The sequence below is a fragment of the Actinomadura formosensis NBRC 14204 genome (genome assembly GCF_001552155.1).
Taxonomy (GTDB): Bacteria; Actinomycetota; Actinomycetes; order Streptosporangiales; family Streptosporangiaceae; genus Spirillospora; species Spirillospora formosensis.
On the sequence record NZ_BCQQ01000001.1, the window covers coordinates 1 to 56,056 of the forward strand.

The window sequence follows — 56,056 nt, forward strand, 5'->3', positions numbered from 1 at the left end:
CGTGCCCCGGCTGCGCGGCCGGCGCGGCCCCGGCGGCGTGCCGTGCGACGGCCGCGATGACGGCCTGGCCGTGCCGGGCCGCCCGCGGCTTGGTGGACGTCCGGGTGCGGGTGGGGGCCTTCTGCGCCGGTACCGTCCGGACACCGGAGATCGCCCCGGTGGCGGACGTCCCGCCGTGGTTCGCGGCGCCGACCGGCCCGACGACGAAGCCGAGCAGGCCCAGCAGAACGACGAGCGCCCTGGCGGCGGGAACGCGCGTCAAGGGCAGGGCGGCGCGTCGCATGTCGCGCATTCCGCCTCCCTGTCGCCGTGCGGCCCGTCCGGCCGTCCCAGCCAACCTAGCCCAGGTTCTCCGGGCCGGAGACGCCTTCGTTCTCCGTCGGCTGAACACGCAAGCCGATTCCCGTCAAGGTGACTTCACGTGACATTGTCGTCACCCGTCCCGTCCCGTGCGCCTCACCAGCAGACACCGCCTGGTGTCCCAATGCGGCCAAGCCGCGATCGGCCCGCATCCATTGCCCGGAGATTCAACGTGAATTACTTTCGCGTATGCCCACCCCGAACCGGACAAAGGAGCATCCGGTGGCACGTACAAGACAGACCATGCTCGTCGGAACCGCCGCGCTGGCCCTCCTCGCCGCGGGCATCACGCCCGCGACGGCCGCCACGGGCACGACCATCCGCAAGGGCTCGGCCACGGCCGGCGCCTACGCCGGCAACGTCCAGGCCTCGCTGCTCGGCACCGCCACGGTCTCGACGTCGATCGGCAGCGGATCCTGCAACGAGTCGACGATGACCGGCTCCATCAACTCCGACGGAAGCAACCTCACCGTCACCAGCGCCACCTTCAGCAGCAACGGCGGCGGCCCCTGCTCAGGCAGCAGCACCTCGACGATCACCGCGCGGAACCTGCCCTGGACGGGCGGCAACGTCACCTACGACGCCGGCCACACGAACGGGCGCGACGCCACGGTGACGATCGCGAACTTCAGCGTCCGGGCCGTTGTGGACATGTTCGGCGGCATCACCTGCGACTTCGGCGGCAACCTGACCGCCGACGGCTTCAACGGCGACAACGCCTCACGTCCGGACAAGAGCAACACCGACGCGCAGGTGAGCGTCCAGAACGCCAAGGTCACCAAGACCGGCGGCAGCTTCCTGTGCCCGGGCACCGCCACCGTCACCGCCACCTACGCGCTGCGCGGCGAGACCACCGCCGGATCCGGCACCTTCGACCAGACCCTGTACGTCACGAGCTGATCGGACGCTCCCCGCACCATCGCTCCCAGCAAGGAAACGCTCCCAGGACGCGCTTCCACGAGAGAACGGGCCGCCCCCCGAGACGGGGGGCGGCCCGCAGCGGTCTCCGGTCAGCAGCCGACCAGCTGCGCGGCGAGGAACGCCTCGACCTGGCTGATCGCGATGCGCTCCTGGCTCATCGAGTCGCGTTCCCGGACGGTCACCGCGTCGTCCTCCAGCGTGTCGAAGTCGACGGTGACACAGAACGGCGTGCCGATCTCGTCCTGGCGGCGGTAGCGGCGGCCGATGGCGCCGGCGTCGTCGAACTCGACGTTCCAGTTCTTGCGGAGCCGCGCGGCCAGGTCGCGTGCCTTCGGGGACAGGTCGGCGTTGCGCGACAGCGGCAGCACCGCGACCTTGATCGGGGCGAGCCGGCGGTCGAGCCGCATGACGGTGCGCTTCTCCATCTTGCCCTTGGCGTTGGGCGCCTCGTCCTCGGCATAGGCGTCCATCATGAACGTGAGCGTGCAGCGGTCGACGCCGGCCGCGGGCTCGATCACGTACGGGACGAACCGGTCACCCGCCTCCTGGTCGAAGAACGACAGGTCGGCGCCGGACGCCTTGGAGTGCGTCGTCAGGTCGTAGTCGGTGCGGTTGGCGATGCCTTCGAGCTCGCCCCACTCGCCGCCGACGAAGTCGAACCGGTACTCGACGTCCACGGTGCGCTTGGAGTAGTGCGACAGCTTCTCCTGCGGGTGCTCGTACAGCCGCAGGTTCTCCTTGCGGATGCCGAGGTCGACGTACCACTGCATGCGCTCGTCGATCCAGTACTGGTGCCATTCCTCGTCGGTGCCGGGCTTGACGAAGAACTCCATCTCCATCTGCTCGAACTCGCGGGTCCGGAAGATGAAGTTGCCGGGCGTGATCTCGTTGCGGAACGACTTGCCGATCTGCCCGATGCCGAACGGCACCTTGCGGCGCGCGGACTGCTGGACGTTCAGGTAGTTGATGAAGATGCCCTGCGCGGTCTCGGGGCGCAGGTAGGCGAGGCCGGACTCGTCCTCGACGGCGCCGAGGTAGGTCTTGAGCAGGCCGTTGAACATCTTCGGCTCGGTGAAGGAGCCCTTGACGCCGCAGTTCGGGCAGCCGATGTCGGCGAGGCCGTTCGCGGGCGGGCGGCCGTGCTTCTCCTCGTAGGCCTCCTCCAGGTGGTCGGCCCGGAAGCGCTTGTGGCAGGACTGGCATTCGGTGAGCGGGTCGACGAACGCCTGGACGTGGCCGCTGGCCTCCCAGACCTCGCGCGCCAGGATGACGCACGAGTCGAGGCCGACGATGTCGTCGCGGCCCTGCACCATGGACTTCCACCACTGGCGTTTGACGTTGTTCTTCAGTTCGACGCCGAGCGGCCCGTAGTCCCAGGAGGCGCGGAGCCCGCCGTAGATCTCGCTCGACGGGTAGACCAGGCCCCGCCGCTTGGCGAGGTTGACGATCGTTTCCAGCACATCGGAACGGCGTGCCATGAGAGTTTTCTCCATCCGGCTGGCGGTCGGCGGGACAGTGTGTGCGCCCCGGTCCCGCGGAACGGCGGGCGGTGGCGAGTGTGATCCCCGGTGGTCGCCCCGGCGCGGTCATCGCCGGCGCCGGAGAGCATTCCCCAGCTTAGGGCACCCGGGCGGCCGACCAGGACTGATAAAACGCCCGTCCGGCCACGATGCCGGGGGCGTCGCCCCAGGCGCTCCCGGGTCAGGCGGAGCTGACGACCTCGTAGGCGCCCGGCTCGTCCACCGCCATGGCGGCGAGGGGGATGAACTGGACCCGCACCTCGTACGCGCCGAGCGCGCGGCGGTAGTGCCCCGCACCGTCCCATTCGGTGACGAGGGCCCACAGGCCGGGGTCGTCCACGGTGCGGGCGAGGCGGCCGGAGCGGAAGCCGGGGCTCGCCGACAGCACCGTCAGCACCGCGGTCATCCGCTCGGCGAAACCGTCGGCGTCCTCGCCCGGCACCCGGTACCGGGTTATCGCGATCATCCCTCCATCCTGGCAGTACGTTGGGGAACGTGGAGACGAAGGGTGAGCGCGGGGCCGGCCTGCGGGCGGCCGTCGAGCGGCGGAGCGCGGCGCCGGTGGTGTTCCTGCACCGGTTGCCGCGGTGGGTGCTGCTCGCCGCGGTGTTCGTGCTGCTGGTGATCGGCATGGCCGGGACGGGATGGGTCGCCGCGGCCGGGCTGCTGGTCCTCGCCGCCGCGCTGGGCTGGTTCGCCTATCTCAACTGGCCCGCGCTGGACGGCTCGGGAAGGGTCCTGCGGATCGCCGCGCTGGCGGTCCTGGTGGGCTTCGCCCTGGGACGCGGCATCGGACGGTTTTGACAATCATTTTCATCTTCGTCCATAATCGGGGCATGCTCCGCTTCCGTCACCCCCTGCGCCTCCTGCCGGGCGCCGCCCTCGCCCTGGCCGGGCTCGCCGCGGGGCTGACTGCCTGCGCCGACGCGGACGCCGATGTCCCGGCCGGCAAGACCGCCGTGGTCGCGTCGTTCTACCCGATGGCGTGGCTCGCGGAGAAGGTCGGCGGGGACGACGTCCTCGTGCGGACGCTCACCAGGCCCGGCACCGAGCCGCACGACCTGGAGCTGACCGCCCGGCAGGTCGCGAACATCGAGGACGCCGGTCTCGCCGTCTACGTCGGGGGCGTCCAGCCGGCCGTGGACGAGGCCGTCCGCGAGCACGCGAAGGGCAGGTCGCTGGACGCCGCCGCCCTGGTGCGGACGCTGCCGCCGCCGGGCGAGACCGACGACGAAGAGGCGCACGACGGCGTCCACCACCGGGAGGCGTCCTACGACCCGCACCTGTGGCTCGACCCGAGCCGCATGGCGGCCGTCGCGACCGCGCTCGGCGAGCGGCTGGCCGCCGCCGACTCCGGCCACGCGGCCGGCCACCGGCGGCGCGCCGCGGCCACCGCCGCCGAGCTGACCGCGCTCGACCGCGCGTTCCACGACGGCCTGAAGACCTGCGCGCGCAGGGACATCGTCACCGCGCACGCCGCGTTCGGCTACCTCGCGGACCGCTACGGGCTGCGGCAGATCCCGGTCGCCGGGGTCGACCCGTCCGGCGGGCCCTCCCCGAAGCGGCTCGCCGAGCTGACCCGGCTGGTGTCCGCCACCGGCGCGACGACGGTCTTCACCGAGACGCTGACCAGCCCGAAGGTCGCCGAGGCGCTGGCCCGCGAGGCGGGCGTGCGGACGGCCGTGCTGGACCCGGTCGAGGGCGTCGAGGCGGGCTCGTCCGACGACTACATGACGATCATGCAACGGAACCTGCGGACCCTGCGTCCCGCCCTGGAGTGCTCATGAACCCCCCGGCCAAGGACCCGGCCCCGCCGTTCGCCATGACGGGCGGGCTCGTCCGGCGGGACGGCCGCGAGGTCCTCGCGGGCATCGACCTGCGGGTCGGGGCCGGCGACGTGCTCGCGGTCCTCGGCCCGAACGGCGCGGGCAAGTCCACGCTGGTCAAGGCGCTGCTCGGGCTCGTCCCGCTGGCCGGCGGCCGGACCGAGATCTACGGTGTGCCGCCCGCCCGGTTCCGGGACTGGAACCGGATCGGGTACGTCCCGCAGCGGCTGCCGGCGGGCGGCGGCGTGCCGGCGACCGTCCGGGAGGTCGTGGCGTCCGGCCGGGTGGCCCGGCGGTCCCGCCGGCGTCCCGCGCCGTTCACCGACCGGGCGGCCGACCGCGCCGCCGTCGAGCGCGCACTGCGGACGGTCGGGCTCACCGACCGGGCCCGCGACTCGGCGCATCTGCTGTCGGGCGGCCAGCAGCAGCGGATGCTGATCGCCCGCGCCCTCGCCGGCGAGCCGGACGTGTTCGTGCTGGACGAGCCGACCGCGGGCGTGGACGCGCGCAGCCAGGCGGCCCTCGCCTCCACCCTCCACGAGCTGACCACGGCCGGGCGCACGGTGGTGCTCGTCGCGCACGGGCTGGGCCCGATGGAACCGCTCATCACCCGCACGATCGAGCTGGACCACGGCCGGATCGTCCGCGAGACCGCACTGGACACCCTCGAAAGGCCGGCATGAGCGAGATGCTGCAGTACGACTTCATGCGCGTCGCCCTGGTGATGGCGGTGCTGATCGGGCTGACCGCCCCGGCCGTCGGCACGTTCATCGTCCAGCGCAGGCTGTCGCTGCTGGGCGACGGCATCGGGCACATCGCGCTGACCGGCATCGGGCTGGGGCTGCTCACCGGCACCTCCCCCGTGCTCGGCGCGCTGGTGGTGTCGGTGCTCGGCGCGGTGGCGATCGAGGTCCTGCGGGCCCGCAGCCGCAGCGGCGGGGACGTCGCGCTCGCCCTGCTGTTCTACGGCGGGCTCGCGGGCGGCGTGATCCTGACCAACGCCAACGGCGGCGGCTCGGCGACCCTCCAGTCCTACCTGTTCGGCTCGATCAGCAGCGTGACGGTGTCCGATCTGTACGTGGTCGCGGGGCTCGCCGCCACCGTCCTGGCGATCATCACGCTGTTCGGCCGCGAGCTGTTCCTCCTCTGCCTGGACGAGGAGGTCGCGCGGGCGGCGGGCCTGCCCGTCCGGTTCCTCAGCGTGCTGATCGCCGCGACTGCGGCCGTCACGGTCGTGATCTCCATGCGCGCGATCGGGCTGCTGCTGGTCAGCGCGCTGATGGTGGTCCCGGTGGCGGCGGCGCAGCAGCTCACCCGGGGCTTTTGGGGGACGATGCTGACCGCGATGGGGATCGGCGTGCTGTCGGCCGTTTCGGGCCTCGCCGGGTCCTTCGAGTACGATCTGCCTCCGGGCCCCTCGATCGTGCTGCTCGCGCTCGCCGCGTTCGTGGCCGCGGTCACCGGGGGCTCGGTGGTGCGCCGCAGGCGCGCCCGCGCCGCGCTCGACGGGGTCGCGGCCGGGCCCGGCGTGGAGGCGCGCGTTGATGCCGAGGCGGAGGTGCTTGGATGACGACGGCCCGCCGGGACGCGGTACGGCAGGTGCTGGCCGGCTGCGAGGGCTTCCGCAGCGCGCAGGACATCTACGCCGATCTGCGGGCCGGCGGCTCGAAGATCGGCCTCACCACGGTGTACCGGGCGCTGCAGGCGCTCAGCGACGCCGGTGAGGTCGACGTCCTGCGCACCGACGAGGGCGAGGCCGTCTACCGGGCCTGCAGCACCGAGCAGCACCACCATCATCTGGTCTGCCGCGACTGCGGCCGGACGGTCGAGGTCGAGGGCCCGGCCGTGGAGCGCTGGGCGGACGCGATCGCCGCCGAGCACGGGTTCACCGGCATCACCCACACCGTCGAGGTGTTCGGCACCTGCGCCGGGTGCGCCGCGAAACAGCGCTGACCTCGCGCTCGATGTTTACCAAGCGGTAGCAAGGCGCGCACTTCACACGCACTGTAGGCAATCCTTGGCAGATTGCTACATCTACTTGTGAGTACGCCTATGTCATAAATGTCCCATCGCCACCGCAGGCCCGCGGCGGGCCCCCGGGGGGTGTGTGGCGCCCGCACGAGAGGGCGTTCATGACAAGACGGGCGTTCACCAGCCGAAGGATCGTGCTCCTGAGCTCGGCGACCCTGCTCGCGGCGGCCGGCACCGCGCTGCCCGCGTCCGCACGGCAGGCGCCGTCCCCACCCACCCCGCAGAAGGCGGCGGAGCGCGCGCTCCACGCGCTCGGCACGCACGCCGCGCAGGTACGCGCCGGGGACGGGCAGGCGTTCCAGGTCGTCCGGGTCGCCATGGACCGGGACGGCACCTCGCACACCCGGATGACCCGCACCTACGCCGGCCTGCCGGTGCTGGGCGGGGACATCGTCGTCCACCAGTCGGCGTCCGGCGCGTGGCGCGGCAGCAGCGGCACCCTCGCCAAAGCGCCGGCCGGCTCCCGCCCGGAGGTCTCCGCCAGGACGGCCGAGAAGCGCGCCGTCACCAGGCACCGCAAGGCCGACGGCTCCCCCGCGCTCGTGGTCGAGGCCCGCACGGCCGACCACCGGCCCCGCCTCGCCTGGCGCGTCCAGACCATCGGCAAGCAGGCGGACGGGACGCCGAGCCGCATCTTCACCTCCGTGGACGCCGCGACCGGCAAGGTCCTGCTGCGCGAGGAGACGATCCGCACCGAGGCGGGCGACGGCAAGTCGCTCTACACCGGAACGGTCCCGCTGGAGACGACCAAGTCGGGCGGCACGTACCAGCTGAAGGACCCGACGCGCGGGAACACCTACACCGGCGACGCCGGGAACCAGGCCGACCTCTGCTTCCTCATCTGGTGCTTCATGCGCGCCCCCGCCACGGTGTTCACCGACGCCGACAACCACTGGGGCAGCGGCACCACGGCCGACCGCGCGACCGTCGCCGTCGACGCCCAGTTCGGCACCGGCATGACGTGGGACTTCTACAAGAACGTCTTCGGCCGCACCGGCATCGCCGGCGACGGCAAGGGCTCGTTCAACCGCGTCCACTACGACAACGGCTACGCCAACGCGTTCTGGGACGACTCGTGCTTCTGCATGACCTACGGCGACGGTGACGGCACCCAGCTCGGCCCGCTGACGTCCCTGGACGTGGCGGCGCACGAGATGAGCCACGGTGTCACCAGTTCCACCGCGAACCTCACCTACTCCGGGGAGTCCGGCGGGCTGAACGAGGCGACGTCGGACATCATGGCCGCCGCCGTCGAGTTCTACGCCGGCAACTCCAACGACGTCGGCGACTACCTGGTCGGCGAGAAGATCGTCCTGCCCGGCTTCGGCCGCCCCGCGCTGCGCTTCATGGACCGGCCCAGCAGGGACGGCAACTCCGCCGACTCCTGGTCGACCGGCACCAAGAACCTCGACGTGCACTACTCCTCGGGCGTCGCCAACCACTTCTACTACCTGCTGTCCGAGGGCAGCGGCGCGAAGACGATCAACGGCGTCTCCTACGACAGCCCCACGTCCAACGGCTCCACGATCACCGGCATCGGCCGGGACGCCGCCACGAAGATCTGGTACCGGGCGCTGACCACGTACATGACGTCCTCGACCGACTACAAGGGCGCGCGCACCGCGACCCTGAACGCGGCCAGGGACCTCTACGGCTCGGGCAGCACCCAGTACAACACCGTGGCCGCCGCCTGGTCGGCGGTGAACGTCAACTAAGTCCCCTTCGCCGGGGAGCCGGCCCCGCGTCCGCGCCCGATGTGCCGCGCGGACGCGGGGCCTTCCCGCGAATCACCTTCCAGGGGGATCGCGCGTTGATGATCCTCGGGGCGGGGCGATGGTGAAGAATCAGGGACATGGCTACGACACGCACCGCAAACGCACACTGGGAAGGCTCGCTCCTGGAGGGCCGGGGAACCGTCTCGCTGGACTCCTCCAAGCTCGGCACCTACGACGTGACCTGGGCATCGCGGGCCGAGGAGCCGGGCGGGCGGACGAGCCCGGAGGAGCTCATCGCCGCCGCGCACTCCACCTGCTACTCGATGGCGCTCTCGCACGCCCTCGCCGGCGCCGGGACGCCGCCGGAGAAGGTGGACACCAAGGCCGAGGTCACCTTCCAGCCGGGTGAGGGCATCACCGGCATCCACCTGACCGTCCGGGCGAGCGTGCCCGGCCTGTCCGCGGCCGACTTCGAGAAGGCCGCGCAGGACGCCAAGGCGGGCTGCCCGGTCAGCAAGGCCCTCGCGGGCACCACGATCACCCTGGACGCCGCTCTCGTGTGAGCGGTCAGCCGGCGGCGGCCGGTTCCACCTTGTTGGGGACCGCGCCGCCGTACCGGCGGTCGCGGGAGGCGTAGATCTCGCACGCGTGCCACAGGTGCCGCCGGTCGAAGTCCGGCCAGAGCGTGTCGAGGAACACCATCTCCGCGTACGCCGACTGCCACAGCAGGAAGTTGGACGTGCGCTGCTCCCCCGACGAGCGCAGGAACAGATCGACGTCCGGGATGCCGGGCTCGTCCAGGTAACGCGCGAAGACCTTTTCGGTGATCTTGCCGGGGTCGAGCCGGCCGTCCCGGACGTCGCGGGCGATCGCCGCCGCCGCGTCCGCGATCTCCGCCCGGCCGCCGTAGTTCACGCAGAACTGCAGGGTGAGGACGTCGTTGTCGCGCGTCATCTCCTCGGCCGTCTCCAGCTCCCTGATGACGCTGCGCCACAGCCTGGGCCGCCGGCCCGCCCAGCGGACCCGCACCCCCATCGAGTGGAGCTGGTCGCGGCGGCGGCGGATCACGTCCCGGTTGAAGCCCATGAGGAAGCGCACCTCGTCAGGCGTGCGCTTCCAGTTCTCGGTGGAGAACGCGTACGCCGACAGGTAGGGGACGCCCAGTTCGATCGCCCCCATGATCACGTCGAAGAGCGAGTCCTCGCCGCGCTTGTGCCCTTCGGTGCGCGGCAGCCCGCGTTCCTTCGCCCAGCGGCCGTTGCCGTCCATGACGATGGCGATGTGCCGCGGCACCAGGTCCGCGGGGATCGCGGGCGGTGCGGCTCCGTCGCGGTGCGGCTCCGGCGGCGATACGGCCCTTCTCAAACTCGCTCCCTGTCGATGTCGTCGGTGTGTTCGTCCCGTTCCACGTGGCGGAGGGAACGGATTCCGTGCTCCAGATGCCACTGGAGGTAGGCGGCGACCAGCCCGCTGGTCTCCGTCCGGTGGCGCTGCTCACTGCCGTCGGCGTACTCCCAGTCGCCGCGCAGCAGCGCCAGCATCAGCGCGAACGTCGGCGGCGCGGGGGTCGCGGCGCCCGGCTGCCGGCAGTTCGCGCAGACCGCGCCGCCCGCCGCGATGGCGAACCCGCGCAGCCCGCCGCGGGTGCCGCAGCGGCAGCACTCGTCCAGCGCGGGGGCCCAGCCGGCGACCGACAGCGAACGCAGCAGGAAGGCGTCCAGGACGAGCCGCGGGTCGTGGCAGCGCTCGGCCAGGGTGCGCAGCCCGCCGACCAGCAGCAGGAACTGCCGCAGCGCGGGCTCGCCCTCCTCGCTCGTCAGCTTCTCCGCGGTCTCCAGCATCGCCGTGCCCGCCGTGTAGCGGGGGTAGTCGGTGACGAGGGCCTCCCCGTACGGGCGGATCGTCTCGGCCTGCGTGATGAGGTCGAGGGAGCGCCGCTCGTACAACTGGAGGTCGACGTGCGTGAACGGCTCCAGCCGGGCGCCGAAACGGGACCTGGTCTTGCGAACCCCCTTGGCCGCGGCGCGGATCCGGCCGGTCCGCCGGGTCAGCACCGTCACGATGCGGTCGGCCTCGCCCAGCTTCTGGGTGCGCAGGACGATGCCTTCGTCGCGGTAGAGGGTCACCTGTTCATTCTGGCGCACGCCGCCCGATGCCTCGGTGCGGTGCCGGTACATCTTCCCCGGATCACCACAAGTCACCCCGGCCGGTGCCGCTGCGCTACGATCCGAACACGCACCGAGACCGGAATCGGCCGCGGCGTCGTACCGAAAGTTGTGGCTTGAATCACTCGGAGCTGGCAGCGTTAGGGCATGAGATGCCACATCGTGCCCCCGCACATGCTGGAGCGGATCGCCCGCCACGCCGATGACCCGGCCCTCCGCGACCGCGCCCGCCGTACGCTGGCGCTCACCTCCGCGCACTTCGCCGACCGCAGGCTGACCGCGGCCGGCGCGCCCGCCCCGTCGGAGGACTTCGTCCCCGACCGGACGATCCGCGACGCCGGAAACCGCGAGGAGCTGCCCGGCCGCACCGTCCGCGCGGAGGGCGCCCCCGCCTGCGGCGACGAGACCGCCGACCGGGCCTACGACTGGCTCGGCGCGACGTTCGACTTCTTCGAGGCCGCGTACCGGCGCAACTCGATCGACGGCGCCGGACTGCGGATGGTCTCGACCGTCCACTACGGCGACCGGTACGACAACGCCTTCTGGAACGGCGAGCAGATGGTGTACGGGGACGGCGACGGCGTCCTGTTCACCGCGTTCACCGGGCCGCTCGACGTCACCGGCCACGAACTCACCCACGGCGTCACCCAGCACACCGCGAACCTGGAGTACTACGGGCAGGCGGGCGCCCTCAACGAGTCCATGTCGGACGTGTTCGGCTCGCTCATCAAGCAGTGGCATCTCGGGCAGACCGCCGACCGGGCCGACTGGCTCATCGGGCAGGGCCTTCTCGCCTCCGGCGTCGGCGGCGTCGCGCTCCGCTCGATGAGGGAACCCGGCACCGCCTACGACGACCCGCGGCTCGGCAAGGACCCGCAGCCCGCCCACATGGACCACTATGTCGAGACCTACCGCGACAACGGCGGCGTCCACATCAACTCGGGCATCCCCAACCACGCCTTCTACCTCGCGGCCACCGGCATCGGCGGCAACGCCTGGGAGAAGGCCGGGCGCGTCTGGTACGACACGCTCACCGGCGGCTCCCTGGCCGCCGACATCGACTTCGCCGGATTCGCCGCCGCGACCGTCCAGACCGCGACCCGGCTGTACGGCGCCGACTCCGTCGAAACGAAGGCGGTGAATCGCGCCTGGACGGGGGTAGGTGTCCCCCCAAAGGCGAACGGATAACGCAGTGAAAGTGACAGTCGTCCGCAGCGGCGGATTCGCCGGGATCGAGCGGCGCGCCCAGTCCGACAGTGCCAGCGACCCCATGCTGACCAGGCTCGTCGGCCGGGTGGACCTGAAGAACGTCCCGCCGCCGGGCCGCATCCCCGACCAGTTCCTGTACGAGATCGACATCGACGGCGACCGGGCCACCGTCGGTGAGGCGCAGCTCCACGGCCCCCTCCGTGAGCTGGTCCACCACGTCCTGAGCCGCGTCCACTGACGCCAATCGCAGTGCCCTGGTCTCAGGTGCATGGGGCCGCCTGAGACCAGGGCCGGGCACGGTCACATCCCGCGCGTGCGGGCCACCCGGTTCACCGCGGACAGGATCGCCTTGAGGGACGCGGTCACGATGTTGCCGTCGATGCCGACGCCCCACACCGTCGTGCCGTCCACGTCGCACTCCACGTAGGCGGCGGCGCGCGCATCGCCGCCCGCGCTCATCGCGTGTTCGGCGTAGTCCAGGACCCGGACGTCGACACCGACCGTGGCGAGCGCGTCCTCGAACGCCGAGACGGGGCCGTTGCCGACGCCCTCGATCTCGCGGATCTCGCCGTCGATGCGGACGTCGCAGCTGAGCGCGTCCTTCTCATCCACCCGGGAGGTGGTGCGGTGCGCCAGCAGACCGGCACGCGGCCCGCCCGTGAGGAACTCGGCCTGGAAGATCTCCCACATGCGCTCGGGCGTGACCTCGCCGCCCTCGCTGTCGGTGTGCGCCTGCACGACCCGCGAGAACTCGATCTGCAGCCGGCGCGGCAGCTCCAGCGCGTGCTCGGTCTTCATGATGTAGGCGACGCCGCCCTTGCCGGACTGGCTGTTGACCCGGATCACGGCCTCGTAGGTCCGGCCGACGTCGTGCGGGTCGATCGGCAGGTACGGGACCTCCCAGCGGTAGTCCCCCACCGGCACGCCGGCGGCCTCGGCGTCCCGCTTCAGGTGCTCGAAGCCCTTGTTGATGGCGTCCTGGTGGGAGCCGGAGAACGCGGTGTAGACCAGGTCGCCGCCGTAGGGGTGCCGCTCGTGGACGGGCAGCTGGTTGCAGTACTCGACGGTCCGGCGGATCTCGTCGATGTCGGAGAAGTCGATCTGCGGGTCGACGCCCTGGGTGAACAGGTTCAGGCCCAGGGTGACCAGGCAGACGTTGCCGGTGCGCTCACCGTTGCCGAACAGGCAGCCCTCGATGCGGTCGGCGCCCGCCAGGTAGCCCAGCTCGGCGGCGGCGACGGCCGTCCCGCGGTCGTTGTGCGGGTGCAGCGACAGGACGACCGAGTCCCGGTAGGCCAGGTTCCGGTTCATCCACTCGATCTGGTCGGCGTACACGTTCGGCGTCGCCATCTCGACGGTCGCCGGCAGGTTGACGATGACCTTCTTGTCCGGGGTCGGCTTCCACACGTCGTTGACGGCGTTGCAGACCTCGACCGCGTACTCCAGCTCGGTGCCGGTGAACGACTCCGGCGAGTACTCGAAGAAGATCTCGGTGTCGCCCATGTCCTCGGCGAGCTTGGCGCACAGCTTGGCGCCCTCGACGGCGATCGCGGTGATGCCGTCCTTGTCCTGGCCGAACACGACACGGCGCTGCAGCGTGCTGGTCGAGTTGTACAGGTGGACGATCGCCTGCTCGGCGCCGCGCACCGCCTCGAACGTCCGCTCGATCAGCTCGGGACGGGCCTGCGTCAGGACCTGGATCACCACGTCGCCGGGGATCCGGTCCTCCTCGATGATCTGCCGGACGAAGTCGTAGTCGGTCTGGCTGGCCGCCGGGAAACCGACCTCGATCTCCTTGTAGCCCATCCGTACCAGCAGCTCGAACATCTTGAGCTTGCGGTGCGCGTCCATCGGGTCGATCAGTGCCTGGTTGCCGTCCCGCAGGTCGACCGCGCACCAGCGCGGCGCCTCGGTGATCACCTTGTCGGGCCAGGTCCGGTCCGCCGGCTTGATCGGGGCGAACGGGCGGTAGCGCTGGAAGGGCATACCGGAAGACTGCTGTTGCGGATACATCCGTTGGGATCTCTCTGCTCGAACCTCGCGGCCGACGTCCACGTCAAAGTCCCGCAGCGAGGGAGCCGACCTGGTCTTACAGGCCCCCGCTGCGGCCGCTAAGGAGGAGCAGCTCACGCAACACGTCCGCCAAGTTAACAGATGCCATCCGGGTTACGGAAACCGGCGTCCGCATGATGAGACGACAGGACTCTCCTCCGTCTCACCGAACGCCCCGCGGCGCCCGCGGCATTCCCCCCGGCCCGGTCAGCGGACGAGTACCGACAGGCAGGTCACGCAGCCGTCGAGGGCCTCGTACTCGCTGATGTCGACGCTCGTGACGCGCAGCCCGTCCGCCGCCAGCAGGGCCGCCGTGCGCGGCGCCGACGCGGCCATCAGGACGTGGTCGGGCCCGAGCACCACCACGTGGGCGCCCGACGGCTCGGGGGCGACGCGCATGCACGGCAGCACCGACGTGTCCACCATGCCGGGCACGCCGATCAGGCCGCCGTCCGGCAGCGCGGTGACCGCCGACTTCAGGTGCAGGCAGCCGCGGGTCTCCACCGGGACGACCCTCCGCCCGCCCAGCAGGCGCGCGAGCCGGCAGACGCCCTCCTCGTTAGTGCGGGCGCCGCGTCCCACATAGACGGTGTCACCGACGCTCAGCACGTCGCCGCCGTCAAGGGTGCCCGGCTCCTCGATCCGCTCGATCCGCAGGCCCAGCTCCCGCGCGGCCCGCTCGGCGCCCTGCGCCTCGCCCCGGCGGCGCGCGTCCCCCGGCCGGCACAGGATCGCGAGATCGTCGGCGACGACCAGGGCGTCCTCGATGAACACGGCGTCGGGCTGATCGTCGGCCGGCGCGACCGCGCGGACCCGCCAGCCCGCCGACCGCAGCGCCGCCACGTACGCCTCGTGCTGGCGCGCCGCGAGTGCGGCGTCCACGGGACGGCGGGCGGCATAGGTGACGATTCCCTCGGCGATCCGCGGCCCGGGGGGCCGGACCAGCGCCCTCCCGGCCCGGTTCGTGTCCGTGGCGGCGGTCATGTCAGCGTGCCGCCCCCTCGGTGGTCACGATCACGCCCAGCGCGTACGCGGGGGACATGCCGAGCAGGTCCGCGATGCCGTGCAGGGCCTGCCGCTCGCCCTCGCCGAGCGACCCGTCCGCCAGCCCGATCCGGACGGCCTGCGCGAGGAACCACTCCTTGGCCTCCACCGCGAGCTGGGCCCCGGCCCGGACGACCTCCCGCTCCAGGAACGTGCGGCGCAGCGCGAGGTCGGCGTTCACGGCGGCCGCGTCGTAGTCGGGCTCGCCGTACCCGGTGACCGTCGCGATCGCGCGGGCGCGCGCCGCCGGGTCGGCCGGGTCGCCGGCCCGCAGCACCAGCGCGGCCGCCGCCCGCATCCCGGCGGCCAGCGTCTCGGCCATCTGCTGCGCGGTCGGCGTCCGCAGCGCCGAGCCGGGGAACCGGCCCCGGCACGTGCGGCACTCCACCGCGTTCCCGAGCCGCCACAGCGGCACGGTCGGGACGAAGAACACCGAGAGCCAGCGGCGCCCGGCGCGCCTGCGGTAGGCACGGTCACCCCCGCACTGCGGGCAGTGGAACGTCCCCTCGCTGACCGTACGGAACACCGCCGTCAGTCCGAAAACGAGCAACACCGGGGTTCTCCTCCCATAACGGACTTGGTCCAAAGTACCGACCCAGCGGCGCCGACGTGGCCGTCCCGGCCAATGCCGTTCCTGCCTTTACGCTGGGTTCATGACCGGTGACCTGGGTTCCGACGCGGGACGCGCGCATTCGCGCCCGTCCTTCCTGCCGCCCGTGGACGGCTACCCGCCGCCCGCCGGCACCCCGGCCGAGGCCGTCCCCGCCCCCTCCGTCGAGCCCCCGCGGCGGCGCGGCACCGCCGTCATCCTCGCCCTGATCGCCGCCGCGTCGGCGCTGCTCGTCTCGGCGTTCCTGCCGTGGGCGCACGCCCAGGTCGCCGTCGACCTGTTCGGCCGGACGCTCAGCCGCGACCTCGGCAGCGTCGCCGGCATCGACGCCGACGACATGATCCTCGCCGTCCCCGTCCTGGCCGTGATCGCGATCGCGCTCGCCTGCTGGGACCTCCTCGGCCGCGACGCGCGGATCGGCGGGCTCGCCGCCGTCCCCGGCACGCTCGCCCTGCTGGTCTGCGGCATCTTCGTGCTGCGCCTCGGCGACGTCCGCGACGACCTGCCCGAGACCGGGCTGGACCTCGGCTACCAGATCACCGTCCGCTACGGCTGGTACCTCGCGGTCATCGCGTCCCTGTTCGTGATCGGCTTCAGCCTCGCCCGCCCCATCGGGGAACGGGTGTCCAGAACCGGGCGGCCGGACGCCTACCAGCAGCAGGACGTGTACCAGCGGCAGTTCGCCTCCCCGGACCAGCCGGGCGAATACGCCGCCTGGCCCCGGGAGGAGCAGGTCTGGGGCCGCCCGCAGGACCCCGCGGAAGACGAGGCGAAGAAAGATCAGTCGTAGAAGCCGAGCCGGCGGAGCTGCTTGGGGTCGCGCTGCCAGTCCTTGAGGACGCTGACGCGCAGGTCGAGGAAGACCTTGGTGCCGAGCAGCGCCTCGATCTGCCGCCGCGCCGCCGCGCCGACCTCGCGGAGCCGCGAGCCCTTGTGCCCGATGATGATGCCCTTCTGGCTGGACCGCTCGACGTACAGGTGCGCGTAGACGTCGACGAGGTCGTCGCGTCCCTCGCGCGGCGCCATCTCGTCCACCACCACGGCGATCGAGTGGGGCAGCTCGTCGCGGACGCCCTCCAGCGCCGCCTCGCGGATCAGCTCGCTGATCAGGACCTGCTCGGGCTCGTCGGTGAGGTCGCCCTCCGGGTAGAGCGGCATGCCCTCCGGCAGATGCGAGATCAGCAGGTCGCCGACGAGGCCGACCTGGAATCCGTTCGCGGCCGAGCACGGCACGATGTCGGCGAACTCTCCCAGCCGCCCGACCGCGAGCAGTTGCTCGGCGACCTGCTCGGGCGCGGCCAGGTCCGTCTTCGTCACGATCGCGACCACGGGCGTCTTCTTCACCGCCGCCAGCTCACGCGCGATGTACTTGTCGCCGGGTCCGACGGGCTGGTCGGCGGGCACGCAGAACCCGATCACGTCGACCTCGGTCAGCGTGGACCGGGCGAGGCTGTCGAGCCGTTCCCCGAGCAGCGTTCGCGGCTTGTGCAGGCCCGGCGTGTCGACGACGACGAGCTGGGCGTCCGGCCGGTGCACGATACCCCGGATGGCCCGCCGCGTCGTCTGCGGCCGGCTGCTGGTGATCGCCACTTTGGTCCCGACCAGGGCGTTCATCAGGGTCGACTTCCCCACATTGGGCCGCCCGATGAAGCACGCGAACCCCGCTCGATGCCCCTCGGCCGTCCCGTTCCCCAGACTGGTCATCCCCCAATTGTCGCCCACCCGGCCGGGCGGACGGCACGTCCCCTCACGCCGCCGGGGTGCCGAGGCGGGCGATGGCCGCGCCGGCCTTCTCCGACCACTGGGCGGCGCCCAGGCGGTCGGCGACCTCGGCCGCCCTGCGGTAGTGGGCGGCGGCCGTCCGGGTGGGACGTTCCAAGTACACGGCCAGGTCGCCGAGGATGTGGGCCACCGGGCCGATGGTGGCGGCGGCGGTGGCGCCGCCGGTCACATGGTCTGCGTAGGGCAGGAGGGCCGTGTAGGCCCGCTCGGCCAGGTCGCGGTCGTCGAGGGCCATCGCGCACAGCGCCCGGATCGACATGGTGAGGTCGAAGAAGTAGTCGAGCCGGACGGGACCGGCACCGGCCGCGACGCGCTTCGCCTCGGCGACGCGTCCGGCGGAGGCAAGGGCGAGGGCGTACAGGTCGGCGGTGGCCTCGACATGGCTCCATTGCCGGTACAGCCATGCGGCGCCGTCCACCAGCTCGCCGACGCGGCCCTGGGCGAGCCGCACGCAGAACAGGCCGACGAACACCATGCCGCGTTCGCTGAACCAGATGCCGCTCCGGCCGATGGCGCCGCCGACCTCCTCGTACGCGCGTTCCGCCGCATCGAACCGGGCGGCGAAGGCGTGCACGAGCCCGGCGTACCAGCCGCCGATCTGCGCGAGCAGCGGCAGCCCGTACTGGTCGGCGAGCCGCCGCCCCTCCTCCAGGTGCCGGCGCGCGACGGGCAGGTCGAGGGCGGCGACGGCGGTCTGCTGGAGCTGCAGGTGCGCGAGGACGCGGTAGGTGCCGAGGTCGTGCTCGGTGGCGAGGCCGAGCAGCTCGGTCGCGATCCGGCACCGCCGGGCGAGGCCGTCCGCGGTGCGGTAGCCGTTGACGTAGGCGCCGTTGAGCGCGGCGGCGAGCAGTTCGGGGGCGCCCAGCGCGCGGGCGGTGGCGACGGCCTCCTGCGACGCGGTGAGCCCGCGGTCGTCCTGCTCGCCCTCCAGTTCCATCGCGAGGGTCGTGAGGAGCCGGACGCGCAGTTCGGGCTCGTCGCCGGGCAGCCGGGCGAGCGCCTCGCCGGTGGCCTCGACCACGACGCGGTCGATGGTCCCGTACTCGCGGCTCGTCCACAGCGTGGGAATGTCGAAGCTCGCGATGATCCGGGCCAGCAGCCGGACGTCGCCGGCCGCGCGGGCGTCGGCGATCGCGGCCATCCGCCGCTTCCGGGCGTTGACCACCTGCCCGGCCAGCGCGCTGGAGCGGATCGCCGCGATCTCCGCCTCCAGCCGTTCCCGGGTCGCGCCGGGCCCCTGCGCGCGCAGCGTGTCGACGGCGCGGACCCACAGGTCGGCGGCGGCGGCGTGGGCGAAGCGGGCCTCGGCGGCCGCGGCGGCGCGGCGCGCGTAGCGGACGGCCTTGTCCGGGTCCGTGCCCGCCTCCAGGTAGTGGTGCGCGATCGAGGCGACCTCGTCGGGCGTGTGCCGTTCGAGCGCGGCGGCGACGCGGCCGTGCAGCCGGGTGCGGCGGGCGCGGGACAGGCCCCCGTAGAGCGTGTCGCGGACGAGGGCGTGCGCGAACCGCATCCGGCCGGGCGCGGGCTCGGTGACCAGGCCGCCGCCGAGCCCCGCCTCGACCGCGTCGAGCACCGTGTCGTCGTCCCCGGCCAGCTCGGCCAGGACGCGCAGGTCGGCGTCGCGGCCGAGGACGGCGGCGTCCAGCAGGACACCCTGGACCGGTCCCGGTAGCCGCGCGATGCGGCGGCGCAGCACGTCGCCGACGCCGGCGGGCACCCGGCGGGTCGCGGCGGGCAGGCCCTCGGCGTCGAGGAGCCGGGCCGTCTCACGGGTGAAGAACGGGTTGCCGCCCGTCCGCTCGGCGATGGCGGACAGCTCCGCGTCGTCCACGCGGGTGGTGCAGATGCCGCGGACGAGGGCGGCGACCTCGGCCGGGGACAGGCCGCCGAGGGCGATCCGCACGGGCTCGTGGCGGGCGAGGGCGGCGAGCGCCGCGGCCAGACCGTCGGCGACCTCGGTGTGCCGGAACGTGGCCACCAGCAGGACGGGACGGTCCCGGAGCCGCCCGGCGAGCCGGATCAGCAGCGCCAGGGTCTCCTCGTCCGCCCAGTGCAGGTCGTCGAGAACGAGCAGCAGCGGCGCCGTGCCGGTGATCGCGGTGAGGTAGTCGCCGACGGCCAGGTGGAGCCGGAACCGGCCGGTGACGGCGTCGGCGTCGGCGCGTCCGGCGGCGTCGCCCAGCAGCGGGCCGAGGCGTGCGGCGAGGTCCGCGCCGGGCGGCGCGGTGGCGGCCAGTTCGCGCAGCAGTTCGGCCCAGGGCCAGGCCGCGGGCGCGCCGCCGGTCTCGGGCGCGCGGCCCCACGCGCACATCCAGCCCTCGCCGGCGAGGCCGCGCGCGAACCGTTCGGCGAGCGCGGTCTTGCCCATGCCCGCGTCGCCTGCGACGAGGACCAGGCCGCCCTGGCCGGCGGCGGCGTCGCGGGCCGCGTCCGTCAGCCGGGCGAGTTCCCGGACGCGCCCGACGAAGGCCGCCGGTTCCTGCGGCGCGGGCGCGAGCCGCAGGACGGGACGCGCCGGTGCCGCCTCGAAACCGACATCCTCCCCCAGGCCGGGCGACTGGGCCAGGATGTCGGTTTCGAGGCGGCGCAGCGCGGGACCGGGATCGACGCCGAGTTCCTCGGTCAGCGTCGCGCGGGCCCGGCGAAGCGCGGCGAGCGCGTCACCCTGGCGTCCGGCGCGGTAGAGGGCGAGGGCCAGCAGCCGCCACGCCTCCTCGCGCAGCGGCTCGGCGGCGGCGTGGGTCTCCAGGTCGGGCACGGCCTCGGCCGCGGCCCCGAGCCGCAGCATGGCCTCGGCCCGGCGTTCCACGGCGAGGCGGCGGCGCTCGTCCAGCCGGGCGGTCTCGGCGGCGGCCCACGGCAGGTCGGCGAACTCGGCGTAGGCGGGCCCGCGCCACTCGGCGAGCGCGGCCTCCGCCCGGCGGCGAGCCTCGGCCGGATCGCTCTCCAGCAGTTCGGCGGCGGCGTCGACCAGCGCGTCGAACCGCCACGCGTCGACGGCGTCGTCCGGCAGCCGGAGCGCGTACCCGGGCGGCTCGGTGACCAGGACGCGCGCGGGCGTGCGGGGCGGACGCTCCGGTTCGAGGGCGCGGCGCAGGTGCGACACGAACGACTGGAGGCCGGCGGCGGCGCGGGACGGCGCCGCCTGCGCCCACAGGTCCTCGACGAGCCGGCCGGCGGGGACCATCGCGCCCCGCGCGGCGACGAGGCGCGCCAGCACCGAGCGTTGCCGGGGTCCGCCGAGGTCGGCGGGCACCCCCGCCACCTCGGCGCCGAAGGCCCCGAGAACGCGTACGACAGGCGACATGTCCCGCTCAGCCTAGCCGGGACGCGCCCGCCCATCCCGGGCGTCCCCCGGTTACGCCCGGCTCGGTTCGGGCTCCCGTTCGGCCGCGGCGGCGGGCCCGGCGCCGCCATGCGGATCGATGGCCGGCAGGACCCGGGCGAGCGGCCCCGGCAGCCACCAGTTCGCCCGTCCGAGCAGCGCCATCGTGGCGGGCACCAGCACCAGCCGGACGACGCTCGCGTCCAGCGCCACCGCGACCGCGAGCCCCACCCCCATCTGCTTGACCACCAGGCCGGGGTCGGCGGCGAAGCCGAGGAAGACCGCCACCATGATCAGCGCCGCGCTGGAGATGACCCGGCCGGTCGCGGCGAGGCCGGTGGTGACCGAGCCGCGCGCGTCCCCGTGCAGCAGCCACTCCTCCCTGACCCGCGACAGCAGGAAGACCTCGTAGTCCATCGACACGCCGAACAGGACCGCGAACATCAGCAGCAGGATGAACGACGACACCGGGACGCTGTGCGGCAGCCCGAGCAGGTCCGTGCCCCAACCCCACTGGAACACGGCCGTGAGCACCCCGTACGCGGCGCCGATCGACAGCAGGTTCATCACGGCGGCCTTCAGCGGCGCCAGCAGCGACCGGAAGACGATCATGAGCATGACGAAGGACGTGGCGACGACCACGCCGATCACGGGCCAGAGCCGGTCGGCCAGCATCCGGGACAGGTCCACATAGATGGCGGTCAGCCCGGTGATCTCGGCGCCCGGTGGCAGCGCGTCCGCGCGGATGCGGTCGACGAGGCCGGTCACCCGCTCGTCCTGCGGCCCGTACTCGGGCGTCACCATGATCACGGCGGCGTCGCGGTGCGGGGACAGTTGCGCCGGCGCGACCGCCGTGACCCCGTCGGTGCGGGCGAGCCGGTCCCACAGCCCCGCCAGGACGGCCTGATCGGTCTTGCGCAGATCGACGGTGACGAGCAGCGTCCCGTTCGCGCCCGGCCCGTAGGCGTCCGCGACCAGGTCGTAGGCCTGCCGGACGGTGTTGGAGGTCGGCTCGCTGCTCGCGTCGCTCGGCCAGGTCCGCATGCCGAGCGCGGGCGCGGCCAGGGTCAGCATCAGCGCCGACGCGGCGAGCAGCCACGGCCACGGGTGCCGTCCGACGTGCCCGGCCCAGCGCCGGACCCGCGGCGACTCGACCGTGATCGTCGCGCCGTCGGCCCGGTCGCGGCGGCGCAGGACGCGGCGGCCGGCGAGCCCCAGTACCGCCGGCAGCAGCGTGACCGCGCTCAGCACGGTCGCCGCGACGACCAGGCCCGTGGTGAAGCCCATCGTCATGAACACCGGAATGCCCGACAGCACCAGCCCGCACAGCGCCAGCAGCACGGTGAACCCCGCGAAGATCACCGACAGGCCGGCGGTCGCGATGGCCCGGCCCGCCGCCTCCGGCACGCCGAGCCCCGCCGCGAGCCCCTCCCGGTGCCGGGTGAGGATGAACAGCGCGTAGTCGATGCCGACGCCGAGCCCCACCATGGTCGCCAGCGTCGGCGCGGTGGTCGCGACATCGGTGAACGCCGCCACCAGCGTGATCCCCGACACGCCCACGCCGAGCCCGGTGAGCGCCACCGCCAGCGGCAGTCCCGCCGCGACCAGCGACCCGAACGCCAGGAAGAGGATGATCAGCGCGGCCACGATCCCGATCGCCTCGGCGACCCCGCCGGGCGCCGTCACGTTCTCGGGGACCTGGCCGCCGAACTCCACCTGGTATCCGGCCGCGTCCAGGCTCCGCGTCGCCGACCGCAGCAGGTCGAGCGTCTCCCGCGGCGCCAGGTCCGTGACGGGCACCGAGTACTGGACGGTCATCAGCGCGGTCGCGCCGTCCGGGCTCGGCCGCGCCGGGCTCACCTCGCCGACGTGCGGCAGTTTCCGCAGCTCGCCCGCCGCCGCGGCCAGCCTCGCCCGGTCGACCGTCCCGGACCTCGCGTGCACGACCACCCGCGCGTCCGCGCCCGACAGCGCGGGGAACCGCTCCCGCAGCAGGTCGGTGGCCTGCTGCGACCCCGTCCCGGCCAGCGTGTAGTCGTCGTGCGGGGCGCCCCCGGCGACCCCCGCGAGCCCGGCCATCGCGGCGACGAGGGTCAGCCACAGGGCAATGAACCGCCAGGGCCGCGACGCCGCGGCCCTCCCCAGGCGGTAAAGCAGACGGGACATCATTTTCTCCCCAGAAACGGCATTCTCCGACCGGCTGAGGATCGCGCGGCGCCCTTGGCGCCCACTTGGCGGTGACTTGCGGTCCCGCCGCACCCCGTACGCTGGGCGACGTGAGCGAGCTGAACCCCGAGGACGCGAAGATCATCACCCTGGCCCGGTCGGCGCGGGCCCGCACCGGCGCCGCCGAGGGCGCCGCCGTGCGCGACGAGACGGGCCGCACCTACTCCGCCACGAGCGTGGACCTGCCGTCCCTCAAGCTCTCGGCCCTCAAGGTCGCCGTCGCGATGGCCGTCTCCAGCGGCGCCGAGGACCTGGAGGCCGCCGCCGTCGTCACCGCGGCCGACGCCCCCGACCCGTCCGACATCACCGCCGTCCGGGACCTCGGCCCCAAGGCTCCCGTCCTCATCGCCGGCCCCGACGGCAGTGTCCATGGCGTCGCCGGTGTGTGATGCGCCGGTGTGTGATGCGGACGCGCCGGTAAGCCGGTGATGGGCGCCTAGCGGGTCTGGCCGGAATCCTCGGTGTCCGGCGCTTCCGCGGCGGTGGCGCCCAGCCTGCGCACCAGCACCGTGCCTATGCGGTTGCGGCGGCCCGCGATGGTCTCGGCCTTGAGGGACAGGACGGGGCCGTTCTCGGCGGAGCCGACCGCGGCCGTGGAGCCCTCGATGGGGACCCGGCCGAGGGCGTGGGCGAGCAGGCCGCCGACCGTCTCGACCTCCTCGGCGTCGAGTTCGACGCCGAACAGCTCGGCGAGGTCCTCGACGGGCAGGCGGGCGGTGACGCGGGCGGCGCCGTCCGGCAGCCAGGTGACGGGCGGGGTCTCGCGGTCGTACTCGTCGGTGATCTCCCCGACGATCTCCTCCAGGATGTCCTCGATGGTGACGAGGCCGGCGGTGCCGCCGTACTCGTCGATGACGATCGCGACGTGGATCTGCCGGGCCTGCATCTCGCGCAGCAGCTCGTCGATCGGCTTGCTGTCGGGGACGTAGGTGGCCGGCCGCATCACCGAGCCGACCGTCTCCACGGATTCGCTCTCCCGGTGCTCCTGGGTGTGGCGGACGATGTCCTTCAGGTAGGCGATGCCGACGACGTCGTCCTCGTTCTCGCCGACGACGGGGATGCGGGAGAAACCGCTGCGCAGCGCCAGCGACAGCGCCTGCCGCAGCGTCTTGGTGCGCTCGATGAACACGATGTCGGTGCGCGGCACCATCACCTCGCGGACGAGGGTGTCGCCCAGCTCGAACACCGAGTGGATCATCTCCCGCTCGACCGGCTCGATCAGGCTGCGCTGCTCGGCGAGGTCGACGAGGTCGCGCAGTTCCGCCTCGGACGCGAACGGGCCCTCCCGGAACCCCTTGCCGGGCGTCAGCGCGTTGCCGAGCGCGATCAGCAGCCGGGGCAGCGGCCCGAACACCCGCGTCACCGGATGGATCACGGCGGCGCCCGCCAGCGCGATCCGCTCGGCGTGCTGGATGCCGAGGGTGCGCGGTCCGACCCCGATCACCACATAGCTGACCACGATCATGATCGCGGCGGCGGTGACGTAGGCGCGCCACGTCTCGTTCAGCCAGGAGATGCACAGGTCCGCCACGATCACGGTCGCGACCAGCTCGCAGCCGATCCGCAGCAGCAGCACCATGTTGACGTAGCGGGCCGGGTCGGCGACGACCTCCGCGAGCCGTTCCGCGCCGCGCCGCCCCTCGCGGACGGCCTCATCGACGGTGACGCGCGACACCCGGGCGAGCGCCGCCTCGGTGCCGGCCAGCAGCCCCGCCAAGAGGACCAGGCCCACCGCCAGGGCCGACAGCCACGCCTGCGCGGTGCTCATCAGCCGCCGCGTTTCTCCCGCCAGGAGGTGAGGAGCTCGGCCTGCAGGCCGAACATCTCCTTGTGCTCCTCCGGCTCGGCATGGTCGTAACCGAGGAGATGGAGGATGCCGTGCGCGCACAGCAGCTCCAGCTCGTCCCCGGTGCTGTGCCCGGCCTCCCGCGCCTGCCTCTCCGCCACCGACGGGCACAGGACGACGTCGCCGAGCAGCCCCGGATCGGTCTCGCCGTCCTCGTCGGCGCCGCCGGACAGGTGGCCGGGACGCAGCTCGTCCATGGGGAACGACAGCACGTCGGTCGGGCCCGGCTCGTCCATCCACTTCTCGTGCAGCTCGGTCATCGCGGCCTCGTCGACCAGCAGGACCGACAGCTCCGCCAGCGGGTGGACGCGCATGCCGTCCAGAACGTGCCGCGACAGCCGCTCGATCGCCTTCTCGTCGACCGGGACGCCGGACTCGTTCAGCACCTCGATGCTCACTGCCGCCCTCGCTTGCGGGATCCGCCGCGTCCGGCCGCACCCTGCTTGATCTCCGGCACGCGCGCCTCGTCCCAGCGGTTGTAGGCGTCGACGATGTCGGTGACGAGCCTGTGCCGGACGACGTCGCGGCTGGTCAGCCGACAGAAGTCGATGTCCTCGACGCCCTCCAGGATCTCCTGGACGACGCGCAGCCCGCTCATCTGCCCGGCGGGGAGGTCGACCTGCGTGACGTCGCCCGTCACGACGACCTTCGAGCCGAAGCCGAGCCGGGTGAGGAACATCTTCATCTGCTCGGGCGAGGTGTTCTGCGCCTCGTCCAGGATGATGAACGAGTCGTTCAGCGTCCGCCCGCGCATGTAGGCGAGGGGGGCGACCTCGATGGTCCCGGCGGCCATCAGGCGCGGGATCGAGTCGGGGTCGAGCATGTCGTGCAGCGCGTCGTACAGCGGCCGCAGGTACGGGTCGATCTTCTCGTAGAGCGTTCCGGGCAGGAACCCGAGCCGCTCCCCCGCCTCGACCGCGGGACGCGTCAGGATGATGCGGTTGACCTGCTTGTCCTGCAGCGCGCGGACGGCCTTGGCCATCGCCAGGTACGTCTTGCCGGTGCCGGCGGGGCCGATCCCGAACACGATCGTGTGCCTGTCGATCGCGTCGACGTAGCGCCGCTGGTTCAGCGTCTTCGGGCGGATCGTCCGGCCCCGGCTGGACAGCACGTCCAGGGTGAGGACCTCCGCCGGCCGCGCGTCGCTCTCACCGCGCAGCATCGCGAGGCTGCGCTCAACGGCGTCGGGAGTGAGCTGCGTGCCGCCCTTCAGCAGTTCGAACATCTCGGTGAAGAGCCGGGAGACCAGGTCGGTCTCGCTCTCGGGCCCGGTCACGGTGATCTCGTTGCCGCGGACGTGGATGTCGATGTCGCTGCCGAACGCCTGCTCGATCGTGTGGAGCAGTTCGTCCCGGGAGCCCAGCAGGCTCACCATCGAATGGTCGTCCGGCACCACGATCTTGATCTGCGAGCGCGCGCCGTTCCGGTCGTCGCGCTCCGGGCGAGTTGACCTCGTGTGAGTTGATTCGACCATCAGCCGGGCCTTGCGGCCTTTCGGACCTGCCTTCTGTGTACTCAGGGTGTCCAGGTATGCCACATCCATCGTACTGGGCACCCCCGCCACGGCGCCGAAGGATTTTTCGCGCGCCGAACGCCCCTGCGGGGCCGCGGCCGGGGGTCAGCCGGGCGGCCAGTTGAGGCCACGCCCGCCGAGCACGTGGGCGTGCACGTGGAAGACGGTCTGGCCGGCCTGGGCGCCGGTGTTGATCACGACCCGGTAGCCGGTGTCGGCGATGCCCTCGTCGACCGCGACCTGGTGCGCCTCGCGGACGACCTCGGCCAGCAGCTCGGCGTCGGACGCGGCGAGCTCGGCGGCGGTCGAGTGGTGCTCCCTGGGGATGACCAGCACATGCGTGGGCGCCTGGGGGTTGATGTCACGGAACGCCACCACCCCCGCCGACTCGCGGACGATCTTGGCGGGCACGTCACCAGAAACGATCTTGCAGAACAGGCAGTCGGTCATCTGTCTCCCCTCGCCGCGGCCGCGACCGCCCCGGAATCCTATCGAGCCCCGCGCCGGCACGGCCCGCGGCGCCCCGTGGTGGATCGGTTTTCCCCCATCGACTCTCCGGTTACGGTCACCATTCCGACCGGTCACTGGTTAAGGTTGTCAGCTCAAGGCGTACCCCCTGGTTCGCACGGCGTTGCGGCACGTCTCGGCCGGGCGGGGGCGCCCGATTCACGCCACCCCGAGGGCGACCGTCCGAATGGACGGCCGGGGCCGGCGAAGGCGGCGGATAGGTGACCGAGGCAGACCAGGACATGCCCTTTCGTAAACCGGGCGACGAGGGTGCGCGTCCAACTGACGTGACCGAGACCCTCGTGGCCAGGGGCACGGCGGGGGCGGTGGCCGTCGCCTGGGACGCCGACCAGGCTGTGACCGCGCTCTACAGCGCCAACTACCGTTCGCTGGTACGCCTGGCGGCCATGCTCGTACGGGACGCCGGGACGGCCGAGGAGGTCGTCCAGGACGCCTTCGTGGCGATGCACGGCGGATGGCGCCGCCTGCGCGATCCCGACAAGGCCCTGTCGTACCTGCGCCAATCGGTGGTGAACCGGTCGCGATCGGTGCTCCGGCACCGCGCCGTCGTCGAGAAGTACGCTCCGAAGGGCTTGCCGGACGCGCCGAGCGCGGAGGCCGGGGCCATCGGGGAGCTGGAACGCTCGGCGGTCATCGACGCGCTGTCCCGGCTTCCCGCCCGCCAGCGGGAGGCGCTCGTCCTTCGCTACTACGCCGATCTCTCCGAAGCGGAGATCGCCAACACGATGGGCATCTCCCGCGGCGCCGTGAAAAGTCATACGGCGCGCGGAATGACCGCGCTACGCAACGTCCTGGAGCAGTTCTCATGACCACCGACCCCCACGACGAGCACGGCGAGATCCTGCGCCGCGCCCTGCGCGCGGAGGCGGACTCGGTCAACCCCGCGGGCGACGGCCTGGAGCGCATCCGGGCCCGGATCGCCGAGGGGCAGGGCCGCCGGTTCGGTCTCGGACGGTTCGGTCCCGCCCGGTTCGGGTGGGACCGGTTCACCGTCGGCTGGGCGCGGCCCGTCTTCGCCGTGGCCGCCGCTGTGGTGATCGCCGGCCTCGGCGTGACGGCACCGCAGACCATCAACCTCATCCAGCAGTCGGTCGGCAGCAACGGGCCGTCCGACAGCGGGCACGGCGACGCCGACGGGGACCGCAGCGACTCCCAGGGCAGCCCCGAGTTCCCCGACCCGGCTTCGCCGGGGAGCAGCGTGTCCGGCGCGCCGACGACCACGTCGACGGCCCGCCCCAGTTCGTCACCCGGGCTGTCGTCCTGCCGCATCCCGCCGCCGGCGTCGGGCACCGCCTCCGCCTCGCCCAGCACCGCCGCCACGCCGTCGCCCACGACCAAGCCGTGCCCGAGCGAGACGCCGACCGCCCGGCCCAGCACGCCGACGACGCCGACCGAGCCCACCACGCCGCCGACGACGCCGCAGCCCACCGATCAGCCGACGCAGACGCCGACGAGCGCCCCCGTGAACCCGGGCGAGCAGGGCGCCGCGACCACTCCCTGACGCCGGGGCCGTGCCCTGACGCGCGGCGGCTACCAGCGGCCGGTGGCGGCCAGCAGCACGCTCACCGCCGCCACCCCGGCCGTCGACGTGCGCAGGACGGTCGGGCCGAGCCTGGTGGGGCGCCCGCCGGCCGCCGAGAACCGCTCCAGTTCGGCTTCGCTGATCCCGCCCTCGGGACCGACGACGAGGACGATGTCGCCCTCCGCGGGCGGCTTCACCGTGCTCAGCGGCGACTCCGCCTCCTCGTGCAGGATCAGGGCCAGGGACGCGGCGGAGACCCTTCCGGCGATGTCCTCGGTGGACGCGAGGTCCGCTACTTCGGGCAGCCGGCTGCGCCGCGCCTGCTTTCCCGCCTCCCGCGCGGTCGCACGCCAGCGTCCGAGTGCCTTCGCACGGCGGTCCGGGCGCCATCGGGTGATGCAGCGCTCCGCCGCCCACGGGACGATCTCGTCCACGCCGGCCTCGGTCATCGTCTCGACGGCCAGCTCACCCCGGTCGCCCTTCGGGAGGGCCTGGACGACCACGAGACGCGGCGACGGCGGGGGCTGACGGTGCCGGTCCAGCACATCCAGCGTGAGGGACGCGCGGTCGACGGCGGTGACGACGCACTCGGCCAGCAGGCCCGCGCCGTCGGTCAGATCGACGCGCTCCCCGGGCCGCAGCCGCCGCACGGCCGCGGCGTGCCGCCCCTCGGGCCCGTCCAGAACGACGGAACCGCGTTCCAGCGCGTCCGTCGCGGCGAGGAACACCGGCGGGCTCATGGGCGTCCTCCCTGGTCACCATGCTCGCCGCGGCGGCCCTCCTGGTAGGCCGCCGCCACGGCGCTTCAGTGCTGGTTGAACACGTCCTTGAGGCGGGAGAACACGCCCCGCTGCCCGGGGGCGAACTTGCCGGGCGGACGCTCCTCGCCGCGCAGCGCCGCGAGACGGCGCAGCAGCTCCTCCTGCTCCTCGTCCAGCCGGGTCGGCGTCTCCACGTTCACGTGGATCATCAGGTCGCCGCGACCGCTCTCGTTGAGGTGCCGGACGCCCCGGTTGTAGAGCGTGATGACCTGCCCCGACTGCGTGCCGGGCTTGATGTCGACGGCCTCGGCCGCGTCCAGCGTCTCGATCGTGACGCTGGTGCCGAGTGCCGCCGCGGTCATCGGGATCTCGACCGTGCAGTGCAGGTCGTCGCCCTCCCGCTCGAAGATCGCGTGCGGCTTCTCCACGATCTCCAGGAACAGGTCGCCGGGCGGACCGCCGCCCGGCCCGACCTCGCCCTCGCCGGCGAGCTGGATGTGGATGCCGTTCTCCACCCCGGCCGGGATCTTGACCTTGACGGTCCGCCGGGTGCGGACCCGGCCGTCGCCGGAGCACTCGGTGCACGGGTTGCGGATCACCGAGCCGAACCCGCCGCACGCCGGGCACGGCCGCGCCGTCATGACCTGACCGAGGAACGAGCGCTGCACCTGCTGCACCTCGCCGCGCCCGTGGCACGTCTCGCACGTCTCCGGGTGGGTGCCGGGCGCGCAGCCCGACCCCTCGCAGGTGGCGCAGGCGACCGCGGTGTCGATGGACAGCTCGCGGGTCGTGCCGAACGCCGTCTCGCTCAGGTCGAGCTCGACCCGCAGCGTCGCGTTCCGGCCGCGCCGCGCCCGCGACCGGGGGCCGCGGGATGTCGCCGTCCCGAAGAAGGCGTCCATGATGTCGCTGAACGGGAACCCGGCACCGCCGAACCCGCCGGCGCCCGCGCCGGCCCCGGAGGCGAACGGGTCCGCGCCGAGGTCGTACATCTCGCGCTTCTTGGGGTCGGAGAGCACCTCGTACGCCTGGGTGATCTCCTTGAACTTCTCCTGGGTCTCCGGATCCGGGTTGACGTCCGGGTGGAGTTCCCGCGCAAGCCGGCGGTAGGCCTTCTTCACCTCGTCGGCGCTGGCGTCGCGCCGGACGCCCAGGGTCGCGTAGTAGTCGTTCGCCACCTTACGACCCCGCCAGGATCTGTCCCACGTAGCGTGCCACTGCCCGTACCGCTCCCATCGTGCTGGGGTAATCCATGCGTGTAGGCCCGAGCACTCCCAGCCGGGCCAAGGTGAGGTCGCCCACCCCGTAGTCCGCGGCGACGACCGAGGTCGATCGGAGCCCCAGATCGGGGTTCTCGGTGCCGATCCGCACCGTAACTGTAGAGGAGTCCCCGGTCTCGCCGAGCAGCCTCATGAGGACCACCTGTTCCTCCAGCGCCACCAGCACCTCCCGCAGGCTCTGCGAGAAGTCCACGGCGGCGAGGTTGGCCGCGCCGGCGAAAACGATCTTCTCCTCGTGCTTCTCGACGAGCGTCTCCAGCAGGACGGACAGCACCGCGGCCGCAACCGGCCGGTCGTCCGGCCCCACCCTCTCGGGGAGGTCGGCGACGGCGGCCGGCACATCGCCGAGGCCGAGCCCGTCCAGGCATGTGTTGAGCAACGCCCGCAGATGCCCGATCGATTCCTCGCAGACGCTGCCGGGCGTCTCGATGACCCGCTGCTCCACCCGCCCGGTGTCGGTGATCAGGACGAGCAGCAGCCGTCCCTCGGCGACCGGGACCAGCTCGACGTGCCGCACCGACGAGCGGGTCAGCGACGGGTACTGCACGACGGCGACCTGCCGGGTGAGCTGCGCGAGCAGCCGCACCGTGCGGCCGACGACGTCGTCGAGGTCGTAGGCGCCGGACAGGAACGTCTCGATCGCACGGCGCTCGGCGACCGACAGCGGCTTGATCGTGGACAGCCTGTCGACGAACAGCCGGTAGCCCTTGTCGGTGGGGACGCGCCCGGCACTGGTGTGCGGCTGGGCGATGTAGCCCTGCTCCTCCAGCACCGCCATGTCGTTGCGGATCGTCGCGGGCGACACCCCGAGATTGTGCCGGTCCGCCAGGGCCTTGGAGCCCACCGGCTCGTTGGTGGAGACGTAGTCCTCGACGATGGCGCGCAGGACCGCGAGTTTCCGGTCGTCCAGCACGGCGTCACCTCCTTCGTCCCGACCCCTACCGCTGGCACTCCTTACTCTAGAGTGCCAATTGTACGGCCCCGAAGCCCCTCATCGGAGTGCCCCCGCACTCCCCGCACGGCTGCGCGATCCTATCCGCATCGGACACCGGCGCCACGCCGAGGGACGAGGGACGACCCCGCGCAGCCGTCCCGCCGGGTTAATGTGCGGACCCGTGCGCAGTGACAACTACGGAAACGACGTGCTGGCCGGCGACTGGCGCAGGCCCCGCAAGGGCCAGATTCCGGAGATCCCGGCCGAACCCGGGCTGGTCGCGGAGGATCCCGACAGCGGTTTCTGCGGTGCCGTGGTCGGCTGCGACAAGTTCGGCGTCACCCTGGAGGACCGGTTCGGCAAGCGCCGCGTCTTCCCCCTGACCAAGTCGGGCTTCCTGATCGACGGCAGGCCGGTCACGCTCGTCCGCCCGCAGGCCGCGCCCAGGGGACCGGCCCGCTCGGCGTCCGGCTCGATCGCCGTGCGGGGCCTGCGCGCCCGCGTGGCGAAGGAGAGCCGCATCTATGTGGAGGGCGTCCACGACGCCGAGCTGGTCGAGAAGATCTGGGGCCACGACCTGCGGGTCGAGGGCATCGTCGTGGAGTACCTCGAAGGCGTGGACGACCTGCCCGCCATCGTCGAGGAGTTCGCCCCGGACGAGAACCGCCGCCTCGGCGTCCTCGTCGACCACCTGGTGGACGGCTCCAAGGAGTCCCGGATCGCCGCGCAGGTGTCGTCCCCGTACGTCCTGGTCACCGGCCACCCCTTCATCGACATCTGGGAAGCGGTCAAGCCCGCGGCCGTCGGCATCCGCGCCTGGCCCCGCATCCCGCGCGGCGTCCCCTGGAAGGAGGGCGTCATCGCCGAACTCGGCTGGGGCGACGACACGGGCGCCGCCTGGAAACGCATCCTGAACTCCGTCAGCACCTACACCGACCTGGAACCCGCCCTGCTGGGCCGGGTGGAGGAACTCATCGATTTCGTGACCACGGCCTAGGTGAGGGCGCGGGTTACGGCGTCGGCCAGGAGACGGCCCTGGAGGGTCAGGACGGCGCGGCCGTGTTCGTAGGGAGCCGGTTCCAGGAAGCCGTCGGCTATCGCGGTGCGGGCCGCCCTGTCGTCCAGGAGGGTGGTGGGGCAGCCCTGGGCCAGGCGTAGTTCGAGCATGACGCGTTCGATGTGGCGGTCCTCCCCGGTGAGGACCTCCCTGGCGTAGGCAGGGGTGGTGCCCTCTGCGAGGCGGGCGGCGTAGGCGGCGGGATGCTTGACGTTCCACCAGCGTGTTCCGCCGACGTGGCTGTGCGCACCGGGGCCGACACCCCACCAGTCGGCACCCGTCCAATAGAGCATGTTGTGGCGGCAGGCGGCCGTGGGGTCGGTCGCCCAATTGGAGATCTCGTACCAGTGGAGGCCGTGGGCGCCCAGCATCTCGTCGGCGATGAGGTAGCGGTCGGCCATGGCGTCGTCGTCGGGGGCCGTGAGTTCGCCGCGTTTCACTTGGGCGGCCAGGCGGGTGCCCTCTTCGACGATGAGCGCATAGGCCGATACATGATCGGGCTCGGCGCTCAGGGCCGCCTCCAGGGAGGCTCTCCAGTCGTCGTCGGATTCGCCGGGCGTGCCGTAGATGAGGTCCAGATTGATGTGCTCGAACCCCGCCTTGCGCGTCCATTCGACGACTTGCGGGATGCGTCCCGGCGTATGGGTGCGTTCCAGGACGGCCAAGACGTGCTCGCGCGCGCTCTGCATACCGTACGAGATCCGGGTGAACCCGGCCTCTCGGAGCTTGGCCACGTATGCCTCGTCCACCGACTCGGGGTTGGCCTCCGTGGTGACCTCCACGCCTTGGGCGAGCCCGAACTCGGCGTCGATGGCGGCCAGGACGCGGCCCAGGTCGTCCGGGGGGAGCAGCGTCGGTGTACCGCCGCCCACGAAGACCGTCTCGACTGGCAGGTCCACGTCTCCGAGGACGCGCCGGGCCATCCGCACCTCGCTGATGGCGGTGTCGGCGTAGGAGTCACGGCCCGCCCCCGGGCCGAGCTCCGTCGCCGTGTAGGTGTTGAAGTCGCAGTACCCGCACCGCGTCACGCAGAAGGGCACATGGACGTAGAACGCGAACGGCCGCGTTCCCAGCCCGTCCAGGGCGGTGCGGGGCAGCGCACCGTCCGCCGGTACGGGGTCACCGTCAGGAAGAGTCGAGGGCACCCCTCAAGTCTGCCCCGCCCGGCTCCCTGCTCAGACCTCGCCGAGCTTGACTCGGAGCCAGTCGGGGATGTGGGCGTCCGAGCGGGGGAAGCGGTCGAGGTCCTGGGCGTAGGCGGACGGGGTCAGGGGCGGGGTGAAATCGGGTTCCCCGTCGTAGTCGAACTCGGCGCTGAACCGGCCCGAGCGCTCGACCCGCAGGCGGGCGGTGAACCACGCGCCCTTGCCGCCGCGGTACATGACGCGGCGCAACTCGTCCATCTTCCCGATGGCCTGCCCCGGCGGGATGACCGCGCGGCGCCCGCCGCCCGCGTCCTCGACCTCGAGCGAGGCGCTGTCGATGCCGACCGTCGCGCGGAACTCGAACTCGAGCAGCTCCCAGCCCTCCGGGGCGGCGGAGCGCAGCGCGCGGACGGCGTCGTTCACCGTTTCCCGCTCCTTCGCGGAACGCAGAACCTGCTCGGGGTCGGTCACGCTACCTCCGGGAGGTCGGGTCAGGCCGCTGGTTCGACCGTACCGACATACGCGCCCAGGTCGAGCAACCCCGCCGTGTCGTAGTGGACCCGTCCGCCGCGCGGGCGGAATGAGGCGTGCCGGACCTCTTGGGTGGATAAAGTCATCGGGATGGTGGACGAGGGTGCGGCCGAGCAGGACCGGGCGCCGGCGCGGGTGCTGCTGCAGGGCGAGCCGGACGGCTGGCACTGCGTGGTGGTCGACGGCGCGGGCGGCGAGCGGCGTTCGGATCTGCCCGGCGCGGGAACCCGCTGGTCGACCGGCGGCCGCGCCGACCCCGAGCCGCCGTGGTGGCGGCGCAGGCTCGCCGAGACGGCCGAGGGGCTGCGCGAATCGGTCGGCCAGCGGCTGACCGACGCGACGTTCCGGGAGTTCGGGGCCGAGGCCGTGATCACCTGGTTCGCGGTGGACGAGCCCGTCGCGTGGGAGGGTCTCGTCACACTCAAGGAGGCCGACCCCGCGCGGTTCCCGGGCCGGGTCGCCCCGTTCGTCATCACGCTGGAACCGGGCCGCGGAGCGCTGCTGCCCCAGGCGAATCTGCTGTTCTCCACGCACGCCCCGGACGCGTGGACGACCCTCACCACGATCGCCGAGCGCTGCGGCACCCCTCCGCCGAAGTCGTCGTTCCTGTGCGGCTGGGCCGATCACCGCAGCGTCCGGGTGGGGCGCGGGACCCTGGCGCTGTCCACCGACCGGGGTGAGGACGGCGTGGAGCGGCTCGCCGAGATCTGCGGGACACGGGCGCCCGGCTGGAGCGGCAACCCGGAGCTGCGTTTCCGGCTGGACGGCATCGACCTGCTCGACCAGCCCGCCGGCGACGTGACCGCGCTGCTGCGCGAACTGGGCCACGAGATCGTCACGCGGGGCAGGACGGTCCGGCTCGCGGCGTCGGGCCTCACCCTCTACCGGCCCGGTGAGGCGGACCGGTTCACGGCCGTGTCGCTGCAGCCGCCGGCCGCGCTCGGCGCGCTCCGGATCCTTTGACGCGCGCTCCCCGGCCGGTGGCGCGAAACGGCCACGGGCCCGGCGGTGGAACGGAACCCGTCCGAACTCCTGGCGCGTCCTAAGAGTCGTACACTTCGCGCAATGACTCGCATACCGAACGCGTAGCGAACTAAGGAGAGGACGTCCGCCATGGCCTACGGGCCTCCCCCGTCGCCCGGCCAGGGACAGCCTGGCTCCGCCTGGCAGCAGCCCCAGCAGACCCCCTGGCAGCAGCCCGGTAACAATGCCTGGCAGCAATCCCCGCAGCCTCAGCAGCAACAGCACAATGCGGCTTGGCAGCAGCCCCAGCCCCAGCAGGGTGGGGGCACCGTCCAGATACCCGGTCACTACGGCCCCGTCAGTGACGACGACAAGACGTGGTCGCTGATGGCGTACGTGGGGCAGTTCCTCGTCGGCGTCATCGCTCCGGCCATCGTCTACCTGGGCAAGGCCCGGTCGCCGTTCGTCCGGCGGCACGCCGCGCAGGGCCTCAACATGGGCATCGCCGCCACCGCCGTGTGGATCGTCGGCGGCCTGCTGTCCCTGGCCGTCGAGGCCTTCATCTGGGTGCCGGTCCTGTTCACGGCCGCCGTGATGGTCTTCCTCGTCTTCGCGGGCCGGGCCGCCAACCGCGGCGAGTTCCGCCGCGTCCCGGCCGTCGTCGCCTGGCCCCTGCTGAAGTAGCCGCTACTTCTTGCCCTTGTCGGTGTCGCCGCCACCGGTGGAGAGGGCGGCGACGAAGGCCTCCTGCGGGACGTCCACCCGCCCGATGGTCTTCATCCGCCTCTTGCCCTCCTTCTGCTTCTCCAGCAGCTTGCGCTTGCGGGAGATGTCACCGCCGTAGCACTTGGCGAGGACGTCCTTGCGGATGGCGCGGATGTTCTCACGGGCGATGATCCGGGCGCCGATCGCCGCCTGGATGGGCACCTCGTACTGCTGCCGGGGAATGAGCTCCTTGAGCTTGGCCGTCATCATCAGCCCGTACTCGCGGGACTTGTCGCGGTGAACGATCTGGCTGAACGCGTCCACCGACTCGCCCTGCAGCAGGATGTCGACCTTCACCAGGTCGGCCTCCTGCTCGCCGCTGGGCTCGTAGTCGAGCGACGCGTAGCCGCGCGTCCGCGACTTCAGCTGGTCGAAGAAGTCGAAGATGATCTCGGCGAGCGGCAGCGTGTAGCGGATCTCGACACGGTCCTCCGACAGGTAGTCCATGCCGAGCAGCACGCCGCGGCGGCCCTGGCACAGCTCCATGATCGCGCCGATGTGCTCGGACGGGCTCAGCAGCGTCGCCCTCACCACCGGCTCGTACACCGCGCCGATCTTGCCCTCCGGGAACTCGCTGGGGTTGGTGACGGTGTGCTCCGTCCCGTCCTCCATCACCACGCGGTAGACGACGTTCGGCGCGGTGGAGATCAGCGAGAGGTCGAACTCGCGCTCCAGCCGCTCCCGGACGATCTCCATGTGCAGCAGGCCGAGGAAGCCGCAGCGGAACCCGAACCCGAGCGCCGCCGACGTCTCCGGCTCGTAGACCAGCGCGGCGTCGTTCAGCCGCAGCTTGTCGAGCGCGTCGCGCAGTTCCGGGTACTGGTCGCCGTCCACCGGGTACAGGCCGGAGAACACCATCGGCTTCGGGTCGCGGTAGCCGCCGAGCGACTCGGGCGCCGGACGGGACGCGCCGGTCACGGTGTCGCCGACCCGCGCCTGCCGGACGTCCTTCACCCCGGTGATCAGGTAGCCGACCTCGCCGACGCCGAGACCGTGCACGGGCTTCGGCTCCGGGGAGATCACCCCGACCTCCAGGGTCTCGTGCGCCGCCCCGGTCGACATCATCAGGCTCTTCTCGCGGCGGGACAGCCGTCCGTCCATGATCCGGACATAGGTGACGACGCCCCGGTAGGTGTCGTACACCGAGTCGAAGATCAGCGCGCGGGCGGGGCCGTCCGGGTCACCGACCGGCGCCGGCACCTCCGCCACGATCTTGTCGAGCAGCTCGCGGACGCCCTCGCCCGTCTTGCCCGACACGCGCAGCACGTCCGACGGGTCGCAGCCGATGATCCCGGCCAGTTCCTCGGCGTACTTGTCCGGCTGCGCCGCGGGCAGGTCGATCTTGTTCAGCACCGGGATCAGGTGCAGGTCGGCCTCAAGGGCCAGGTACAGGTTCGCGAGCGTCTGCGCCTCGATGCCCTGCGCCGCGTCCACCAGCAGGACCGCGCCCTCGCACGCCGCCAGCGACCGCGACACCTCGTAGGAGAAGTCGACGTGCCCCGGGGTGTCGATCAGGTTGAGGACGTGGTCGACGCCGCCGGACGTCCACGGCAGCCGGACGGCCTGGCTCTTGATCGTGATGCCGCGCTCACGCTCGATGTCCATGCGGTCGAGGTACTGGGCGCGCATCTGGCGCTCCTCGACCACCCCCGTCAGCTGCAGCATCCGGTCCGCGAGGGTCGACTTGCCATGGTCGATGTGCGCGATGATGCAGAAGTTGCGGATGATCGCGGGATCGGTCTTGTCAGGCTCGGGTGCTGGCACCGGGGTCCGTTCGCAAAACTCACTGGCGGGCATGGACAGAGGTGCTTCCATAGTCCCATGCTGGACGCGATGCTCCGCGCACGGCCCAGTTTGGGACGAGCTCCGGTGATTGGTAGGCTGTGCGACTGCGTGTGGCGTAGCGTCGTGCCCCGGGGGCACCGTCCGCCCCCGTTCAGACATTCGTCAGAGCCTGCGCGTGAGCAGGCAAGGATCGCAACCAAGCTGAGGCACTACGACGTGGCTAACATCAAGTCCCAGATCAAGCGCAACAAGCAGAACGAGAAGGCCCGCCTGCGCAACAAGGCCGTCAAGTCCGAGCTGAAGACGGCGATCCGCAAGTTCCGCGAGGCCGCCGAGGCCGGCAACGCCGACGACGCCGTCGCGGCGCAGCGCAACGCGGCACGCAAGCTGGACAAGGCCGTCAGCAAGGGCGTCATCCACAAGAACCAGGCCGCGAACCGCAAGTCGGCGATCGCCAAGCGCGCCGCCACGCTGCAGGCCAAGTAAGAGCCGCACGCCCGGGGCCGGCCGTTTCGGGCGCCGGCCCCGACGCATGTCCATGGACGAACGCCGCGTGGTGAAGATCTCGAAGTATCTCGCCAGGCATCTGCGGCACCGCCCCGAGCGGATCGGCCTCACCCTTTCCGCCGAAGGCTGGGTGGACGTCACCGAACTGCTCGCGGCGTGTTCCCGGCACGGTTTCGCGCTCACCCGCTCCGAACTGGAGCACGTGGTGAACGTGAACGACAAGAAGCGCTTCGAGCTGGACGGGAACCGGATCCGGGCCGCCCAGGGGCATTCGGTCCCGGTCGAGCTGAACCTGCCTTCGGCGTCCCCGCCGCAGTTCCTCTACCACGGCACCGTCCGCCGTTCCGTGGAGCCGATCCTGCGCGACGGCCTGCTGCCGATGGGGCGGCACGCCGTGCATCTCTCCCCCGACCGCGAAACGGCCCGGCGCGTCGGCGCCCGCCGCGGGAAGCCCGTCGTCCTCGCCGTCGAAGCGGGGCGGATGGCCGCGGACGGGCACGAGTTCCGGGTCAGCGCGAACGGCGTGTGGCTGGCCGGCTTCGTGCCGCCGGAATATATCCGCGAATGACCTCGGCGGCGGCCCGATCGGGCATGTGCCGCACTTCGCATCCCCCGCGCGGCGGCCCCGCCGGCGTGAACGGCCACCCCCTGCCTCCCGGCCTGGCGGCCTGCGAGATCATCGGCCTGCCGGCGTCCCCGCTACGCTCTCCGCCCGCGGGGCCTCGCTGACGTTCCCCGGTGGCCGGCCTCCCGACCGCCGTCCGCACCGCGTAAGGGGCACATCGTGCATTTCGAGGTATCCGTCGACATCGACGCCGCTCCGGACACCGTCTGGGCCCTCCTGAAAGACGTTGAACGCTGGCCCGAGATGACGGCCTCCATCGAGCGCGTCGAAATCCTCGACGAACCGTTCACCCTCTCCAGCCGGGCCCGCGTCCACCAGCCGAAGCTTCCCGCCGCCGTCTGGACGGTCACCGCGTTCGAGGAGGGCAAGAGCTTCACCTGGGAATCCCGCTCACCCGGCGTCACCACGACCGGCGGCCACGACATCGTCCCCAGGCCCGGCGGAACGGTCACCGTCCGCCTCAGCGTCGACCAGAAAGGCCCCCTGGTTCCCCTGGTCTCCCTCCTCACGGGCCGCCTGACCCGCCGCTACGTGACCATGGAGGCCAACGGCCTGAAGGCCAAAGCCGAACGCTAGGTTCTCCCCATGCCCGCGCAGCCGCGGCCTACTGGGCGGCGGCCCTCCCGTAGCGTTCCTGGTCGGACGGCCGCGGCCCCTCGGGACCGTCCCGGCCGATCCGCATCATCCGCGAGACCCGCACCGTGCGGAACACGCGTCCCATGGTGGCGAACTCGTGGCCGTCCGTGGCCCTGATCTCCTCCGCCGCCCGCGCCCACCCGGCGAGTTCCTCCGCCGAGGCCGGATCTCCCTGGAACTCGCGGAGCAGGGGCAGCAGTTCGGTGAAGTGGCAGGCCAGGTGATGGCGCGCCACATCGGGGCCCTCTCCCCCGGTGAGGGGCTTCCAGGCACCGTCCTCGATCTCCACCACGATGAAGGTCGGCGGCAGCAGGAGCACGCCCGGGTGCGTGCGGATCGCATGGTCGGCCTCGGTCTGGACGATGTCCGGGACGGTACCGGGGTGGGGCCGGTGCCCGAGGAGGTTCAGCCTCAACTGCGTCTCCCAGTGCCCGGCCGGCGCCAGCGGATCGATGGGGTGGCCGCGAAGCAGCGTCGGAGCCCCGGCCGGATCGGTGTCGGTGGACCGGGGAGGCTCCATCGCACCACCGCCCACCAGGGTGAACTTCTCGATCCGGATCACCCGGTAGCGCCGGTCACCGATCTCCCACTCGTCCTTGGCGAGCTGCTCGCCCTCCTCGGGATCCAGCCGGTCGACGGCGGCCGTCATCGCGCGGGCGAGTTCCGGGGCGGGCTCGCGTTCGGTCACCGTCCGGCGCAGATGGGCGGCCAGGCTCCGCCGCCCTTCCTCCGGGTTGGACGCCCCGACGGACCCGATGCGCCAGCGCGTCCCGCTCTGGATCGCGAACCCGAAGTCGGGCGACCCGGCCGGGAAGAGTTTCGGGTAGTCCCGCATCCGCTCGCCGAGTTCCCGGTCCCGCACCGCCGCCACCGGATCGAGGTCGGCGACCATCTCGATGCGGTCGTACCCCTGCATCAATGGGAAGCTCATGCCCCATCATCGTCACAGAATCGATCCACCCGCATACGATTCGTGAGATTACCCGCCGTGAATCACCCTCACCGGCGCGATATGTCCGAAGCGCCCGAGAACGCACCCCTCACCGCCGAGATCACCCGCGAGCCCGTCACCGGCGCGCGGTGCGGCACCTACGGCGCGGGGTGCCGGCCCCGAGCGGCGACGATCTGGGCGACCGCCCTCTCCAGCGCGTACGCCGGATCGGCGGCACCCCCCTTGACCGCTTCGTCCGCCTCGGTGACCGCGCTCAGCGCCCGCGCGACCCCGTCGCCGGACCAGCCGCGCAGTTGCTTCTGCACCCGGTCGATCTTCCACGGCGGCATGCCCAGCTCCTTCGCCAGCGCCGCGCCACGCGCACCCCGCGGCGCCCCGCCGACCTTCGCCAGCCCCCGCACCCCCTGGGCGAGCGCGCTGACGATCAGAACCGGCGCCACACCCGTCGCGAGGGCCCAGCGGAGCTGCTCCAGGGCCTCGGCGAGCTGCCCCTCGACGGCCTTGTCCGCCACCGTGAACCCGCTGACCTCGGCGCGTCCCCGGTAGTAGCGGGCGACGGCCGCGTCGTCGATCTTCCCGCCGGTGTCGGCGACCAGCTGGCTGCAGGCCGCCGCCAGCTCCCGCAGGTCGTTGCCCACCGCGTCGAGCAGACCGCGCGCCCCGTCCGCCGAGATCTTCCCGCCCGCCCGGCGGATCTCGGCCCGCACGAAATCGACCCGCTCCCCCACCTTGGTGACCTTCGGGCACGAGATCTTGCGCGCCTTGAGCCTGGTCAGCCCCTCCACCAGCGCCTTCCCTCTGGCCCCGCCGGAGTGGACGGCGACCAGCACCACCTCGTCCGCCGGGTTCCCGGCGTACCTGAGCACCTCGGCCGTCAGGTCCTTCCCGAGATCCTGCGCCGACCGGAGCACCAGCACCTTCCCGCCTCCGAACAGCGACGGCGACGTCAGCTCCGAGATCCGCCCGGGTTCCAGCCCGCCCGGCGCGAGGTCGGTCACCTCGGCATCGGGATCCTTCGCCCGCACGGACGCGACGACATCGGCGATGGCCCGCTCCACGAGCAGCTCTTCGTCACCGATGATCAAGATGATGGGCTCAACCGACACCCCAGCAGCATGCCACGCCCGTCCCTCGCCCCGTGCCATCCGGCGGTTCTCGCGCTCGGTCAGTGGCGAGAGACCACTGTTACGGCGGTTGCGGTGCGGACTATGGCTATGTCTCCTTCCCGGTCGGTGCGGTAGATCCGGGTGTGGAGGCGGCTGAGGAGGTTGAGGGTCGCCGGGGAAGGGTGGCCGTAGTCGTTGTGCTCGCCGACCGAGATCAGGGAAACGGCCGCGTGAGCGGCGGCCAGGAAGCGCGGGTCCTGGCTGCGGGAGCCGTGATGGGGGATCTTCAGAACCTGGACGCAGGGGACGGCCGATTCCAGGGCTCGCTGTGCGTCCGCTTCGATGTCGCCCGCCAGGAGTGCGCTGAATCCGGGCTTGCGGGCGAGGAGGACCACACTCGCGTTGTTGACCGTTGTGCCGTCGTCCTGGGCCGAGAGGGTCGGGCCGTTGCCGGGTGGGGCCAGGACCGAAAGCGTCAACTCGCCTATGCGCCATTGCCGGCCCGGCTCAGCGGGACCGATGGGGATGCCGGATGTGTAGCGGGCCTCGCGGCCGGAGGTGAGGGGCGTGGTCAGCACCTGGCGGACCGTACGGCCGTGTCTGACACCTGACGTGCCGTTGATGTGGTCGGCGTGCGGGTGGGTCAGGACGAGGAGCGGGACGTCCCTCACCCCGAGACGCCGCAAGCAGCGGTCGACCGGGGCGGGGTCCGGGCCCGTGTCCACCACGACGGCCTGGCCGGGGCCTGCGGACAGCGCGAGGGCGTCGCCCTGGCCGACGTCGCAGGCGACCATCTGCCAGCCGGGCGGCGGCCAGCCGGGGGACATCGCGCGCATGGCGACGACCGCGATGAGGACACCGGTCATGGCCGCGGCGGCGATGAGACGCAGGCGGCCACTGCGCAGGATCAGGACGGCGGCTCCGCCCGCCGCCAGCAGCGTCACGGCGCCGAGCCCGCCGCCGGCCCAGGGGATCGTCGCGTAGGGCAGTTTCGCGGCGGTGCGGGCGACCCAGATGATCCAGCCGACGGCGAGGCCGGCGGGCCACACGATCAGCCGGGCGGCGGGCAGCGAGACGGGCGCGGTCACGGCCCCGAGGGCGCCGAGGAGGGTGGCGGGGGCGACGGCGGGGGCGGCCAGCAGGTTCGCGAACACGGAGACGACGCCCACCTCGCCGGAGAGCGTCACGAGCACGGGTGCCACGGCGACCTCGGCGGCGGCCGAGACGGCGAGGGCGCCGGCGATCGGGCCGGGCAGCCACCGGCCGAGCCGTTCCCGCCACGGCGGGGCCAGGACCAGCAGCCCGGCCGTGGCCAGGACCGAGAGCGCGAACCCGTACGAGCGCGAGAGTTCCGGATCGATCAGGACGAGGAGCAGGACGGCGGCGGCCAGCGCGGGAAGCCCCTGGCGTTCCCGGCCGGTGACCAGGGCCAGCAAGCCGATCGACCCCATGACCGCCGCCCGCAGGACGCTCGGTTCCGGCCGCGCGACGATGACGAATCCGAACACCGCGAGCACGGCGAAGGGCGGGGCCCGGCGGGGCCCGAGACCGGCGAGGCGGCACAGCCCCAGAACGGCGCCGACGACGATCGCGAGGTTCGCGCCGGAGACCACCAGGAGGTGGGTGAGGCCCGCGGTGCGGAAGTGCTCCGCCAGCGCGGGGTCGATGCGCGAGGTGTCGCCGACGACCATGCCCGGCAGGACACCGCGCCGATCCGGCGGGAGCCGGTCCACCGCCGCCCGCAGTCTGGCACGTACATGCTCGGCGGCGCGCTGCACCGGGGACGGCGTGCCGAGGACGGTGGGCGGCCCGCGCACGATCACGACCGCGGCCAGCAGGCCGGCGCCCTCGGGGGTCGTGAACCGGCCCCGCAGCCGTACCCGCTGGCTGGGAAGGAGGCGAAGCCAGCGGGGGTCGCCCGCGATGAGCAGCACCGGAACGCGGACCTTGGCCCGCCGCACCGCCTCGATCCGGGCCCGGAGGACGACCATCCGGCGGCCATGGCCGGGGGTGGCCCGCGGGTCTTCGGTCACCACCGCCTCCGCCGCGGCCGTCCGTCCGGCGCGGGCGAGGTCCCGCACCGGCCCGCCGCCGACGGCGGTCGCCCGGAGCGCCACCCCGCACGCCGACGCCGCCGCGCACGCCAGCACGACCCCGATGACGACCCGCCCGCCCGTCCCGCCGGGGTGCGCTGTGCGGGAGCGCGGGATCAGCAGGCAGAGGGACGCCAGGGCCGCCGTTGCCGCCAGGGCGTAGGTGAGTTTCGGGGGGAGGCCCATGGTCGTTGCGGCCGCCACCCAGGTGGCGATGGCGGGGATCAGCAGGCGGATGTCGTGGGTCATACGCGGACCATGGGTTTCAGATCGGCGAAGCGGCGGGCGCCTATGCCGTTGACCTCCTGGAGCTGGTCGATCGAGCGGAACCCGCCGTGCTGGGCGCGGTAGTCGACGATGCGCTGGGCCAGGACGGGGCCCACGCCGGGGAGGTCGTCGAGCTGGTCCGGGGTGGCGGTGTTCAGGTCGAGCGGAGTGCCGGGCGCTCCGGACGGGCCGGCGGAGGGGGCGGCTCCCGGTGGCGGGGTCGGCCGGGGGACGCCGACCGGGATCTGTTCGCCGTCCACGAGCGTGCGGGCGAGGTTGAGGGTGCCGGTCTTCGCTCCCGGGCGGACACCGCCGGCGGCCTTGATGGCCTCGGCGACCCGGGAGCCGGACGGGAGCGTGATCACGCCCGGATGCTCGACCTTGCCGAGAACGTGGACGACCACCGGGGAGGAGGCCGCCGCCGGGCTCACGGACACGGCCGGCCGCGGGTCGGTGAGGGAGGCGCTCGCGGCGGGGACCGCCCGGTCATCGGGTCTCGGGCGCGCGAGCCAGAGGTAGCCGGCCGCGACCAGGGCGGCGACCACGCCGATGAGGACGAGGGTGCGGACGTGGGATTTCTCCGGCATCGCACGTAAGCGGGCCGCCGGGGGCGCGTCGGGAGCGGTGGGCGGCTTCAGCCGGCCCATGAGGGTGTGCAGCCGGTCCTGCGGGTCGGGTCTCATGCCGCCTGACGGTAAGGAGAGCCCGCGGGGGGCCGCGCCGGGTTGCGCAATTGTGGACAACTCCCGGTCAGCGGCGCCCGGCGGCCACGGCGGCGAGGACGAGCAGGGCCGCGATGAGCGCCGTGACGTGGGACAGCGTGCCCGGCCCTGAGAGGTAGACGCCACCGAAGACGGCGATCGCGAGGACGTTCGCCAGCAGTGTCCCGGTGTTGGTCAGCGCGGAGACCGACGATGCCTGGTCGGGGCCCACCAAGCCCGTTACCCGGTCCACGAGGGGGCTGAAGCCCGCGGCATGGCCCGCGCCGGAGATGAACAGCAGCGGGACGGACAGGAGTGTCGGCCATCCGTCTCCCGCCACAAGACCCAAGGCCGAGGCCGCGACCGCGAAGGAGAGGAGTCCGGCGGGCGGGAGAGCGGGCCGCATGCGCGGCGGCAGGTGCGTCCAGCCCAGGCCCGCCGTAGCGAAACCCACCGTGTACGGGACGAACGTCAACCCGGCATGAAGCGGCGAGAAGCCGAGAACGTCCTGTAGGTAGAGCGCGAGCGGGAACAGGAATCCGGTGTAGGCGCCCATCACCGCACAGGCCGCGAACAGGCCGGGACGGACGGCAGGCCGCCGCAACACCGACAGATCCAGAAGCGGCGACGTGACCCTCAGTTCATGGACGCGGAAGACCGCGAGAAGAACACAGCCTGCCGCCAGGGACGGCCACGTCCAGAGCGGCCAGTGCTGTTCCCTGCCCAGCACCAGCGGCACCACGAACGCGGCCATTCCGCAAGAGAGCAGGGCCACGCCGGGGAGATCCAGGCGCGTTGCCCTCGTAGGTTCTGGGGGCATCACTCGGGGTCCTATGGCAAGGAGCAGGGCGCCGATGGGGACGTTGACCAGGAAGATGGGACGCCAACTGCCTCCCAAGGTCACGATGACGCCTCCCGCGACCTGTCCCAGGGCCACCCCTAGCGCCAGAACCATCGAGTAGAGGCCGAGTGCACGTGCCCTGGCAGGGCCGTCGAAGGCCAGTTGGATGAGCGAGAGCACCTGGGGCAGCAGCAGCGCGGCCGACGCTCCCTGAATGACCCTCGCGGCGACGAGCACGGCACCGGTCGGCGCAAGTCCGCAGGCCAGGGACGCGGCGGTGAAGCCGAACAGCCCGAAGAAGAACATCGTGCGGTAGCCGTGCTTGTCGCCTAGGCGTGCCCCCGTGACGACCAGTACGGCCAAGGCGAAGATGTATCCGCCCGTGACGAGTTGCAGCAATGCCCCGGACGAGTGCAGCCCCGCCGCGATATTGGGCAGCGCCACCGCCACGATGGAGCCGTCCATGGAAACCATCGTCTGGCCCGTGAGCAGGACCACCAGCAGCCATCGCCTGACCATTCGGCGAGTGTGCGCGCCCAGCCCGTAACGGCGCTTGAAGATATTTGATCTGCGTACGATGGCGGCCATGCGCGAGTCGACGGCCGTGGCCGTGACGGAGGACTTCGCCGTCCACACGGTGCGTTGCACCGATCACCGGCCCGGCTGGTCGGAGCCGGAGTCGTTCACCGCTCACCGGATCGTCCTCGTACGGGCGGGACGGTTCCGCATGCGTTCTCGCCACGGCCGCGCCGTGATCGACCCCACGATGGGGTATGCGGAGGCTCCGGGAGGGGAGGGCCGGTTCGCGCATCCGGCGGGCGGTGACGTGTGCACCGCCATCACGCTCTCCCCCGGTCTGTGGCGGGGATCGGCCGGGATGGTCAGGGTCGGCGCGCGCGCGGACGTCGCCCACCGGCTCCTGCTGCGAGCCGGCCCCGACGTGGGCTACGAGACGGCCGAACGGCTGCTGGGGCTTCTCGTCCACCTGGCTTTGGACGACACCGGCCGCATCCGCCGCGCCCTGGTCGACGAAGCCCGCGAGGCCATCGTCAGCGACCATCCGCAAGCGGCGGCGCTCGTCCCGCTGGCCCGGCTCCTGGAGGTCTCGCCGTCCCACCTGAGCCGGACGTTCCGCCGGGAGACCGGCATGTCCGTCACCCGCTTCCGGAACCGGATCCGGGTCGGCCGCGCACTCGACCGCATCGAACAGGGCGAACGCGACCTGGCGGGTCTCGCCGGCGATCTCGGTTTCGCCGACCACGCCCACCTGACCCGGACGATCAAGGCGGAGACGGGCCATCCTCCGACCGCCCTCCGCCGCCTTCTCGCCTCCCGGTAGCCCGGCGGGCGGTCAGAGTCGCGGCGCCACCACCACACCGAGCATGCCGGGGCCGACGTGGGCGCCGATGACCGGGCCCACCTCGCCGACGTAGACGTCCTCGACGTGCGGGATGCGTGCGCGCAGCCGGGCGGCCAGGGTCTCCGCGCGGGCCGGGGCGAACAGATGCTGGACGCCCAGGTCCACCCGGCGGTCGCCGGCCTCGGCGGCGGCGAGTTCCTCCAGCCGGGCGAGCGCGCGCGAGGAGGTGCGGACTTTCTCCAGCGGCGCTATCCGTCCGTCGGTGATGTCCAGGAGAGGCTTCACCATGAGGGCGGAGCCGAGGAGGGTGGCCGCGGCACCGATCCGGCCGCCTCGCCGCAGATGCTCCAGGGTGTCGACATAGATGAGCGACCGGGTGAGCTCCGCTCGGCGTGAGGCGGCGGATGCGGCCTCCTCTGCGGTGCCGCCGGACATCACGGTGGCCGCGGCGGAGAGCGCGGCGAACCCGAGCCCCATGCCGATGGTTCCGCTGTCGATGACCGTTACGGGCACGGGCGCGGCGTCCGCCGCGAGGCGTGCGGCCTCCACCGTCCCGGACAGGGCCGCCGACAGGTGGACGGAGACGATGCTGCGGGCACCGGCGGAGGCAGCGGCCTCGTAGGCGCGGGTGAAGCGTTCGGGCGCGGGCCGGGACGTGGTGATGGGACGCCATTCCTTCAGCGCCTGTGCGGCCTCGGCGGTGCTGATGTCGCCTTCATCCCGGGTGGTGCCGCCCACGGCGATCTGCAGCGGGACGACGGTCAGCCCGTGGCGTTCGGCGAGCCCGGGGGGAAGGTAGGCGGTGGAATCCGTGACGACCGCGACCGCACTCCCCATGATGGGGACATTACCCGTATTGCCCGCTTTACCCGCCGCGGGCCGGGCGCGTCAGGGCTGGACGGGTACGCCGCCGCGCCAGATGCGCAGCGCCCGCAGCCCGAACGCCCACGCGAACGCGCCCTCGTGGTCGGCGTCCCACAGGACGATGTCGGCGAGCATCCCGGGCGCGAGGGAACCGCGGTCACCGACCCGCAGGGCCGCTGCCCCGCCCAGGGTGGCGGCGCGCAGGGCCTCGGTCACGCTCAGCCCGAACATCGCGACGGCCAGCCCGATGACGAGCGGCATGGACGTGATGCCGCACTGACCGGGGTTGTGGTCGGTGCCGAGCGCGACGGTGACGCCGCGGTCGAGCATCTGCCGGACGGGTGCCGGCGGCCGGCTGCTGTTGAGGGCGCTGCCGGGGCAGACGGTGGCGGTGACCCCGGCGTGGGCGAGGGCCTTGATGTCGTCGTCGTTGGCCTGCGTCAGCAGGTCGGCGGACGCGCAGCCCACCTCGGCGGCGACCTGCGCCGCGCCGACGCGCTCGTTGGCGCAGGCGTGCATGCGGGCCTTGAGCCCGGCGCGCTTGCCGGTGAGCAGGAGGGCGCGGGCCTCTTCGGCGGTGAAGTGGCCCTCGTCGCAGTAGACGTCGATCGAGTCGGCACCCGCCACGGCGGCGTCGCCCGCCCACAGCCGGACGGCCTCGATGTAGTCGCGGCGGCGGCCGAAGAACTCCGGCGGCAGGATGTGCGCGGCGAGGAACGTCGCGTGGATGCGCGGCATGGACGGCTCGCCTTCCAGCGACCGCAGCATCCGGATGTCGGCGAGTTCACCGTCGCGGGTGAGGTGGTAGCCGGTCTTGGCCTCGACCGTGGTGGTCCCGGCGAGAATCCACTGGCGGAGCCGTTCGCGGACGCCGTTGCAGAGCGTCCAGGGGTCGGTTCCCCGGGTGACGGTCACGGTGGAGTTGACGCCGCCGCCCGCCGCGGTGATGGCCGAGTGGGACGACCCGCTGGTGCGCATGGCGAGTTCGGCCCAGCGGTTGCCCGCGTAGACGGGGTGGGAGTGCGCGTCGATGAGCCCCGGGGTGACGAGCCCGCCGCCGAGGTTCTCGACGTGGTCGACGTCGACGATGTCGTCGATGACGCCGGGGACGCTCTCCGGGAGATCGGACGCGGGCCCGGCCCAGACGATCCGGTCGTCGTGGATGAGCACCGCGGCGTTGCTGCAGACGTCGGTGCCCGTCCAGAGCCTGCCGATGTTCGTCAACAGCCGTACCGTCATGGGGTCACCGACCTGGGGGGAGCCAGGCGCGCCGCAGCGCGGTACCGAGCGCCGCGGGGCGCGGGATGGGGCCGCCGGCCCTCGCGCCGGTGTTCGGACCTGTCATGGCCACCTGCTCTCGATCCGAAACACCGGCCGTATGCCGGCGACCCGCCGTTGGAGGGCCGGGCGGCCGGACGGCCGCCATGGGCAACGAGACCGGAGGTATCGGTTTCGTCACGGTAGTGCACCGAAGGCCCGTACGACAACCTTTGATCGCAGCTCATCGACAGCAATCACCCCGCCCCTAGCTCTACAGACCGTACGGATTTCAACCGGGTCGTCAAGCGGATCGGGCAAGCTGTCACCGTTCGGCGATCAGGTTGTTTTTTTCGACCGCCTCCAGACGGTCGAAAAAAATTTGCAGAAGGCGCCCCGAACCCGCGGGGTCCCGCGTGGGACCCGGCGGGGCGGGTTCAGGCCACCGGAGAGACGGTCTCGTATCGGGAAAGCTCACCCGCGAGGTCAGCCGGCACACGCACGTGCAGGACGGTGCCCTCGGCGACGTGCTCCTGCTTGATCACCTCACCGCGCTCGTACGCCTGCGCGACGAGGTCGCCGCGCTCGTAGGGCACGAGGACGTGGAGTTCGTTCTCCAGTCCGGGCAGGTCGGCCTCGATGGCGGCGCGCAGCTCCTCGATGCCGAACCCGGTGCGGGCGGACACGACGACGTTGTGCGGCTCGCGGCGCTGCAGCCGCGCGATCGCGAGCTCGTCGGCGGCGTCGGCCTTGTTGATGACGATGATCTCGGGGATCTCGTCGGCGCCGATCTCGCGCAGCACCTCGCGGACGGCGTCGATCTGCGCCTCGGGGTCGGCGTCGGACCCGTCCACGACGTGCAGGATCAGCCCGGCGTCGGTGACCTCCTCCAACGTCGACCGGAACGCCTCGACGAGCTGGTGCGGCAGATGCCGGACGAACCCGACCGTGTCGGCCAGGGTGTAGGCGCGCCCGCCGGGCGTCTCGGCGCGCCGGACGGTGGGGTCGAGGGTGGCGAACAGCGCGTTCTCCACCAGCACCCCGGCACCGGTGAGCCGGTTGAGCAGGGACGACTTGCCCGCGTTGGTGTAGCCGGCGATGGCGACGGCGGGCACCCGGTGGCGGCGCCGCTCGCCGCGTTTGGTGTCGCGCGCCTTGGACATCTCGGCGATCTGCCGGCGCAGCCTGGCCATCCGGGTGCGGATCCGCCGCCGGTCCAGCTCGATCTTGGTCTCGCCGGGGCCGCGTCCGCCGATGCCGACGCCGCCCGCGGCGCGCCCGCCGACCTGCCGGGACAGGTTGCCGCCCCAGCCGCGCAGCCGCGGCAGCAGGTAGTCGAGCTGCGCGAGCTCGACCTGCGCCTTGCCCTCGCGGCTCTTGGCGTGCTGGGCGAAGATGTCGAGGATCAGCGCGGTCCGGTCGATGACCTTGACCTGGACGGTCTCCTCCAGGTGCCGCAGCTGGCTCGGGGCCAGCTCGCCGTCGCAGATGACGGTGTCGGCGCCGGTGGCGATCACGATGTCGCGCAGCTCCGCGGCCTTGCCGGAGCCGATGTAGGTGGCCGGGTCGGGACGGGACCGGCGCTGGATGAGCCCGTCGAGCACCTGCGAGCCCGCGGTCTCGGCGAGCAGCGCCAGCTCGCGCAGGGAGTTCTCGGCCTCCGCGGCCGTGCCGTCCGTCCAGACGCCCACGAGGACGACCCGCTCCAGCCGCAGGGCGCGGTACTCGACCTCGGTGACATCGGTCAGCTCGGTGGAAAGGCCCGCGACGCGGCGCAGTGCCCGGCGGTCCTCCAGGTCGAGCTCGCCCGTCATGGGCTCGTACTCGAACTCGTCTTGGTCCTGGGTCTGGTCTGCAGAGAAAGGTTGAGTCATATGTCCTCGGTAGAACGCCGCCTCGCGGCCGTATCTTCCCGGCGATCGTCTCACGGGTCTTCCACGGTGGTCACGTGGTTATCGCCATGGTTCCCGCCCTGGGTTGGCGTAAGCGCACCCGGGGAGATCCAGCGAGGGCACCCGCTTTGACCCGGCTCTGTACCGCCGAGTACCGTTCTCCACGTAACAGAAGTCAAATTTCGCTATACGAAAGGGCAGGCTGATGGCTGGACTGGAAGGCATCGAGGTCACCGGGCCCCTCGGCGATCGCTACGAGGAGATCCTGACCCCCGAGGCGCTCGGCCTGCTCGCCGCCCTGCAGCGCGAGCTCGGCGCCCGCCGCAAGGAGCTCCTCGAAGCCCGCGCGGAGCGGCAGCGCAAGCTGTCCGCGGGCGGGACGCTGGACTTCCTGCCCGCGACCGCGAGCATCCGGGGCGACGACTCCTGGCGCGTCGCCGAGCCCGCGCCCGGCCTGGTGGACCGCCGCGTCGAGATCACCGGCCCGACCGACCGGAAGATGACGATCAACGCGCTGAACTCGGGCGCGAAGGTGTGGCTGGCCGACTTCGAGGACGCCAACACGCCGCTGTGGACGAACATGATCGAAGGCCAGCTCAACCTGCGGGACGCCCTCGACCGCACCATCGACTTCACCGACGGGAAGACCGGCAAGACCTACGCGCTGAAGGCCGACGAGGAGCTCGCGACCATCGTCGTCCGGCCGCGCGGCTGGCACATGGAGGAAAAGCACCTCCTCGTCGACGGCGAGCCCATGTCGGGGTCGCTGTTCGACTTCGGGCTGTACTTCTTCCACTCGGCCCGCCGGCAGTTGGACAAGGGCAAGGGCCCCTACTTCTACCTGCCGAAGATGGAGAGCCACCTTGAGGCGCGGCTCTGGAACGACGCGTTCAACCTCGCCCAGGACGCCCTGGAGATCCCGCGCGGCACCATCCGCGCGACCGTGCTGATCGAGACGATCCCGGCCGCGTTCGAGATGGAGGAGATCCTCTATGAGCTGCGCGACCACTCCGCCGGCCTGAACGCCGGCCGCTGGGACTACCTGTTCTCGGTGATCAAGAAGTTCCGGGACCGGGGCGCCGAGTTCGTCCTGCCCGAGCGGAACGCGATCACGATGACCGCCCCGTTCATGCGGGCCTACACCGAGCTGCTCGTCCGGACGTGCCACAAGCGCGGCGCGCACGCGATCGGCGGCATGGCGGCGTTCATCCCGTCCCGCCGGGACGAGGAGGTCAACAGGGTCGCGCTGGAGAAGGTCCGCGCCGACAAGACCCGCGAGTCCGGCGACGGCTTCGACGGCTCCTGGGTCGCCCACCCCGACCTCGTCCCCGTCTGCCGCGAGGTGTTCGACGGCGTCCTCGGCGACAGGCCGAACCAGCTCGACCGGCTCCGCGAGGACGTCCGGGTCTCCGCGGCGGACCTCCTCAACATCAAGGACACCCCCGGCGAGATCACCGAGGCCGGCCTGCGCAACAACATCGACGTGGCGCTGCGCTACCTCGCCACCTGGCTGGACGGCGCCGGAGCGGTCGCGATCCACAACCTGATGGAGGACGCGGCCACCGCGGAGATCTCCCGCTCCCAGGTGTGGCAGTGGATCTACAACGGCGTCTCCACCGCCGAGGGCAAGAAGATCACCAGGGAGTGGGTGGAGCAGCTCCTGGACGAGGAGCTCGGCAAGATCCGCGAGGAGCTGGGGCAGTCCTACAACGAGCCCCGCTACAACCAGGCCGTCGCCCTCTTCAAGGAGGTCACCCTGGCCGGCGAGTACGCCGAGTTCCTCACCACCCCCGCCTACCAGCAGTTCCCGTAAGCCGGGCGATGTTCCCGGTGGCCGGCGTCCCGCGGCGCCCGGCCACCGGGGGACCCGCGCAGATCGCCGGGGCGCCGCGGAAGGGGGCCGCGGCGCTCCGAGGCGATGCCGCGGTACGAACCGGTTCGCCGGCTGTGCAGGGGTTTCGGGGGCGGCGGAGGGTGGTAAAGATGGAGTCCATGCTCACAGCGCTCGGACCCCGGCTGGAGGCACTGCTCGGGGACGGCCGGGTGATCACCGATCCGGTGCGGCTGCGCACGTACGAGTGCGACGGCCTCACCACCCACCGGTCGACGCCCGGGATCGTCGTGCTGCCCGACACCGCCGAGCAGATCGCCGCGATCGTCCGGGAATGCGCGGCGGCGGGCGTGCCGTATGTGGCGCGCGGGTCCGGGACGGGGCTGTCCGGCGGGGCGCTCCCCCGCGCGGACGGCGTGCTGATCGTGACGTCCCGGATGCGCCGGATCCTGGAGATCGACGTCCCGGGCCAGCGGGCCGTGGTGGAGCCCGGTGTGATCAACCTGGACGTGACGCGGGCCGTCCGCCCGTACGGGTACTACTTCGCGCCCGACCCGTCCAGCCAGCAGATCTGCTCGGTCGGCGGGAACGTGGCGGAGAACTCCGGCGGCGCGCACTGCCTGAAGTACGGGTTCACCGCGCACCACGTGCTGGCCTGCGAGGTCGTGACGCCGGACGGCGAACTGGTCGAACTGCCGGCGGACGGGCCCGGCTACGACCTGCTGGGCGTGTTCGTCGGGGCGGAGGGCACGCTCGGCATCACCACCAAGATCACGGTGCGGCTGACACGGGTCCCGCAGACCGTGCAGACGCTGCTGGCGGCGTTCGACTCGATCGAGGCGGGCGGCACGGCGGTGTCGGCGATCATCGGGGCGGGCGTCGTCCCGGCGGCGATCGAGATGATGGACGCGCTGGCGATCGAGGCGGCCGAGGCCGCGGTGCACTGCGCCTATCCGCCGGGCGCCGGCTCGGTGCTGATCGTGGAACTGGACGGCCCGGACGCGGAGGTCGCGGCCCAGTTCACCGAGGTGGAGCGGCTGTGCCGGGACGCGGGCGCGTTCGAGATCCGGATCGCCGCGGACGACGCGGAGCGGGCGCTGATCTGGAAGGGACGCAAGTCGGCGTTCGCGGCGGTGGGCCGCATCAGCCCCGCCTACCTCGTCCAGGACGGCGTCATCCCCCGGACGGTGCTGCCGGACGTCCTCGCGAGCATCGACGCGCTGTCGGCCGAGTCGGGCGTGCGGGTCGCGAACGTGTTCCACGCGGGCGACGGGAACCTGCATCCGCTGGTGCTGTTCGACGACGCCGAGCCGGGCGCGGAGGAGCGCGCCGAGGCGGTGTCGGGCGCGATCCTCGACCTCTGCATCCAGCACGGCGGCTCCATCACCGGTGAGCACGGCGTCGGCGTCGACAAGTCCCGTTACATGCCCCGGATGTTCACCGACACCGACCTGGACACGATGCAGATGGTCCGCTGCGGGTTCGACCCGGCGGGGTTGTGCAACCCCGGCAAGGTCTTCCCCACACCGCGGCTGTGCGGCGAGGTGCCCGGCAAACGCAAGGGCCCCCACCCGTACGAGGGAAAGGCGGACATCTTCTGATGCGGCCCCTGGACGCCCTGGCGAAGGTCTGCGCCGACGTACGGCCCGGCGAGCCGGCGGAAGGCGTGCTCGGTGTCGAGCCCGCGCTCGTCGCCGCGCCGAAGAACCTGGCGGAGGCCGCCGACGTCATGCGCGTCGCCGCCGAGAAGGGCCTGGCCGTCGTGCCGCGTGGGGCCGAGACACGCCTCGACTGGGGGGCGCCTCCGGAACGCTGCGATCTGCTGATCGACACCCACCGGCTGGACAGACTCGTCGAGCACACCGCAGGAGATCTCGTCGCGAAGGCCGAGGCGGGCCTTCCCATGGAGCGGCTCGGCCAGAGGCTCGCGGAGCGGGGGCAGCGCCTGGCCCTGGACGTGCCCCTGCCCGGTTCCACGGTCGGCGGGACGATCGCCACGGGCGCGGCGGGTCCGCTCCGCACGCTGTACGGGACGCCCCGGGCCCTGGTCATCGGGCTCACCATCGTCCGGGCGGACGGTCAGGTCGCCCGGTCGGGGGGCAAGGTCGTCAAGAACGTCGCCGGGTACGACCTCGGACGGCTCTTCTGCGGCTCGTACGGAACCCTGGGCCTGATCGTGGAGGCGACGTTCCGCCTGCACCCGATCCCGGCCGCCTCCGCGTACGTGACGTGTGCCGTGCGCGGGCCGGAGGACGCACACGACGCCGTCCAGACCGTCTTCCACTCCCCTGTTGCGCCCAGCGCCGTCGAGTACACCAGCCCGGGGACGGTCACGGTCCTTCTGGAAGGCGTACCCGACGGTGTCTCCGCGCGCGCTGGGCAGACCGCAGGGCTCCTCGACGAGAACGCCGAAATCACCGAGACCGCACCGGAAGGGTGGGGCCGCTACCCGGACGGCACCACCCTCATCGATATCAGTGCGCCCCCGCCTTCGCTCCGCGCCCTCCTCACCATGCTCGGCCCTGACATTGCCGCCACCTGGAGTGGAAGCGGCCATGGTCATGTGGGCCTGCCCCCCGAAATGGCACCAGACGAGGTCGCCGACCTCCTAGGCCGGCTACGGGGCGTCCTGGCCCGTCACCATGGCCACGCCGTCGTCCGCTACGCCCCCGAAGAGGTGCGCGGCGTGATCGACCTGTGGGGGCCGGTTCCGGCGCTCACGCTGATGCGGCGCGTGAAAGACCAGTTCGACCCTGGACACCGGCTGTCACCCGGCCGTTTCGCGGGAGGTATCTGATGGGCGCCCAAGACGATCTCCCGAATCTGCTCAACGACTGCGTCCACTGCGGTTTCTGCCTGCCGACATGCCCGACGTACGTGCTGTGGGGCGAGGAGATGGACTCCCCCAGGGGCCGCATCCATCTCATGCAGCAGCACGTGGAGGGCGCGCCGCTCAGCGGGCCGATGGTCGAGCATTTCGACCGCTGTCTCGGCTGCATGGCGTGCGTGACGGCCTGCCCGTCCGGCGTCCAGTACGACCGTCTCATCGAGATCACCCGCGCCGACGTGGAACGCGAACATCCACGTTCGCTGAAGGAGCGGGCCATACGGGAGATGGTGTTCCAGCTGTTCCCTTACAGGCGGAGGCTGCGTGCTCTGCGCGGCCCCCTGCGCGCCTACCAGAAGTCGGGTCTGGAGCGGCTCGTCCGGCGCAGCGGCATCCTGGAGCGCATCTCACCGTCCCTCGCGGCGATGGAACGGCTGGCACCGCCCCTCGGCAGGGCGCCGCGGCTGCCCGGGCGGGTCGCCGCACGCGGGGAGCGCCGCGCCACGGTCGGGATGCTGACCGGCTGCGTGCAGGGCGAGTTCTTCCCCGGCGTCAACGCCGCCACGGCGCGCGTCCTCGCCCTCGAAGGCTGCGACGTCGTCATCCCGCGGAACCAGGGGTGCTGCGGGGCGCTTTCCCTGCACTCCGGACGCGAGGACGAGGCCCGCGCCTTCGCCCGCCGGACGGTCGAGGCGTTCGAGTCCGCCGACGTCATCGTGGTGAACTCGGCGGGCTGCGGGTCGGCGATGAAGGAGTACCGGACGCTGCTCGCCGACGATCCGGCCTGGGCGGCGCGGGCGGAGGCGCTGTCCGCCAAGACGCGGGACCTCGCCGAGTACCTCGTGGAACTCGGGCCCCGGGCGAAGCGGAGGCCGCTTCCG

54 protein-coding genes (1 of these 54 cut by a window edge) are annotated in these 56,056 nt (G+C 72.3%); 25 read left to right on the plus strand and 29 right to left on the minus strand.

Annotation, left to right across the window (positions count from 1 at the left end; translation table 11 throughout):
* The coding region (locus tag AF1_RS00005) for a hypothetical protein (protein WP_157419120.1) at positions 1-292 on the minus strand (292 nt) is incomplete at its 3' end.
* 290 nt (positions 293-582) lie between these two features.
* On the opposite strand from AF1_RS00005, the gene AF1_RS00010 reads away from it, so the two are divergent.
* Positions 583-1,260 carry a hypothetical protein gene (locus AF1_RS00010; RefSeq protein WP_131732994.1) on the plus strand — a complete coding sequence of 226 codons (678 nt, stop codon included), beginning with the start codon at positions 583-585 and terminating at the stop codon, positions 1,258-1,260.
* A gap of 110 nt (positions 1,261-1,370) precedes the next feature.
* Here the strand turns inward: AF1_RS00010 and AF1_RS00015 are convergent, their stop codons facing one another.
* Both AF1_RS00015 and AF1_RS00020 read right to left on the minus strand, forming a co-directional pair.
* A complete protein-coding gene (locus AF1_RS00015; protein WP_067791840.1) occupies positions 1,371-2,759 on the minus strand; it encodes a glycine--tRNA ligase in 1,389 nt (462 codons plus the stop codon).
* Between the two features lie 223 nt (positions 2,760-2,982).
* Entirely contained in the window at positions 2,983-3,267 is a 285-nt protein-coding gene (locus tag AF1_RS00020; RefSeq protein ID WP_067791843.1) for an antibiotic biosynthesis monooxygenase family protein, read from the minus strand.
* 29 nt (positions 3,268-3,296) lie between these two features.
* On the opposite strand from AF1_RS00020, the gene AF1_RS00025 reads away from it, so the two are divergent.
* The 7 genes from AF1_RS00025 (at position 3,297) to AF1_RS00055 (ending at position 8,936) form a co-directional block, all read left to right on the plus strand.
* Positions 3,297-3,605 (plus strand): DUF6703 family protein, encoded by a 309-nt coding sequence (locus AF1_RS00025; RefSeq protein ID WP_067791846.1) that lies wholly within the window; start codon positions 3,297-3,299, stop codon positions 3,603-3,605.
* A 32-nt stretch (positions 3,606-3,637) separates the two neighbouring features.
* Complete coding sequence (locus AF1_RS00030; protein WP_067791849.1) at positions 3,638-4,588, plus strand: metal ABC transporter substrate-binding protein; 951 nt, start codon at positions 3,638-3,640, stop codon at positions 4,586-4,588.
* Positions 4,585-5,310, plus strand: a complete 726-nt coding sequence (locus AF1_RS00035; RefSeq protein WP_067791852.1) for a metal ABC transporter ATP-binding protein — start codon at positions 4,585-4,587, stop codon at positions 5,308-5,310. The genes AF1_RS00030 and AF1_RS00035 overlap by 4 nt, the downstream gene beginning before the upstream one ends.
* Positions 5,307-6,197: a metal ABC transporter permease gene (locus AF1_RS00040; protein ID WP_067791855.1), complete on the plus strand. Its 891-nt coding sequence runs from the start codon at positions 5,307-5,309 to the stop codon at positions 6,195-6,197. The genes AF1_RS00035 and AF1_RS00040 overlap by 4 nt, the downstream gene beginning before the upstream one ends.
* Positions 6,194-6,580, plus strand: a complete 387-nt coding sequence (locus tag AF1_RS00045; RefSeq protein ID WP_067791858.1) for a Fur family transcriptional regulator — start codon at positions 6,194-6,196, stop codon at positions 6,578-6,580. The genes AF1_RS00040 and AF1_RS00045 overlap by 4 nt, the downstream gene beginning before the upstream one ends.
* A gap of 212 nt (positions 6,581-6,792) precedes the next feature.
* Positions 6,793-8,373, plus strand: a complete 1,581-nt coding sequence (locus tag AF1_RS00050) for a M4 family metallopeptidase (RefSeq protein WP_207394224.1) — start codon at positions 6,793-6,795, stop codon at positions 8,371-8,373.
* A gap of 137 nt (positions 8,374-8,510) precedes the next feature.
* The gene (locus AF1_RS00055; RefSeq protein WP_067791863.1) at positions 8,511-8,936 is read left to right on the plus strand and encodes an OsmC family protein; all 426 of its coding nucleotides are present in this window, start codon (positions 8,511-8,513) and stop codon (positions 8,934-8,936) included.
* A 4-nt stretch (positions 8,937-8,940) separates the two neighbouring features.
* Here the strand turns inward: AF1_RS00055 and AF1_RS00060 are convergent, their stop codons facing one another.
* Both AF1_RS00060 and recO read right to left on the minus strand, forming a co-directional pair.
* Positions 8,941-9,738 carry an isoprenyl transferase gene (locus tag AF1_RS00060; RefSeq protein ID WP_067791865.1) on the minus strand — a complete coding sequence of 266 codons (798 nt, stop codon included), beginning with the start codon at positions 9,736-9,738 and terminating at the stop codon, positions 8,941-8,943.
* The gene (gene recO / locus AF1_RS00065) at positions 9,735-10,499 is read right to left on the minus strand and encodes a DNA repair protein RecO (RefSeq protein ID WP_067792121.1); all 765 of its coding nucleotides are present in this window, start codon (positions 10,497-10,499) and stop codon (positions 9,735-9,737) included. The genes AF1_RS00060 and recO overlap by 4 nt, the downstream gene beginning before the upstream one ends.
* A gap of 186 nt (positions 10,500-10,685) precedes the next feature.
* Here recO and AF1_RS00070 point away from each other — a divergent pair, with 186 nt between their 5' ends.
* On the plus strand, positions 10,686-11,726 hold the full coding sequence (locus tag AF1_RS00070; RefSeq protein WP_067791868.1) for a M4 family metallopeptidase: 1,041 nt from the start codon (positions 10,686-10,688) through the stop codon (positions 11,724-11,726).
* A 4-nt stretch (positions 11,727-11,730) separates the two neighbouring features.
* A complete protein-coding gene (locus AF1_RS00075) occupies positions 11,731-11,985 on the plus strand; it encodes a protealysin inhibitor emfourin (RefSeq protein WP_242609032.1) in 255 nt (84 codons plus the stop codon).
* Positions 11,986-12,047: 62 nt separating this feature from the next.
* Here the strand turns inward: AF1_RS00075 and leuA are convergent, their stop codons facing one another.
* The 3 genes from leuA to AF1_RS00090 form a co-directional block, all read right to left on the minus strand.
* Entirely contained in the window at positions 12,048-13,760 is a 1,713-nt protein-coding gene (gene leuA, locus AF1_RS00080) for a 2-isopropylmalate synthase (protein ID WP_067791874.1), read from the minus strand.
* Positions 13,761-14,006: 246 nt separating this feature from the next.
* Positions 14,007-14,783 carry a dimethylargininase gene (gene ddaH / locus AF1_RS00085; protein WP_067791877.1) on the minus strand — a complete coding sequence of 259 codons (777 nt, stop codon included), beginning with the start codon at positions 14,781-14,783 and terminating at the stop codon, positions 14,007-14,009.
* 1 nt (position 14,784) lies between these two features.
* Complete coding sequence (locus tag AF1_RS00090; RefSeq protein ID WP_067791880.1) at positions 14,785-15,396, minus strand: co-chaperone DjlA; 612 nt, start codon at positions 15,394-15,396, stop codon at positions 14,785-14,787.
* A 100-nt stretch (positions 15,397-15,496) separates the two neighbouring features.
* Here AF1_RS00090 and AF1_RS00095 point away from each other — a divergent pair, with 100 nt between their 5' ends.
* The gene (locus AF1_RS00095; RefSeq protein WP_067791883.1) at positions 15,497-16,243 is read left to right on the plus strand and encodes a hypothetical protein; all 747 of its coding nucleotides are present in this window, start codon (positions 15,497-15,499) and stop codon (positions 16,241-16,243) included.
* Here the strand turns inward: AF1_RS00095 and era are convergent.
* The 3 genes from era to AF1_RS00110 are packed head-to-tail and all read right to left on the minus strand — an operon-like array spanning position 16,234 to position 22,726.
* On the minus strand, positions 16,234-17,157 hold the full coding sequence (gene era, locus AF1_RS00100; RefSeq protein ID WP_067791886.1) for a GTPase Era: 924 nt from the start codon (positions 17,155-17,157) through the stop codon (positions 16,234-16,236). The two genes, AF1_RS00095 and era, sit on opposite strands and share 10 nt — an antisense overlap.
* A 43-nt stretch (positions 17,158-17,200) precedes the next feature.
* On the minus strand, positions 17,201-20,542 hold the full coding sequence (locus AF1_RS00105; RefSeq protein ID WP_067791889.1) for an ATP-binding protein: 3,342 nt from the start codon (positions 20,540-20,542) through the stop codon (positions 17,201-17,203).
* Positions 20,543-20,593: 51 nt separating this feature from the next.
* Entirely contained in the window at positions 20,594-22,726 is a 2,133-nt protein-coding gene (locus AF1_RS00110) for an MMPL family transporter (protein ID WP_067792124.1), read from the minus strand.
* 110 nt (positions 22,727-22,836) lie between these two features.
* Between AF1_RS00110 and AF1_RS00115 the strand changes: the two genes are divergently transcribed.
* Entirely contained in the window at positions 22,837-23,175 is a 339-nt protein-coding gene (locus tag AF1_RS00115; protein WP_131732490.1) for a cytidine/deoxycytidylate deaminase family protein, read from the plus strand.
* Between the two features lie 47 nt (positions 23,176-23,222).
* Here the strand turns inward: AF1_RS00115 and AF1_RS00120 are convergent, their stop codons facing one another.
* The 4 genes from AF1_RS00120 to AF1_RS00135 form a co-directional block, all read right to left on the minus strand.
* A complete protein-coding gene (locus tag AF1_RS00120; protein ID WP_067791895.1) occupies positions 23,223-24,554 on the minus strand; it encodes a hemolysin family protein in 1,332 nt (443 codons plus the stop codon).
* On the minus strand, positions 24,554-25,030 hold the full coding sequence (ybeY, locus tag AF1_RS00125) for an rRNA maturation RNase YbeY (protein WP_067791897.1): 477 nt from the start codon (positions 25,028-25,030) through the stop codon (positions 24,554-24,556). The genes AF1_RS00120 and ybeY overlap by 1 nt, the downstream gene beginning before the upstream one ends.
* Entirely contained in the window at positions 25,027-26,106 is a 1,080-nt protein-coding gene (locus AF1_RS00130) for a PhoH family protein (protein WP_084262290.1), read from the minus strand. Before AF1_RS00130 ends, ybeY begins: the two co-directional genes overlap by 4 nt.
* Before the next feature lie 144 nt (positions 26,107-26,250).
* Entirely contained in the window at positions 26,251-26,595 is a 345-nt protein-coding gene (locus AF1_RS00135; protein ID WP_067791899.1) for a histidine triad nucleotide-binding protein, read from the minus strand.
* 299 nt (positions 26,596-26,894) lie between these two features.
* Between AF1_RS00135 and AF1_RS00140 the strand changes: the two genes are divergently transcribed.
* Positions 26,895-27,482: a SigE family RNA polymerase sigma factor gene (locus AF1_RS00140; protein ID WP_067792131.1), complete on the plus strand. Its 588-nt coding sequence runs from the start codon at positions 26,895-26,897 to the stop codon at positions 27,480-27,482.
* Positions 27,479-28,174 (plus strand): hypothetical protein, encoded by a 696-nt coding sequence (locus tag AF1_RS00145; protein WP_067791901.1) that lies wholly within the window; start codon positions 27,479-27,481, stop codon positions 28,172-28,174. Before AF1_RS00140 ends, AF1_RS00145 begins: the two co-directional genes overlap by 4 nt.
* A gap of 29 nt (positions 28,175-28,203) precedes the next feature.
* On the opposite strand, the gene AF1_RS00150 is transcribed toward AF1_RS00145, so the two are convergent.
* The 3 genes from AF1_RS00150 to hrcA all read right to left on the minus strand — a co-directional run bounded on the left by AF1_RS00150 (position 28,204) and on the right by hrcA (position 31,149).
* Entirely contained in the window at positions 28,204-28,935 is a 732-nt protein-coding gene (locus AF1_RS00150; RefSeq protein WP_067791903.1) for a 16S rRNA (uracil(1498)-N(3))-methyltransferase, read from the minus strand.
* Between the two features lie 65 nt (positions 28,936-29,000).
* Positions 29,001-30,134 (minus strand): molecular chaperone DnaJ, encoded by a 1,134-nt coding sequence (gene dnaJ / locus AF1_RS00155; protein WP_067791905.1) that lies wholly within the window; start codon positions 30,132-30,134, stop codon positions 29,001-29,003.
* A gap of 1 nt (position 30,135) precedes the next feature.
* Positions 30,136-31,149: a heat-inducible transcriptional repressor HrcA gene (hrcA, locus tag AF1_RS00160; protein ID WP_067791907.1), complete on the minus strand. Its 1,014-nt coding sequence runs from the start codon at positions 31,147-31,149 to the stop codon at positions 30,136-30,138.
* 202 nt (positions 31,150-31,351) lie between these two features.
* Here hrcA and AF1_RS00165 point away from each other — a divergent pair, with 202 nt between their 5' ends.
* A complete protein-coding gene (locus AF1_RS00165) occupies positions 31,352-32,167 on the plus strand; it encodes a DUF3097 domain-containing protein (protein WP_242608701.1) in 816 nt (271 codons plus the stop codon).
* On the opposite strand, the gene hemW is transcribed toward AF1_RS00165, so the two are convergent.
* Positions 32,164-33,372, minus strand: coding sequence for a radical SAM family heme chaperone HemW (gene hemW / locus AF1_RS00170; RefSeq protein WP_067791912.1), 1,209 nt, complete (start codon positions 33,370-33,372; stop codon positions 32,164-32,166). The genes AF1_RS00165 and hemW overlap by 4 nt on opposite strands.
* Before the next feature lie 30 nt (positions 33,373-33,402).
* Positions 33,403-33,843, minus strand: coding sequence for a hypothetical protein (locus tag AF1_RS00175; protein WP_067791914.1), 441 nt, complete (start codon positions 33,841-33,843; stop codon positions 33,403-33,405).
* Positions 33,844-33,993: 150 nt separating this feature from the next.
* Between AF1_RS00175 and AF1_RS00180 the strand changes: the two genes are divergently transcribed.
* Complete coding sequence (locus AF1_RS00180) at positions 33,994-34,866, plus strand: hypothetical protein (RefSeq protein WP_067791918.1); 873 nt, start codon at positions 33,994-33,996, stop codon at positions 34,864-34,866.
* A gap of 150 nt (positions 34,867-35,016) precedes the next feature.
* Complete coding sequence (locus AF1_RS32835; protein WP_084262278.1) at positions 35,017-35,550, plus strand: DUF4870 domain-containing protein; 534 nt, start codon at positions 35,017-35,019, stop codon at positions 35,548-35,550.
* Positions 35,551-35,553: 3 nt separating this feature from the next.
* Here the strand turns inward: AF1_RS32835 and lepA are convergent, their stop codons facing one another.
* Positions 35,554-37,428 (minus strand): translation elongation factor 4, encoded by a 1,875-nt coding sequence (lepA, locus tag AF1_RS00190; protein ID WP_067791925.1) that lies wholly within the window; start codon positions 37,426-37,428, stop codon positions 35,554-35,556.
* Positions 37,429-37,632: 204 nt separating this feature from the next.
* Between lepA and rpsT the strand changes: the two genes are divergently transcribed.
* The 3 genes from rpsT to AF1_RS00205 all read left to right on the plus strand — a co-directional run bounded on the left by rpsT (position 37,633) and on the right by AF1_RS00205 (position 39,124).
* Positions 37,633-37,902 (plus strand): 30S ribosomal protein S20, encoded by a 270-nt coding sequence (gene rpsT, locus AF1_RS00195; protein ID WP_067791927.1) that lies wholly within the window; start codon positions 37,633-37,635, stop codon positions 37,900-37,902.
* Between the two features lie 46 nt (positions 37,903-37,948).
* Positions 37,949-38,491, plus strand: coding sequence for an RNA 2'-phosphotransferase (locus AF1_RS00200; RefSeq protein ID WP_456151175.1), 543 nt, complete (start codon positions 37,949-37,951; stop codon positions 38,489-38,491).
* Positions 38,492-38,707: 216 nt separating this feature from the next.
* Complete coding sequence (locus tag AF1_RS00205; RefSeq protein ID WP_067791930.1) at positions 38,708-39,124, plus strand: SRPBCC family protein; 417 nt, start codon at positions 38,708-38,710, stop codon at positions 39,122-39,124.
* Between the two features lie 28 nt (positions 39,125-39,152).
* On the opposite strand, the gene AF1_RS00210 is transcribed toward AF1_RS00205, so the two are convergent.
* The 5 genes from AF1_RS00210 to AF1_RS00230 form a co-directional block, all read right to left on the minus strand.
* Complete coding sequence (locus AF1_RS00210; protein ID WP_131732491.1) at positions 39,153-40,115, minus strand: DUF5954 family protein; 963 nt, start codon at positions 40,113-40,115, stop codon at positions 39,153-39,155.
* Between the two features lie 158 nt (positions 40,116-40,273).
* A complete protein-coding gene (gene holA / locus AF1_RS00215) occupies positions 40,274-41,281 on the minus strand; it encodes a DNA polymerase III subunit delta (protein WP_067791935.1) in 1,008 nt (335 codons plus the stop codon).
* A 20-nt stretch (positions 41,282-41,301) separates the two neighbouring features.
* Positions 41,302-43,584 carry a ComEC/Rec2 family competence protein gene (locus AF1_RS00220; RefSeq protein ID WP_084262279.1) on the minus strand — a complete coding sequence of 761 codons (2,283 nt, stop codon included), beginning with the start codon at positions 43,582-43,584 and terminating at the stop codon, positions 41,302-41,304.
* Positions 43,581-44,285, minus strand: coding sequence for a ComEA family DNA-binding protein (locus tag AF1_RS00225; RefSeq protein WP_084262280.1), 705 nt, complete (start codon positions 44,283-44,285; stop codon positions 43,581-43,583). The genes AF1_RS00220 and AF1_RS00225 overlap by 4 nt, the downstream gene beginning before the upstream one ends.
* Positions 44,286-44,352: 67 nt before the next feature.
* Positions 44,353-45,663, minus strand: coding sequence for an MFS transporter (locus AF1_RS00230; RefSeq protein WP_084262281.1), 1,311 nt, complete (start codon positions 45,661-45,663; stop codon positions 44,353-44,355).
* Between the two features lie 67 nt (positions 45,664-45,730).
* Between AF1_RS00230 and AF1_RS00235 the strand changes: the two genes are divergently transcribed.
* Positions 45,731-46,483, plus strand: a complete 753-nt coding sequence (locus AF1_RS00235) for a helix-turn-helix domain-containing protein (RefSeq protein WP_067792145.1) — start codon at positions 45,731-45,733, stop codon at positions 46,481-46,483.
* Between the two features lie 12 nt (positions 46,484-46,495).
* On the opposite strand, the gene AF1_RS00240 is transcribed toward AF1_RS00235, so the two are convergent.
* From AF1_RS00240 to hflX, 3 genes are all read right to left on the minus strand, one after another.
* A complete protein-coding gene (locus tag AF1_RS00240) occupies positions 46,496-47,341 on the minus strand; it encodes a DegV family protein (protein WP_067791938.1) in 846 nt (281 codons plus the stop codon).
* A gap of 51 nt (positions 47,342-47,392) precedes the next feature.
* Positions 47,393-48,607: an imidazolonepropionase gene (gene hutI, locus AF1_RS00245; protein WP_067791941.1), complete on the minus strand. Its 1,215-nt coding sequence runs from the start codon at positions 48,605-48,607 to the stop codon at positions 47,393-47,395.
* Positions 48,608-49,062: 455 nt separating this feature from the next.
* Positions 49,063-50,499 (minus strand): GTPase HflX, encoded by a 1,437-nt coding sequence (gene hflX / locus AF1_RS00250; RefSeq protein WP_067791944.1) that lies wholly within the window; start codon positions 50,497-50,499, stop codon positions 49,063-49,065.
* Between the two features lie 223 nt (positions 50,500-50,722).
* On the opposite strand from hflX, the gene aceB reads away from it, so the two are divergent.
* From aceB to AF1_RS00270, 4 genes are all read left to right on the plus strand, one after another.
* On the plus strand, positions 50,723-52,330 hold the full coding sequence (aceB, locus tag AF1_RS00255; RefSeq protein ID WP_067791947.1) for a malate synthase A: 1,608 nt from the start codon (positions 50,723-50,725) through the stop codon (positions 52,328-52,330).
* A 170-nt stretch (positions 52,331-52,500) separates the two neighbouring features.
* Entirely contained in the window at positions 52,501-53,949 is a 1,449-nt protein-coding gene (locus AF1_RS00260) for an FAD-linked oxidase C-terminal domain-containing protein (protein WP_067791950.1), read from the plus strand.
* Positions 53,949-55,145: an FAD-binding oxidoreductase gene (locus tag AF1_RS00265; protein WP_067791953.1), complete on the plus strand. Its 1,197-nt coding sequence runs from the start codon at positions 53,949-53,951 to the stop codon at positions 55,143-55,145. The genes AF1_RS00260 and AF1_RS00265 overlap by 1 nt, the downstream gene beginning before the upstream one ends.
* Positions 55,145-56,056, plus strand: partial view of a (Fe-S)-binding protein gene (locus AF1_RS00270; protein ID WP_067791956.1) — the 5' portion only. 375 nt of this gene lie beyond the right edge of the window; 912 of the gene's 1,287 nt are visible here — the first part of the coding sequence; the start codon lies at positions 55,145-55,147; its stop codon lies off the right edge, out of view. Before AF1_RS00265 ends, AF1_RS00270 begins: the two co-directional genes overlap by 1 nt.

What these genes read in the sequence shown, in the direction of transcription:
- AF1_RS00015 (WP_067791840.1), bottom strand. Translation starts at nt 2,759, where the DNA reads ATGGCACGCCGTTCCGATGTGCTGGAAACGATCGTCAACCTCGCCAAG.
- AF1_RS00020 (WP_067791843.1), bottom strand. Translation starts at nt 3,267, where the DNA reads ATGATCGCGATAACCCGGTACCGGGTGCCGGGCGAGGACGCCGACGGT.
- AF1_RS00030 (WP_067791849.1), top strand. Translation starts at nt 3,638, where the DNA reads ATGCTCCGCTTCCGTCACCCCCTGCGCCTCCTGCCGGGCGCCGCCCTC.
- AF1_RS00035 (WP_067791852.1), top strand. Translation starts at nt 4,585, where the DNA reads ATGAACCCCCCGGCCAAGGACCCGGCCCCGCCGTTCGCCATGACGGGC.
- AF1_RS00040 (WP_067791855.1), top strand. Translation starts at nt 5,307, where the DNA reads ATGAGCGAGATGCTGCAGTACGACTTCATGCGCGTCGCCCTGGTGATG.
- AF1_RS00045 (WP_067791858.1), top strand. Translation starts at nt 6,194, where the DNA reads ATGACGACGGCCCGCCGGGACGCGGTACGGCAGGTGCTGGCCGGCTGC.
- AF1_RS00055 (WP_067791863.1), top strand. Translation starts at nt 8,511, where the DNA reads ATGGCTACGACACGCACCGCAAACGCACACTGGGAAGGCTCGCTCCTG.
- AF1_RS00070 (WP_067791868.1), top strand. Translation starts at nt 10,686, where the DNA reads ATGAGATGCCACATCGTGCCCCCGCACATGCTGGAGCGGATCGCCCGC.
- leuA (WP_067791874.1), bottom strand. Translation starts at nt 13,760, where the DNA reads ATGTATCCGCAACAGCAGTCTTCCGGTATGCCCTTCCAGCGCTACCGC.
- ddaH (WP_067791877.1), bottom strand. Translation starts at nt 14,783, where the DNA reads ATGACCGCCGCCACGGACACGAACCGGGCCGGGAGGGCGCTGGTCCGG.
- AF1_RS00095 (WP_067791883.1), top strand. Translation starts at nt 15,497, where the DNA reads ATGACCGGTGACCTGGGTTCCGACGCGGGACGCGCGCATTCGCGCCCG.
- era (WP_067791886.1), bottom strand. Translation starts at nt 17,157, where the DNA reads ATGACCAGTCTGGGGAACGGGACGGCCGAGGGGCATCGAGCGGGGTTC.
- AF1_RS00105 (WP_067791889.1), bottom strand. Translation starts at nt 20,542, where the DNA reads ATGTCGCCTGTCGTACGCGTTCTCGGGGCCTTCGGCGCCGAGGTGGCG.
- AF1_RS00110 (WP_067792124.1), bottom strand. Translation starts at nt 22,726, where the DNA reads ATGTCCCGTCTGCTTTACCGCCTGGGGAGGGCCGCGGCGTCGCGGCCC.
- AF1_RS00120 (WP_067791895.1), bottom strand. Translation starts at nt 24,554, where the DNA reads ATGAGCACCGCGCAGGCGTGGCTGTCGGCCCTGGCGGTGGGCCTGGTC.
- AF1_RS00130 (WP_084262290.1), bottom strand. Translation starts at nt 26,106, where the DNA reads ATGGTCGAATCAACTCACACGAGGTCAACTCGCCCGGAGCGCGACGAC.
- AF1_RS00135 (WP_067791899.1), bottom strand. Translation starts at nt 26,595, where the DNA reads ATGACCGACTGCCTGTTCTGCAAGATCGTTTCTGGTGACGTGCCCGCC.
- AF1_RS00140 (WP_067792131.1), top strand. Translation starts at nt 26,895, where the DNA reads ATGCCCTTTCGTAAACCGGGCGACGAGGGTGCGCGTCCAACTGACGTG.
- AF1_RS00145 (WP_067791901.1), top strand. Translation starts at nt 27,479, where the DNA reads ATGACCACCGACCCCCACGACGAGCACGGCGAGATCCTGCGCCGCGCC.
- AF1_RS00150 (WP_067791903.1), bottom strand. Translation starts at nt 28,935, where the DNA reads ATGAGCCCGCCGGTGTTCCTCGCCGCGACGGACGCGCTGGAACGCGGT.
- AF1_RS00180 (WP_067791918.1), top strand. Translation starts at nt 33,994, where the DNA reads ATGGTGGACGAGGGTGCGGCCGAGCAGGACCGGGCGCCGGCGCGGGTG.
- AF1_RS32835 (WP_084262278.1), top strand. Translation starts at nt 35,017, where the DNA reads ATGGCCTACGGGCCTCCCCCGTCGCCCGGCCAGGGACAGCCTGGCTCC.
- lepA (WP_067791925.1), bottom strand. Translation starts at nt 37,428, where the DNA reads ATGCCCGCCAGTGAGTTTTGCGAACGGACCCCGGTGCCAGCACCCGAG.
- AF1_RS00200 (WP_456151175.1), top strand. Translation starts at nt 37,949, where the DNA reads ATGTCCATGGACGAACGCCGCGTGGTGAAGATCTCGAAGTATCTCGCC.
- AF1_RS00210 (WP_131732491.1), bottom strand. Translation starts at nt 40,115, where the DNA reads ATGAGCTTCCCATTGATGCAGGGGTACGACCGCATCGAGATGGTCGCC.
- holA (WP_067791935.1), bottom strand. Translation starts at nt 41,281, where the DNA reads ATGGCACGGGGCGAGGGACGGGCGTGGCATGCTGCTGGGGTGTCGGTT.
- AF1_RS00220 (WP_084262279.1), bottom strand. Translation starts at nt 43,584, where the DNA reads ATGACCCACGACATCCGCCTGCTGATCCCCGCCATCGCCACCTGGGTG.
- AF1_RS00225 (WP_084262280.1), bottom strand. Translation starts at nt 44,285, where the DNA reads ATGAGACCCGACCCGCAGGACCGGCTGCACACCCTCATGGGCCGGCTG.
- AF1_RS00230 (WP_084262281.1), bottom strand. Translation starts at nt 45,663, where the DNA reads ATGGTCAGGCGATGGCTGCTGGTGGTCCTGCTCACGGGCCAGACGATG.
- AF1_RS00235 (WP_067792145.1), top strand. Translation starts at nt 45,731, where the DNA reads ATGCGCGAGTCGACGGCCGTGGCCGTGACGGAGGACTTCGCCGTCCAC.
- AF1_RS00240 (WP_067791938.1), bottom strand. Translation starts at nt 47,341, where the DNA reads ATGGGGAGTGCGGTCGCGGTCGTCACGGATTCCACCGCCTACCTTCCC.
- hutI (WP_067791941.1), bottom strand. Translation starts at nt 48,607, where the DNA reads ATGACGGTACGGCTGTTGACGAACATCGGCAGGCTCTGGACGGGCACC.
- hflX (WP_067791944.1), bottom strand. Translation starts at nt 50,499, where the DNA reads ATGACTCAACCTTTCTCTGCAGACCAGACCCAGGACCAAGACGAGTTC.
- aceB (WP_067791947.1), top strand. Translation starts at nt 50,723, where the DNA reads ATGGCTGGACTGGAAGGCATCGAGGTCACCGGGCCCCTCGGCGATCGC.
- AF1_RS00260 (WP_067791950.1), top strand. Translation starts at nt 52,501, where the DNA reads ATGGAGTCCATGCTCACAGCGCTCGGACCCCGGCTGGAGGCACTGCTC.
- AF1_RS00265 (WP_067791953.1), top strand. Translation starts at nt 53,949, where the DNA reads ATGCGGCCCCTGGACGCCCTGGCGAAGGTCTGCGCCGACGTACGGCCC.